The sequence below is a fragment of the Marinibacterium profundimaris genome, assembly GCF_002210095.1.
GTDB classification, from domain to species: Bacteria; Pseudomonadota; Alphaproteobacteria; order Rhodobacterales; family Rhodobacteraceae; genus Marinibacterium; species Marinibacterium profundimaris.
Map to the genome: position 1 here is coordinate 56,296 of NZ_AQQR01000010.1, position 57,671 is coordinate 113,966.

A 57,671-nucleotide genomic window follows, 5' to 3' on the forward strand; every position below is an offset into this window, starting at 1 on the left:
TTGATCAAAATCCTGATTTCTTCTGCCGAAGCCGGGCCCGCGACAAGCATGGCGCTTGCGACGCTGCCGAGCAGGAATGTCTTGGTCTGTTTCATGGTTTCCTCCCTTGGATGAATTTAGCCCATGTCAGGCTGGCTGGCGGGTCAGGTCGAACCGCTCAAAAAGCTCGGACGGCGCGTCATGCGCCTCCAGGGACTTTACGATGCCCTCGATCAGCCTGGCGCGCGCCGTGCTGTCGTGGATCGGGTGCATTTGCTCCGGATCGGTTTTCAGGTCGAACAGCGCGGTATCAAAGGCCGACATCTGGTCCCGCGCGTTCCCGGGCGGACGCTTGAACTGCCCCATTTCCGCGGGCACCCGCAAGAGCGGCACCGATTTGGTGAAATCGAACGCTTCGGCCAGGGTCGCCCTGCCGAGCTCATCAGTACCGAACGGCTGTTTCAGATGCGACGGCATCAGCGTGTATTCGAAAAGCCCCTCTTCCTCCAGACTTGCCGGATAGAGGTACAGAGCATGGTTCCCGTCGCTGGCGCCAATTGGCCCTCCGAACTGGCCGAATACGGCCACCCTGTCCGGTTGCGCGTCACCCTCACGCAGGAGAGATCGGCCGCGCACTTCCCCGGGCACGGCAACCCCGTGCAGGTCAAGGATCGTCGGCATCAGGTCATGCGTCTGCGTGATGTCCCGGCAGCGCTGCCCGGCAAGATCGGTGCGGCCCGGCACATGCATCATCAGCGGAATGTGCGAGATCTCTTCGAAGTAGGGCGGCGTGTTCTTGCCCCACCATTCGTGCTCTCCCAACAGGAAGCCGTGATCCGTGGTCACGATCACCGCCGTGTCGTCCCACATGTCATGCGCGTCCAGGTAGTCCATCAAGCGCCCGAAATGTGCATCGCACATTGCGACCAGGGCATGATAGTTACGGCGGATTTCGGAGATTTCCTCTTTCGAGTATTCCGCCGGTCCATAGCGGGGCCAGTCGAGAACGGGGCCTTCGTAACCGGTGGCTTCCAGCGCGGCCTTGTAGTGTTCCGGCACGAAGAAGGGTTCGTGCGGGTCGAAACATTCGAGCTGCAGAAACCAGTCGTCCGCCGTCCGGTTCTCGTCGAGAAACTCCAGCGCGCCGCTGACACAGCGGGGGCCCGGATGGTCAGCTTCTTCGCGGATGTGGTCACGGTTGATCTGGTGCTGCAGGCGATTGCGTTCGCCCGCGCGGTTGTAGTTCTTGTCGGAATAGGATTGCTGATACCGCTCGAGGTCCGGATCGACCTTGGCTTTCCAGGTGTCGTATTCCTGGCCGCGAACAAGGTCCCAGGTCGTGTATCTGGTATGGTAATTCGCCCCGCCGTCCTCGAAGTAGTGGAAGTGATCGGTGACAAGGTGCGAATAGACGCCGGCGGACCCCAGCAGGGCGGGCAACGAATTGTCGAAGGGTTCCAGCGGCCCCCACGAGCGATGCATGAAATTCATGCGCCCGGTGTGCAGATCCCGGCGGGCAGGCATGCAGGGCAGCGATCCGGCATGATGGTTGTCGAAGCTCAGGGCCCGTTCGGCAAATCGGTCAAAGTTGGGAGTCGCCACCGCCTTGCCGCCATACGACCCGAGCGCCGAGCGGTTCAGTGTATCCCAAAAGACCAGTATCGTACGCAAAACCGTCCTCCCGCAGCCTGTAACTCGGGAGACACTATGCGACGCACCTGCCGGTGAATAATCGCAATACGGATCGTACCGATAACTCTTGTCTATCGAGTTCGGCGCGGCACGCTGATATCACGAGGTGAATCCCTCATGCGATTTGTGCAACATAGCGTTGCAGCGGAATGAATTATCCTTGGCCCCGCAAAGCCGCTATCCTCGCCGAGCGCGCCGTTTCCTCCCGGCCGCGCGACACCAGCCACCACCGGACGATCACGGAGAGCATCATGCCCGATACCAGCCAATCCACCTTCTGGAGCGATGTTTCCGACCACGTGATGCGCTACGGCCCGGTGTTCGAACGCCGGCTCATCGACCGCGCCGAGGGCAGCTTTGTCTATGACAGCGACGGCGCGGCGATCCTGGATTTCACCTCGGGCCAGATGAGCGCCCTGCTGGGCCATTCGCACCCGGACGTGGTGCGCGTGGTGCGCGACCAGGTCGGGCGGCTGGATCACCTGTTCAGCGGGATGCTGTCGCAGCCGGTGGTCGATCTTTGCGCGCGGCTGGGCCGGATGGTGCCGGGGCTTGAGAAGGCAATGCTGGTCTCCACCGGGGGAGAGGCCAACGAGGCCGCGATCCGGCTGGCGAAATGCGTCACCGGCAAGCACGAGATCGTCGCCTTCACCCGCAGCTGGCACGGCATGACCGGCGCCGCCGCCTCGGCCACCTACAGTGCGGCGCGCAAGGGCTATGGGCCGGCGGGCGTGGGCTCTTACGCGATCCCGGCACCGCACAGCTACCGCCCGCGCTTTACCCATGCCGACGGCAGCCTCGACTGGCAGACCGAGCTGGACGATGCCTTTGCCCTGATCGACGCGCAGTCGACCGGCAGCCTCGCCGCCTTCATCGCCGAGCCGATCCTGTCCTCGGGCGGGATCATCGAACTGCCCGAAGGCTACCTGGCCGCGCTGAAGCGCAAGTGCGAGGAGCGCGACATGCTGCTGATCCTGGACGAGGCCCAGACGGGCATCGGGCGCACCGGGACGATGTTCGCCTTCGAGCGGGACGGCGTGACGCCGGATATCCTGACCCTGTCCAAGACCCTGGGCGCCGGCCTGCCGCTGGCCGCGGTCCTGACCAGCCGCGAGATCGAGGAGGCCGCCTTCGAGCGCGGTTACATCTTCCTGACCACCCATGTTTCGGACCCGCTGCCGGCGGCGGTGGGCCTGGCCGTTCTGGACGTGGTGGCCCGCGACGGCCTGATCGCGCGCGCCACGCAGGCCGGCGCGCGCCTGCGCGAGGGGCTTCTTGCGCTGCAGCAACGGCATGGCTGCATCGGCGACGTCCGCGGCCGGGGATTGCTGCTGGGACTGGAAATCGTGACGGACCGCGAAAGCAGGGCGCCGGATCTTGATATGGGCGACCGGATCGCCGCAGCCGCGATGGAGCGCGGGCTGAGCATGAACATCGTGAAGGTGCCGGCCATGGGCTCGGTCTTCCGCATCGCACCGCCGCTGACGGCCACCGATGACGAGATCGACCTCGGACTGGAGATCATGGGCGCGGCGATCGAAGCCGCCTCGGTGTAGGAGCAGGCCGCCCGGCCCCGCACGTACGGGCCGCGTCCTTGGGCAGCGCTGGCGCAGGACATGGTCCAGGCCGCATTGCGCAGGCTCTTTAAGCTGCAAAGGTTTCAGCAGCCGAGCGGGAGCGCCCGGTGGCCCGCCACCAAGCTTGCCAACCTCTGTCCGGGTGCATTAGATCAACCAGGGCGGGTGTTGACGGAGGCGGGACGTGACTCCAACCAACAGGCAGGCACATCGGTCTTCCGGATCACGGCTGGCGGGGCGCGTCGCGCTGAACCCCCGGAAAGGGGCGCGCGGATCCGGATGAACGGCATGCTGGACCTCAGGACGATCTTCGCGCTTGGCGTGACCACGGCGGCTCTAGAAGGCGTGACATGGCTGCTGTTCTGGATCGCCTGGCGCCGTCTGGACGCGCTGAAATACTTTGCCGCCGGCTTTAGCACCATGTCCATCGCCCTGGTCCTGATGACCCTGCGGGGCTCAGAGGTCCCAGCGTGGTGGATCGTGATCGACAACCTGCTGATCAAGCTGGGCCTGGTGCTGATCGCGATTGGCCTGTCGCGGTTCCTGGAACAGCCGCCGCGCACGAAACTGATGTTCGGCATGGTGGCGGCGCTGCTGCTGGCCTGGATCGCCTCGGTTCAGCTGGCGCCCTCGAACGTCTCGGTCCGGTTCCTGCTCTCGGCGATGTTCACGCTGGGGATGATGTCGCTGATGAGCCTGTCGCTCGCCCGCGACCGGAGCATGCCGCGCATGCTGCGCTGGGTGATGATCGCGGTGCTGGTCTATTACATGGTGATCAGCGTCGTCGCGACGATCCTCGAATTCCGCGCCCCGCCCGACCCCGGGGGGCTGGCGCTGCTGGGCGATCGCCATGCCTGGTACCTGCTGCAGGGCAACATCGTCCTGACCGGCATGTTCGCCAGCCTGATCCTGATGGTCAGCTGGCGGCTCTCGGCCGATCTGCGCGCCAACAACGCCGCCCTGCTGGACGAGATCGAACAGCGGCGGCGGCTGGAACGCGAACTGAGCGCCAGCCTCGACACCGAACGTCAGCTGCGCGAGGAACAGGCGGATTTCACCCGCCTCGTCAGCCACGAATTCCGCACACCGCTGGCCACGATCCGCAACGCGACCGAGATGATCGGGCTGGCCGGGCGCGGCATCGATCCCGACGCCCGCGACAGGCTGACAGGCATCAGCCAGTCGCTCGACCGTCTGTCGGCGCTGATCGACCGGTTCCTGTCCGGCAGCGACGAGGGCGGCTTTCATCCCGAGCCGTTGCCGCCCGACGATCTGCTGGCCGACGTGATGCTGCATTTCGACATGGTCGGCGGCGGAGATCGCCTGCGCGTCTGCCCCGCCGAAGTCGGGACCGAGCTGCGCGCGGATGCCGACATGCTTCTGACCGCGATCATCAACCTGATCGACAATGCCCTGAAATACGCGCCCCCCGACAGTCCGGTCGAGCTGGCCATCCTGGCCGACCGCGACACCGCGATCATCCGCGTGTCGGACCGGGGCATCGGCATTCCCGACGCGGATCGCACGCGGATCGGCCGGCGCTTCGTGCGGGCCTCGAACACCACACCGGGCACCGGAACCGGCATGGGGCTTTACGCGGCCCGGCGGCTGGTGTCCTATCACGGCGGCGAGGTCGTGCTGGCGCCCAGGCCCGGCGGCGGCACCATCGCCGAAATCCGTCTGCCCTCAACCAATGCCAGCCCGGAACCGCGGGAACAGAAGGAACCGGAATGGCACTGAACCGTGTCCTTGTCGTCGAGGACGAAGATCGCCTGCGCATGGATATCGTCGACTACCTGCGACTGGCCGGCCTGACTGCCGACGGCGTCGGCACCGCCGCCGCCCTGCGCGCCGAGATGGAGGGCGACACACCGCCCCGCGCCATCGTGCTGGATGTGGGCCTGCCCGACGGCAGCGGCTTTGATCTTGCCACCGAAATCCGCGCCCGCCATTCCTGCGGCATCGTCATGCTCACCGGGCTGGTGGAAAGCGAGCACCGGATCCGTGGCTTTGACAGCGGCGCGGATGTCTACCTGGTCAAGGACACCCCGCTGCGCGAAATCGAGGCCTGTGTCCGCGCCTTGCTGCGTCGCACCGGCGACACCGCAACCACGGCCGCGCCGGAGAACGGACAGGGCTGGATCCTGGACAGCCAGGAATGGGTGCTCTTTGATCCGGACCGCAACGCGCTGCGGCTGACGGCCACGGAATTCAGCTTTCTCAACGCGCTCTGCGGCTCGACCGAACCGGTTGCCCGGCGCGAGGATCTGGTGGTGCGGTTGGCCCGGCCCCGGGTCCAGTTCGACAATCGCCATCTGGACGCCGTGGTCAGCCGGTTGCGCCGCAAGATCGGCGGCGGCACCGGGCGAGAGGCGCCGATCCGCTCGGTCTACGGCGTCGGCTACACCTTTACCGAACCGGTCCGTATCCGCTGACCCCCGGCCCGGTCGGCCCGCGTCGCCGCCTCAGAAGCGCATCGTCAGGTTCAGGCTGCCGGCATGGCTGTCGAAACCGCTGCCAAAGGCCCCGTCGTAGCGCAGATCGAGGGCCAGATTGCCCTGCCCGCCGATCCGCATGCCGGCCGAGATCCTGCCCACCGTCTCAGGCACGGCCACCCCGCCCAGGAAGGGATCCGCCCCGGATCCGGCCCCGACGAACGCCGCGCTGGCCTGGAACGTGTCCACCGTCGACAGGCTCACGCCCGCCCGGCCATAGACCCGCAGCTGCCGGCCCCCGGACAGGGCAAAGCTCTGCCCCGCCTCGATTGCGGGTGTGACCACCAGGGCGGTCTCGTCGGCATCCGACACCTGAAGCGACAGCGCCCCGGCGCCCGTCTCGGTCCAGCCGTCCGACTGCACGTGGATCACGTCCAGCGCCAGCGACGGCGTCACCCAGGCCGCGCCGAAATCGCGCCGATAGCTGGCCTGCAGCCGCCCGGCGATGCTGTTGACGTCATGGCTGGCCTCGGCCCGGTCCGCGCCCGCGGTCAGCCCCGGCATGCGGGTGGTGTCATAGCTGCCATGGCCATAGACCGCCGCCGCCGAGAAGGTCATCGCGCCCAGGCTGCCGCTGGCCGACAGGCCCGCGAAGACCGTGCTGCCATCGCTGCTGTTGCCCGGGGTCTCGCCGTCATAGCTGCTGGTTTCATACCCGGCCATCGCGCCGAAGCGCCAGCCGTTGTCTGCGACGAAATCCCCGGCCAGCCCAAAGGTATAGGCCTGCCCGTCGTATCCCGCCCCGTCCGAGCCGCCGGTCTGGTCGATCCAGCGCCCCGCGCCGATCAGCTGCAGGCAACGGTCGCCTCCGGTCCAGGCGCCGGCCGCATCGGCACAGCCCAGCAGCGTCGTCAGCCGGTCCTGCGCCAGCTGAAAGCTGGCTGCCTCGCCCGCCAGCGCCGCTCCGGGCGACAGCCCATCCAGCGCCGCGCCATAGCTGCCTCCGGCGGCCGCGCTGTCCAGCGCGCCCATTGCCGCCGCCAGCCCGGTATCACCCTGTTCGAACAGGGTGCCCATGTAGGTCGCCACGTTCAGCTGCTGCGCATCCAGCCCGTGCGACGGATCGGCAAAGGTCTGGCCCGTCAGGGTCAGGCTGTAGCCGTCCGCCGTCGGAGCGTGATCATAGGTGAAGAGCTGCGACGACACGCTGTCGAACCGACCCGTCACGCCGCTGCCCGCCGTCAGGAACGACAGGCTGCGCCCGTTCACCGCCGCCAGCGGCTGAACGGTGAGCTGCCCGGCCAGATCCGCTTTGCCGTCGATCTCCAGCACATCCGATTGCCCCAGCTCGAAATCCGCGGCCAGCACGGTTTCGCCCGATGCGCCTTGGGTGAAATCGCCTGTCACCTTCAGCCGGTCCATCCCGCTGCCCTGCCCCACGATCATGCGGCCGTTGTTGGTCACATGCGCGTCGTAGATCTTCGCCCCGTCCAGCACGCCGCCTTTCATGTTGCCCAGCCGGATGATCGGTGCCGCCGCAACGCGGTCTCCGGTGATCTCGTCCTGCCGCAGGATGTCGCCGGAGATCCGGCCGGCATTCGTCACCCGCATCCCGGCCGTTCCGCGATAGGCCACCGCCGGGCCGGGCGCGACAGGCGCCGCGGCAGCCGCGGCCGCGGCCGATCCGCTCGGCGCAATGCCCGAGGTGCCACCGGTGATGCTGCCGCTCGAATTCACGTTCAGCACGTTGTTCCCGTTGCCCTGCGCCACCATCACGCCGGTCGCCCCGGACACCACTCCGTTGATCTCGATGTCGATCTTGCCCTTGGTGCCGGGGGCGTCGCTCTGGGCGAAGATGCCAACCGAATCCGACCCGTAGGCGCGGAGACCTCCGCCCTGGATCACCGTCACATCGGCCGATGCGGCCGAGCCGTATCTGTTCGAGCCCATGACAACGCCCTCGGCATCGCCCGCAATCCCGCCACCGCCGGCGATGGATTGCGCGATGACGCCAAAGGCGAAAACGCCCTGCGTGGTGATCGTGGTCTCGTCTCCCATCTCGATCCGCACGTCGCCGCCGCTGCCGTCGGACCCGTCCGAGGCCTGGTCGAAGGACACGCCAAGGTTCCCGGTCGACACGTCGCCCGCGATACCGCCCCCGCCGCCGATGGACTGCGCGACAATGGCATGGGCCCCGTTGCCCCCGGTGCCGACACTGATCTCGTCGCCCAGGTCCAGCGTGACGGCCCCGCCGTTGCCGGCCCCGCCGCCCTGGCCGCCGAATGTAAGGGTATGGATGTTGCCCGCACTTGTGGCGCCGCCCACGCCGCCACCGCCGCCGATGGATTGCGCCAGCAATCCGATGGCCCGGTGACCGTGGGTGAAGTATTCGCCGCCGGTGCTCAGATTGACGGTCCCCCCGTTGCCCGCCGCGCCGCCGGATCCGCCGACCACGATATCGAGCTCAAGATCGCCGTCGTCGCTTTCGGCCGTGCCGGCGGATCCGATACCGCCGCCGCCACCGATCGACTGGGCCATGAGCGCATAGGCGTCGTCGCCGTAGGTCACGAAGTCCGGCGTTGCAAAGCCGCCGTCGGACGACGCAGAGACAGTGATCGTGCCGCCGTTGCCGCCCTGGCCACCGGCGCCGCCCACGGCCGCCCCAACCGACAGATCGCCCGAGGACTGCTCGGATCCGTCGCCGCCCTGGCCACCCCCGCCGCCGATGGATTGCAGCACCGCGCCATGCGCAGCGTAGCCGGTCGTTTCGACCAACTTGTCGTAATTGTCGTAGGAGAAATAGGCATTCACCGCGCCGCCGTTGCCGCCATTGCCGCCCTGGCCGCCGACCCCCACGATGATCGAGGCTGTCGCCTCGCTGCCATCCGCCGTCGACGTGCCGCCACCGCCGCCGCCACCGCCGATGGATTGCGCGACGATGCCGTCGGCGTAGTCGCCCGAGGTCTGGATCACGGCGTCCGACAACGTGACCGTGGTCGTCTTGCCGTCACTGCCCTGGCCACCGCCACCGCCCACGATCGCGGACAGCTTGTAGGACGTGTCCTCGTCATCGCCGCCGAAGCTGTCGTCGTGATCGCCCGCGTCATTGCCGACCGATCCGGCCAGCCCGCCCGAGCCGCCGATCGACTGCGCAAGGATCCCGTCGGAATCGTCGCCCGTGGTGGTGATGGTTCCCGCAAGCGAAACCGCGACATTGCCGCCGACCGACCCGGTGCCGGGCGACCGGCCGACAGTGACCGTGGCACCGGCCGAGAGATCGGACTCGTCGTCGCCATCGCCGCCATCGTCCTCGGCCTCCTCCTCCCCGCCGTCGCCGCCGACCGAAGCGCTGCCGGTCAGACCGACCGTGCCGCCCTGCCCGGTGCCGCCGCCGCCGCCGATGGCCTGCGCAACGATGCCGCGCGCGCCCGACCCGCTGGTGCTCAGCACCGTGCCCGCGTCGAGCGTGACCGTCGCCGCACCTGTGGTGCCGCCGTTTCCGCCGGTGCCGCCCAGCCCGATGCCCGCGGTCAGGTTGAACCCGCCGCCGATCTGGTTGTGCGTCGTGCTGCCCATGCCGCCATCGCCGCCGCCGCCGGAAATCGATTGCGCCACGATGGCATTGGCGTGATCGCCATGGGTGGTGATGGCCGATGTATCCTGCAGGTGCACCGTCACGTCACGCGATGTGCCTCCGGCCCCGCCGCTGTTGCCGATGGCGGTGTTCACGGTGGCCGAGATCGTGTCGGCGTCGCCGATTGTCCCGCCCATGGCCGAGGCATCGCCGCCCGCGCCGCCGCCATGGGCGATGGATTGCGCCACCAACCCGTGCGAGCCATCACCGCCGGTGACAATCCCCGACCCGTCCGACAGGGTCGCCATGACATCCCATCCCGAACCGCCCACGCCGCCCGCTCCGCCGACCGACGCGGTGGCGGTAAAGGCAAAGGATTCACCCTCGAAATCCGGCAGTGCCACGGCCATCGCCCGCGCGGACGAGGATCCGCCCTTGCCGCCGCCGCCGCCCACCGACTGGACCAGCACGCCAAAGGCGCTGACATCGTCGTAATCCGGCGTGTTGTCCGGGTTCATGCCGGTGCTGACCATGGTGCCGCCCGACAGCGTCACGCTGGTGGACGAGTCATTGCCGTTGCTGTCCTGAAATCCACCATTGCCGCCCGGCCCGCCACTGGCGCCCACGGCCGCGTCCGAGGCAAAACCGGCGCTGGCATCCACGCCCGAGGCCGATCCCCCGGTGCCACCGCCACCGCCGATGGATTGCGCGATGATGCCCACGGCATGGGCGCCCGAGGTGGCCACGCTGCTGCCGTTCAGCGCCACATCGACGCCCTTGGCATCGCCACCTGCACTGGAATTTCCGCCGACCTGAACTGGCACGATATCCAGCACGCCGACCGATTGCGCATCGCCGCCATGGCCACCGCCGCCGCCGACGGATTGCGCGACGATGCCATGGGCATTCTCGCCGGCCGTGGTCAGGCTCAGCGACTGGTAACTGACGGTCACGTTGCCGCCATTCCCACCGCCCGAGGCGCTGCCTCCGATCTGCATGTCGATGACGTCGCCCACGCTGGCGCCTGTCGCACTCCCGCCCGAGCCGCCGCCGCCGCCGATGGTCTGCGCCAGCACGCCCACCGCGTGATCGCCGCCCGTGCTGATCGCCGGCGCGCCCCCGGCGGCCGGCGCATTGTCGGGGTCGGTCGCGCCCGGCCCGCAGAGCGCATAGGAGCTGGCCACGCAGACCGTGTTGCCATTGCCCCCCACCGAGCTTGCCCCGCCGATGCCGACACCCAGCCCCACCGAGGCATCCAGCACGTCGCCGCCCGATCCGCCGCCACCGCCGATCGACTGGGCCGAGATCCCGTGCGCATGGCTGCCGCTGGTCGATGCGGTGCCGTCCAGGTCATAGATCGCCACCACCCCCGCATTGCCGCCCGCGGCCCCGCTGCCGCCCACCGCGATGACGCCGGCCGATCCCGCGGCCGAGCCGCCGCCGCCGCCGATGGATTGCGCCAGCACGCCGGTCGCCGCATCGTTGGTGGTGGTGATGTCGCCGCTCAGGTTCACGTTCGCGGTGCCGGAATTGTTGCTGGCGCTGCCCGCGTCGCCGCCCACGGTCACGATGCCGCCCGACGCGCCCGCCGCTCCGCCGCCGCCCGACAGGGTTTGCGCCACGACGCCCATCGCACCATAGCCCCCCGTGGTCACGGTGCCGGTGTGGTTGACGATCACGTCGCCGCCAGCCCCGCCATCGCCGCCGTCTCCACCCAGCGACACGGTGAGCGAGGTGCCGATCCCCCCGGCCCCGCCCGCGCCCCCGACCGATTGCGCCAGCAGCCCGCTCGCATGGTCCCCGGTGGTGGTCACGTCGGCGCCCGAGGTGATCTCGGCCCGCCCGGCATTGCCGCCGTTGCCGCCATCGCCGCCATCGGCCCCGGCCAGCACGCGGGTGAAATCGGCACCGACACCGCCGCCGCCGCCCACCGAATGGAAGGTCACGCCGCCGGCGAAATCGCCGGCCGTGGTGATCGAGCTGCCCGCATCCGCCATCAGCGTCACGTTGCCGCCGGTGCCGCCCGCGCCGGCCTCCTCCGCATTGCCGCCGCCGATGCCGCCGATGGTCTGGCCGACGATGCCATAGGCTGCGTAGCCGTTGGTGCTGACCGAGGCCGCGCCCAGCAGATCGATGTTGATATTGCCGCCTGTCCCGCCGGCGCCGCCATCGACATTCTCCGAATTCGTGCCTTGCCCGTCACCGCCATTGCCGCCGAGGTTGCGCGCCAGCAGACCTATGACCGTGTCCCCCGACACATTGACGGCCGAGGTCCCCGCGCTGCCATCCAGCGTGATCGTCGTCGCCACGTTGCTGGCCGCGTTTCCGCCCCGGCCGCCGTTGTTGTTCTTGCCCGGCGCCTGGCCCCCGTCGCCGCCCTGCGCCAGAGCATAGATCCCGGCCGAGTAATCCCCGGCGCCCTGCATGGTGTCACTGGTGATGGTGCCACCCAGGGTAATGGTGCCCGAATGGGTGATCTGGACACCCTGCGCGTCGGCGCCAGCCCCGCCGGGGTCGCTGTTGTCCGATGACGGCAGGCCGGTGCCTCCGACACTGCGTCCGTCGAGCCCGGCCAGGTGCCCGTTCATGCCCGTCTGCACATCGAAGTAAAGCGTGATGTCCGCCGTATTGCCGAGCGTGACCTGCCCGCCGCGCCCGCCGGGGCCGTTCCTCTGGCCGCCCTGCGCACCATAGCTCTGCGCCGTCAGGCCGATGCCATTGCGCGCGATCGAATAGAACCCGTCGCTCGAGCCGATGGAGACGGATCCGGAATTGACAAGCTGGACATCGCCGCCCGATCCGCCTGCGCCACCGACCTGATCGCCCAGTTCGGCGCCGCCCTGGGCGCCACCGCCACCGCCAAGACTGCGGGCGCGAATGCCGAAGACGGGTTCGGTGGGAAAGCTGGCATCGACACCGGGTTCGATCGTGATGGCCGCCGAATTGGTGACATCGACGATACCGCCATCGCCGCCCGGGCCGCCATCGTCGTAATAGCCACCGTCGGCGCCGGTAAAGCCCAGCGACTTTACGTCCAGGCCCACGACATTTCCGCTGTCCGAGATGTTGTCATTGTTCGACGACAGGGTCAGCGCAGCCGTGTTCGTGACTTTGAAATTCGGGCCTGGCCCCTCAAGATCGAGGTTGATGACATAACGCTGACCCGGTGCGAAACCGGTCAGCGCCAGGTTGTTGGTCACCTCGTAGAAGGTCTCGAAAGGCACATCGGCGGACAGGTTGATCCCGGTCGCGGTCCCGCTGTCCAGGGTACAGGAGCCCTCGTAGATGCCGGGAGGCCCGCTGGGAACCGGGCACTGGTAAATGGATTGCGCGCGCGCGGGCCCCAGGCCCAGAAGTGCGGGCGCCGCCAGCGCGATTGCGACGGCCGATGTCGATCCGCGCAACGCCGGGAACGCACGCACAGGGGCCACTCCTGTCTCCCGGCGAGGCCGGTTGGTCCGGGATCGGGATGTCATGGGTCGGTCCTCCGTTCGGTGAGCATCGGACGCCAAGCGCTGCCCGCACGTCCTGCCCGCCTGCAAAATCCCCTCGGCGCGCCGCACTCACCGCAGCGCGCCGGCCCTGCGGGCCCTAACGAAGTGTTAGAAACAAGCGGCGGATCCGGTCCACAGATCAATTCAGACCAATTCTGATGAAATCTTGCAACGCGCAGGTGGTCGCCCCGGTTGGCAACGCCGCCAGGGAAGACGATGGCAAGCCTGTCACCAAGGTCACCAGGGCGGGCTGTGCGGGGTGCTTGTCGGTCAGACGGCGCCCATCAGCAGGTCCGGCAGGAAGGTGACCAGCACCGGGGCGAGGACCAGCAGCAGAAGCACGAGGAAGAGCATCGTGAAGAAGGGCCAGGCCTCGCGCATGTACTCGCCGACGCTGACGCCCAGGATCGAGCACGAGGTGAACATCAGCGTGCCCACCGGCGGGGTGATGCCGCCCACGGTCAGGTTGACCACCATCACGATGCCGAAATGCAGCGGGTCGATCCCGACCTGCGTGATCGCCGGCACCAGGATCGGCGTCAGCAGGATCAGCGCGGCCGTGCCCTCGATCAGCATGCCGATGGCCAGCAGCAGCACGTTGATCAGCAACAGCAGCGCCAGCGGGTTCTGGGTGACCCCCAGCAACAGGTCCGCCCCGCGCGACGGGATCTGTTCCCATGTCATGTAGAAGCCGAAGGCCCCGGCCGCGCAGATGATCAGCATCACCACCGCCGTTGCCAGGACGGTCTCGCGGATGATCTGCGGGAAGGCGGACAGCTTCAGCTCGCGGTGCCAGAAGAAGCCGATCAGCGTGGCATAGACCACGGTCATCGCCCCGGCCTCGGTCGGGGTGAAGATGCCCTGGCGGATGCCGATCAGGATGAAGGCGATGATCGACAGCGCCCCAAGCGCCTCGACAAAGGCCTCGCCCAGTTCGCGCGGGGTCGCGGCACGCTCGCGGGTGGGCTTGTAGTCGCGGCTGCGCGCCCGCAGCCGGACGACAACCATCAGCGACAGAGTGATCAGCATCCCCGGAACAATGCCTGCGATGAACAGCCGGCCCACCGAAACGTCGCTGAGAAAGCCGTAGAGGATCAGGCCGATACCCGGCGGAATGATCGGCGTGATCACGGACGAACAGGTGCAGACCGCCGCGGTGAAGCCGGAGGAATAGCCCCGGCGCACCATCTCGGATCCCAGCATCTTGGCCTGCATGGCCGCGTCGGCATTGGCCGAGGCCGAAAGCCCCCCCATCAGCGCCGACAGCACGACATTGGCCTGTGCCAGCCCGCCCACCGTGTGACCGACCAGGGCATCGGCAAAGCCCAGCAGGCGCCGCGTGATGCCCGCATGGTTCATGATCGTGCCGGCAAAGATGAAGAACGGCACCGCCAGAAGCGGGAAGGATTCGGTCGAGGCGGCCATCTTCTGGACGAAGCTGCTGATCGGCAGGCCGCCGGCGGTCAGGAAGAAACTCAGCGCCGCCATGGCAATGGCCAGCGCGATGGGCACGTTCAGGGCAAAGAGCCCGAGCATCACGAGGATCGGCATCAATTCCATTGGGGATCTTTCTCGGCAGTCTCGGGCAGCCGGCCGGTCGGGGCCACATCGCCCCGCACCCGTCGCCAGGCCAGCCCCGCATAGCGCAGGCCCATGCAGGCAAATCCCACCATCACCGCCGCGTAGAGGATCGCGCGCGGCCAGCGCAGGATCGGAAGCGGGTCATCCATCGACGACAGGCAGAACTGGACACCAAGCCAGGTCGCATAGGCCAGGAACGCCAGCACCACCAGGTCGACAACCGCCCCCAGCACACGCTGCCCCGCAGCCGGCAGACGTGTCCAGAGCAGGTCGATGCTCATGTGCATGCCGTATTTGAAGGCCGCAGCGCTGCCCATGAAGATCAGCCAGGCAAAGGCCACCGAGGAGATGTCGCCGGTCCAGGCCGCCGGTGTCGCCGTCACGTAGCGGGTGACGACGCCCCAGCAGACCGTGCCCACCAGGACCACCAGCGCCGCGCCGGCCACCGTTTCCTCGAAATACCCGAACGCGGATCGCCCGCTTCCGGCTGCCCGTTGCTCTGCCATGGTCCCCTCGCCTGCCACGTCCTGCCGTCACGAAAAGGCGCGACGGCTGACTGCCATCGCGCCCTCTGCGTTCACTCCGCGTCGAGAATGCCGCGGATGGTGGTGTAAAGACCCGGGGTCCAGTCCGGGAAGGCATCGTAGACGCCTGCCGTCTGCTCGCGGAATGCCGCGATGTCGACATCCTCGACGATGGTGATGCCCGCGTCACGGAACTGCGCCTTGTACGCCTCGTCCCGCTCCAGCGTCAGCTCGGTGCAAAGCGCGCCGGCCTCGGCGCCGACTTCCAGCATCACCTCCTGGATGTCCTCGGGCAGGCTGGCGAAGTAATCGGCGTTGATCACCCAGAAGGTGAAGGCGGTGAAGTGGTTGGTCATCGAGATCGTGTCGCGCGTCTCGTACAGCTTCGAGCCCCAGAGCGAGCCCAGCGGCGCCTCGGCGGCCTCGACCACGTTCTGTTGCAGGGCGCTGTAGACCTCTGCCCATTCGACGGTGGTCGGACGTGCGCCCATCGCCTCGAAGGTTTCGATGAAGACGGTGTTGGGGGGCACGCGGACGGTCATGCCCTCGATGTCGGCGGGGCTGCGCACCGGCTCGTTGGCCAGGATGTTGCGGCCGCCGAACAGGGCGTTGTCGACCAGGAAGGTGATGCCGACCTCGTCGAAGGCCGACTGGATGCCACCGAACCACTCGGACTCGACCAGCTTGTTGAACTGTTCCGGCTCGTCCAGCAGGTAGGGCCCTTCGAGAACCCCGATGTCGGGCACGAAATCGGACAGGTAGCCGGACGAGGTGACCGAGATCATCGGCGCACCCTGGCGCATCATCTGGTTCACGTCCTTCTCGCTGCCCAGCTGCTGCGCCGGGAAGACCTGGATCTCGACGCGGCCATCGGTGCGCTTGGCCACCTCCTCGGCGAAGAAGGCCGCGGCCTCGTTTGTCGGCTCGCCCGGCGACAGCGAGTTCGCAAGCCGGATCGTGTAGTCAGCGGCCATGAGCGGCGCAGCGGAAAGCAACCCGGCTGTCACCAGCCCGGCAAATCTGAATATCGACATGAAGTCCTCCCAAGCCCGGCTCGCGGGCGCTCCATCGCCCTCGAGCCAATTCTTATATGAATACATCATTCACATACAGGGTGACGCTCTGTCAATACCGTCGCCATCCAAAGATCCGACACCGGGGCCGCGGGCATCTCAATAGGCCGCACGAAATGCGCCGGACCACGCTCAGTCCGCTGAAAGAAAGAGATATTTTTGGAGATCAGCGCGCCAATGGTGATGCGCTGCAATGGCTCTGAAGGGGAAGGCGACCGAACCACAGGGTGCACGGTCCCAAAGAGTCGTCGCGCTGCCCGAAGGAGGGATGACTGTCCTTCGGGCAGCGGGATCAGGAGGCGACCGGGTGGGCCGGCCGCCTCCGGGTGAAGCCCGAGGGCTTCACTGTTCAGGCAACGTCGGACGTCAGCTGATCGTTGAAGGGGAACAGCGCCGGGGTGCCGCCGCAGTGGACGAACAGAACGTCCGATCCCTTTTCGAACTTGCCGGTCTCGGCAAGGCCCAGGATGCCTGCCATCGCCTTGCCGGTGTAGACCGGATCCAGCAGCACGCCTTCCGACCGGCCAACGCGCAGGATCGCCGCGTTGCCCAGCTCGGAGGGGATGGAATAGCCGGGGCCGATGTAATCGTTCTCGATCCGGATATCCTCGGCGGTGAAGCGCTGGTCAAGGCCCAGCAGCTCGGCGGCATCGTTCGCCATGACCGAAATCCGCTCTTCGAAGGGCACCGCGCTGCCCGTCACGGCAATGCCGACGACCTTGGTTTCGGGCCACCACATCGAGCAGCCGACGACCATTCCGGCAAGGGTGCCGCCCGACCCGACCGGTGCGCAGATGTAATCCGGTGCCTTTCGGCCCATCTCGGAATACTGCTGCGACAGCTCGCGGATCGCGTTGACATAGCCCATCGCACCCAGTGCACTCGCCCCGCCCAGCGGGATGATATAGGCCTTCTCGCCGCGCGCCTCTGCCGCGTCGGCGTGGTGCTGCATGCGCGGGTTGATCTCTTCGAAGTAGGCATCCGGGTCGAGGAAATCGACTTCGGCGCCCAGGATGTGGTCAAGCAGCAGGTTGCCCTGCCAGCTGGCCGGCTTGTTGCCGCGCAGGACCAGGATCGGCTTCATGCCGAATTTGCGGGCGGCCGCGGCGGTCATCCGCGCGTGGTTCGACTGATGCCCGCCGGTGGTGATCACCACCTTGACGCCCCGTGCCACGGCATCAGCCATCAGGTATTCAAGCTTGCGGACCTTGTTGCCGCCGCCGCCGAAGCCTGTGAAATCATCCCGTTTCACCGACAGCGAGATCCCAATTTCCGCGCCGAGCGTGGGCAGATCTTCGACCGGTGTCGGCAGGAAGCCCAGCGAGAGGCGCGGCAGTTCGTCGAGTTTCATACTCGGTCCTTTCCCAGTGATACGGCCCGGGGAATGGATTTCCCTTGCAAACGCGAGCCTTCACCGTCAGGATATATGATATATCTTTAACGGCAACCCTGTATCGCCGAACAAGGAGCTTCCGGCCCGGCAGGGCAGCCATTACGCTCGAACGAACCAACGGAACCGCATCATGAGCCAGCCAGTTTTCTCCGTCTCCGACCTGGAGGTCGCCTTTCGCGGCCGCGACGGCTGGTCTGCGGTGGTGCACGACGTCTCGTTCCAGATCGCGCGCGGCGAGACACTCGCGCTGGTGGGCGAGAGCGGATCCGGCAAGAGCGTGACCTCGCTGGCCTCCATGCGGCTTCTGGAACCCGAAAGCAGCCGGATCCGGGGCAAGGTGATGCTGGAAGGGCGCGACCTGCTGGCGCTGACCGAGGCCGAGATGCGCGGCGTGCGCGGCAACGACATGGCGATGATCTTCCAGGAGCCGATGACCTCTCTGAACCCGTCGATGAAGATCGGCGAACAGATCGCCGAGGTGCTCGTCGCGCACCAGGACATGGGCCAGGCCGACGCGATGGCCGAGACACAGCGCCTTCTGGAACGGGTGCGCATCCCCGCCGCGCGGCAGCGGATGGGCGAATACCCGCACCAGTCGTCGGGCGGAATGCGGCAGCGGTTCATGATCGCGATGGCGCTTGCCTGCCGGCCCCGCCTGCTGATCGCGGATGAGCCCACGACGGCGCTGGACGTCACGATCCAGGCGCAGATCCTGGAACTGATCAAGGTGCTGCAGGAAGAAGAGGACATGGCCGTTCTCTTCATCACCCACGACATGGGCGTGGTGGCCGAGGTCGCGGATCGCACCATCGTCATGTACAAGGGCAACGCGGTCGAACAGGGTCCGACCGAGGCGCTGTTCGCGGCGCCGCAACAGGCCTATACCCGGGCGCTGCTGTCGGCCGTGCCGCGGCTGGGGTCCATGCGCGGCGATACCCGGCCCGCGCGTTTCCCGCTGATCGCCGCCGACACCGGCAGGCCGGTGCCCGCCCGCCCGGTGACCAGGCACGTCGATCCGGCCGCCTCCCCCGTCCTGTCGGTGCGTGGCCTGACCACGCGCTACGCGGTGGCGGGCAGCCTGATGGGCCGCGGCGCCGGACGGGTTCACGCGGTGGAGGGCATCGACTTTGACATCCGCCCCGGCGAGACCCTGTCGCTGGTTGGCGAATCCGGCTGCGGCAAGTCCTCGGCCGGGCGGTCGATCCTTGGCCTGACACCGGCACAGGGCGGGTCGGTCAAACTGGACGGGACCGAGCTTCTGGGCCTGTCGCGCCGCGCCATCCGGCCGCATCGCCGCAAGATGCAGATGATCTTCCAGGACCCGTTCGCCAGCCTCGATCCCCGGGCCCGCATTGGCGACGCCATCGCGGAACCGATGCTGACCCATGGCCTGGTCTCGCGAGCGGAGGCGCCGGACCGTGTGGCGGATCTGCTGGAAAAAGTCGGCCTGAAGGCCGACATGGCCAAACGCTTTCCCAACGAATTCTCAGGCGGCCAGCGCCAGCGTCTGTGCATCGCGCGCGCGCTGGGAATGACGCCCAGCCTGATCGTCGCCGACGAGGCCGTGTCGGCGCTGGACGTGTCGATCAAGGCGCAGGTCATCAACCTGATGCTCGACCTCCAGGAAGACATGGGCCTGTCCTACCTCTTCATCAGCCACGACATGGCCGTGGTCGAACGGATGAGCCACCGCGTCGCCGTGATGTACCTTGGCGAGATCGTCGAGATCGGGCCCCGCGCCGCGATCTTCGAGAACCCGCAGCACCCTTATACCCGGCGGCTGCTTTCGGCGGTTCCGGTGCCCGATCCCGCCCGCAGGGGGGCGCGCCGTGGCCTTGACGTGCGCGACCTGAAAAGCCCGGTCCGGCCGCTGGATTTCCAGCCGCCCGAACGGCAATGGCGCGAGGTTTCGGCCGGGCACCGCGTGCAGGTTCCCGGCCCCGAATGGGCCGAGGAAATCGCCCAGCAGGCCGCAGGCGTTCCGGCATGAGCCGCCCCGTCGTGATGATTTCGGGCGCGAGCCGCGGGATCGGTGCCGCCATCGCCACCCGGATGCAGGACGCCGGCTGGTCGCTCAGCCTCGGGCTGCGCGACCCCTCGGCCAGCCCCCTGCCCGCCGCGGACAACGTGATCACCTGCCGGTTCGACGCCAACGATCCCGACAGCGAAACCGCCTGGGTCGCCGAAACCGGGGCCCGCTTCGGACGGCTCGATGGGTTGGTGCTGAACGCGGGCATTCACAGCCATTCCTCGGTGCTCGATGCAACGGGCGACGAGTTCGACCAGCTTTTCGAGATCAACGTGAAATCGCCCATGCGCCTGGCCCAGGCGGCCTGGCCGCTGCTGGAAAAGGGGCCGGGGCGCATCGTCACCATCGCCTCGCTTTCGGGCAAGCGGATCAAGTCGCCGGGATCGGGCCTGTACGGCATGTCGAAATTCGCCGTCGTCGGCCTGACCCACGCGCTGCGCCAGGCCGGCCGCGAAAGCGGCGTGCGCGCGACGGCGATCTGCCCCAGCTTCGTGTCGACCGACATGGGCCGCGCGGCGTCCGGCACGGACGGCAGCGGCAAGACCACCCCCGACGAAATCGCCCGGATCACCTGCATGGTGCTCGAACTTGGCCCCACCGCCAGCCTTGCCGAGATCCCGGTGCATTACGACGTAGAGGATTGCTTCTGAGATGATCCCGAACCGTGGGCCGGCCGTCCTGGAGGTGTCGGGCGCAAATGACCTGCCCGCCTCGGCAGAGGTGGTCGTCATAGGGGGCGGTGTGATCGGCGTGACCACCGCGCTGGAACTGGCACGCGCGGGCCACGACGTCTGCCTTCTGGAAAAGGGCATCATCGCGGGCGAGCAGTCCAGCCGCAACTGGGGCTGGGTCCGGCAGGCCGGGCGTGACCTGCGCGAACTGCCCCTGTCGTCGCTGGCCCGGCGGCGCTGGCAGGCATTGGCCGCCGAGATCGGGCCCGGGCTGGGCTATGTCGAATGCGGCATCGCTTATGTCTCGCGCAGCCCGGAACAAGCCGATCGCCACCGTCGCTGGGTGGCCGAGGCGACCCGGCTGGGTATCGAGGCCGAGATCGCGGACATAAGGTCCCTGGCCCCGGGGCTGACCACCGACCACGCCAAAGCGCTCTACCTGCCCGGCGACGGGCGGGCCGAGCCGCAGGCCGCCGTGCCGCTTTTTGCGCGTCTGGCGATCGCGGCCGGCGCGACATTGGTGCAGGGATGCGCCGCCTTCGACATCGAGCGGGACGCGCGGGGGGTCACCGGCATCCGCACGGAACGCGGCACCGTCTCCACCCGGCGCGTGGTGCTTGCCGGCGGGGCCTGGTCCGCGCCGCTGTTGCGCCGGTCGGGGATCACGTTGCCGCAGCTGAAGGTGCTGTCCTCGGTCTGCCGCACGGAACCGCTGACGGAAGAGCAGGCGCAGGCCTTCACGCCCTGCCTGTCACTGGGCGACCTTGCGCTCCGCCACCGGGTCGACCATGGGCTGACGGCGGCCAATTCGGGCACCGTTGTGGCCGAGATCGTCCCCGACAGCCTGCGCCACATGTTCGCCTTCCTGCCGGGACTGCGCAGCATGATCCCGGGCCTGAAGCTGCGTCTCGGCCGCGGCACGGTCGAGGAACTCGGCTGGCTGTTCGGCGGGGCCGCGCTGGAGCGCAGCCTGACACGGCATCGCATCCTTGACCCGACCCCGGATGCCCGCGCCCTGTCGCGCGTCCTCGACCGCCTGGCGGAGCGGTTCCCGGCACTGGCCGGGCTTGACCAGGCACAGGCCTGGGGCGGGATGATCGACGTGACGCCCGACGTGATCCCCGTGATCTCGGAGGCGTCGACCCTGCCGGGCCTGGTCATCGGCACCGGCTTTTCCGGCCACGGCTTCGGCATCGGCCCCGGCGCCGGTGCTGTGCTGGCCTCTCTTGCCACGGGCGCGGAACCGGACGTCGATCTTGCCGACTTCCGGCTTGCGCGCTTCCGCGAAGAACGCCCGCAGATGCAATCCTGGCTTTAGGCGCTCAGGCCGCGGCGCCGATTTCCATCGGCAGGGACGGGTCCGCCGCCCATTCGTGCCAGGAGCCGACGAAGATCCCCACGTCGCGGAACCCGGCCAGCCGCAGGCCGTAAAGCGCCGTCGCCGCCCGCGCACCCCGGTGGCAATAGGTGACAACCGGCTTCTCGGGGTCCAGGCCGGCGGCGATCGCGATGGCGCGGATCTCGTCCGCCGGGCGGTATCTGCCGTCGCGCAACATGTCCTCGTAGAACGCGAACAGCGCGCCCGGGATACGCCCGCCGCGGGCACAGCAGTCATGGGCAAAGCTGCCGTCGAATTCCGCCGGGCGGCGCACGTCGAAGATCTGCAGATCCGCGGACGGGTGCAGCACCGCCTCGCGGGTCAGCGCCAGCTCGGGGTGCCAGCCGTCCGGCGCGGCGTCGTCGACATGGGTGATCGCGGTCGCGGTGCCCTCGCCCGGTTCCAGCACGCAATGGGCGTTCACCCAGGCCTGCACCCCACCGTCAAGGATCACGCCGCCCTCAAGCCCCAGCAGCTCCTGGAACCACAGGCCGCGGGGCGACCGCATGCCGGTCTCTTCCTCGAACCACACCACGGTCTTCGCCTTGTCCAGGCCCGCCTCGCGGAAGGCGCGCATCGCTCCGGCGGCCATGCCTTCATAGCCGGCCTCGGTGCTTTCGGGGACGAAGTAGTCGTAGACATTGAGGAAAATCGCGCCCGGCAGGGTGCCGGCTTCCCAGTCCTCGCGGGTCCGGGTGTCGACGAGAACGAGGCCCGGCTCGTTCTGGCGCGCGATGAGATCGGTGGCAGAGATGGTCACGGTCATTAGGTCTGTCCTTTCGGAACGTCAGGGAACGAGCGTCACTCCAAGGCCGAGATCGCCGGCCCGCCGCATCAGCCGCGCGGCAAAGGCGATGTCGAAGATGTTCAGCCCGAAGCTCGAGAAATAGGTGCAGGCCCCCGGTGCGGGCCGCCAACCGTCCAGCAGGATCGCGGCCGCATCGGCAGCGACGCGGCGCTCGGGAAACCGCCCGGCGCGGTGCATCTGGAACAGGCTCTTGGCGCTGGTGCGGGCAAAATCGCCCCACAGGTCGCAGGTTACCGCATCCGCGGCGTCGATCGCGTCGAAGCTGACTTCGTGATAGCCGACCTGAAGGATCAGCGTGCCGGAGCGCATGACCTCGGGCCCGAGAAGCGGCTCGGGAGACGAGGTGCAGGTCAGCGAGACCTCGGCTGCCAGGCAAGCGGCCATGGGTGTTTCATGGGCCACGAGCGCGATGCCGTCGGGCAGTGCCTCGACCAAGGGACGGCCCGAGCGGGTCCAGTGATGCACCTCGCGCAGCGCGGGAAATAGGGCCAGCGCCATGTCCAGATGCATGCGCGCCTGCGGCCCTGCTCCAAGGATGGCCAGTCGGGTCACACCTGGGTGCAGCGCCCGCATAACCGCACCGGACAGCGCCGCCGTCCGCACACGCGTCAGCATCGCGCTGTCCAGCATCCCCATTGCCCGCCCGGTCCCCAGGTCATCCAGCACGGTGCGCGAGGTGATCGCCTCGCCGCCCGCCGGTGCCTCGGCCCGGTGCAGGGTCCATTTCAGACCGGCGGCATTGAACCGCCCGCCAACGCGCGCCGGCAGGCCATAGCCCTTGTCGCGCGGATCAGGTCCCAGCGGCAGCACGTTCTCTGCCGCCATCTCGGCCTCGCCGCGTTTCAGCAGGGTCAACGCTTCGTGGATGTCATCCAGTGCGGCGTCCCAGTCCAGCGCGCCGGCTGCGATCAGGTCGGCCCTTGTCAGGAACAGTTCACTCATGCGCGCCCATCCCGGTCAGCCATGTCTGGACAGAGGCAATGAAGCGGTCGAAGCCTTCCACCACCAGGAATTCGTCGATGCCATGGGCGTTGCCGCCCCGCCCGGCCCCGCCGATCAGGAAACTGTCGGCATGGCGGGCAAAGGCATGTCCGGGGGCCGATCCGATGGCCCAGGGCCAGACCTGCGGCGGCGTCGAGCTGGCCGCATAGGCCGCCTGCAATGCCGTCGCGCCGGGGCTGTCCGCGCGGAACCGCACGCCGGGCGCGATCTCTTCGACCTCCAGCCGGACCGGCGAGCCGTCAAGCCGGGCGCGCTGATCGTCGAGCAAGGTCCCGGCCTCCAGCCCCGGGGGCGTGCGCAGGTCAAACAGCGCCTCGGCCCTCGGCGGAATGATCGCCGTGTCCCCGGCCGGCGAGGTCGTCAGCGACGAGATGTTCAGCGACGCGGTGCGCAGGACATGGCGCAGCAGGTCGCGCGCATCGCCGTCACGGGCATAGCGCGCCGCCGTGCGGAAGGTCAGCTCGGCCTGCGGATCGAAGGTCTGCGCCAGCGCGTCGATCAGCGCCTCGGCCTCTTGGTCCAGCTCGATCTGCGCCAGTTCGCCGGTCACCGGACCACCGAACGCCGCCAGCGCATCGACAAGCTGGCGTGCTGGGTTGGCGATCCAGGGGGCGTTGCTGGAATGGATGGCGCTGCGCGGGCCGCCGGCCTCGCCCCCCTCGGCGATCAGACGCCCCTTGGCGATGCCGGAAAAGCCCAGGTAGATCCGGGGCGCGCCGCCACCGTATTCGCAGAAGCTGGGAAACAGCCCGCCGGCACAATGCGGCAGCGGGCATTGCGGATCGGCCAGGTAGCGGCGCATCGAGGGCGAGCCATGCTCTTCCTCTCCGTCCAGCAGGATCTCGACATTCACGGCAAGGCGGCCGCTGTGGTGCAAGTCCCGCAGGGCCACCAGCATCCCGGCAAGCGGGCCCTTGTTGTTCTCGGCCCCGCGCCCGACCCAGACCTTGCCGATCCCGTCCATTTCGGACAGGCCGCCGGTCCAGGGATCCGCGCGCCAGCCCTCGGGCGTGGCCGGCATGACGTCGTACATGTTGTAGAGGATCACGGTTCGCGCCGCGCCGATGTCCAGGCGCGCGTGGATCACCGGGGCCCCTGCCCCGGCGTCCGCCGGCGCAAGGATCCGCGCCCCCAGTTCGGCGCTCAGCCAATCCAGCAGGTCGGCGGCCATCCGCCCCTGGGCGGGCCGGTCGCCCGCGTGCGAGGGGATGGCGCACCAGCGGGCCGTCAGCGCCAGCGCTTCGGGCAGCAGATCGCTCACAGCCGGATCCGCGGGTTCAGCCAGGTGTAGGCCACGTCGACAAGAAAATTCGCCACCACGAAGACCAGAGCCGCGAACAGCACCACGGCCTGAACGACGGGGAAGTCACGGTTCTGGATCGCCTCGACCGCCAGCCGGCCGATACCGGGCCATGCAAAGATGATCTCTGTCACCAGCGCGCCCCCCATGAGCGAGGCCAGGTACATGCCCTGAAGGGTCACCACCGGGATCATCGCGTTGCGCAGCGCGTGACGGACGACGATGCGCCATTCCGTCAGGCCCTTGGCGCGGGCGGTGCGGATGTAGTTCTCGCCCAGCGTCTCGATCAGGCTCGACCGGACAAGGCGCGTGATCGCCGACAGATAATAGGCGCCCAGGGCCAGCGACGGCATGATCAGGTGCTCGAAGCTGCCGTATCCGCTGGACGGCAGCCAGCGCAGGTTCAGCGAGAACAGGATGATCAGCATCAGCGCCAGCCAGAACACCGGAACCGCCTGGCCCAGCAGCGAAATCACCCGGATCGCGAAGTCGATCGGGCTGTTGCGGCGCACGGCGGCAATCGCGCCCAGCAGGAAGCCGAGAAGCGAGGACCACAGAAGCGCCGACAGCGCCAGAAGTGCGGTCGCGCCCAGGCGTTCGGTCAGCAGGTCCATCGCGGGACGGCTGTAGCGCAGCGAATTGCCCAGGTCACCGTGCAGCGCCCCGGCCAGGAACCGGCCGTATTGCACGATGATCGGATCGTTGAAGCCCATCGCCTCGCGAAACTCGGCGATCTCCTGGGCGGTGGAATCCGGCGCCATCATCAGCACGGCCGGATCGCCGGTCAGGAACAGCGCGAAGAACACCAGAAGCGACACGCCGAACATGACGATCAGCCCCTGGATGGCACGGGAGAGCAGGAAGCGCAGGCCTTTCATCAGGACACCTTGCTTTCGGCCCGGCGGACCAGCCAGTCGCCGAGGAGGTTGCAGCCGATGACCAGCGCGCCGATCATCAGGCCCGGGTAAAGGACCAGCCAGTTCGCGATCAGGATGACCGACCGGCCCTCGCCGATCAGGTTGCCCAACGTCGGCATCGGCGGCTGGACCCCAAGGCCCAGGAAACCGACGGACGCCTCGAGGATGATCAGGCGCGGCAGGTCCAGCGTCAGCAGCACGGTCTGCGGCCCGATGATGTTGGGCAGCACGTGACGGAAGATGATCGCCATGTCCGACAGGCCCATCGCCCGCGAGGCATCGATGTATTCAAGCTCCCGCACTTCCAGCGTGCGGCCCCGGGCGACCCGGGCGAAGATCGCCCAGCCGGTCAGGCCCAGCACGATCACCAGGTTGGTCATCGAGGGACCAAGCACCGAAACCAGCAGCAGGATCAGCAGGATGAAGGGCACGGCCAGCTGTATGTCGACGAGGCGCATGATCAGCGCGTCGACCCAGCCGCCGTAATAGCCCGCGATCATGCCAAGCGCGGTGCCCAGCACGACCGAGATCAGCGCGGCCACCAGGACGATCCCGAAGGAGACCAGCGTGCCAAGCCCCAGTCGGGCGAGAAGATCCCGCCCGAGCTGGTCTGTTCCGAGAGGGTGCAACGTGTCACCCACCACGGTCATCGGAGGTTTGAACGTCGCGGAGATGTCGCCGCGCAGCGGATCCAGCGGCCAGAGCAGCGGGACAAGCACGCAAAACAGGACGGCGGCGACGAGAAGGACGATCGCCAGGGCGGCGTCCGAGTTACCCTTGAGCTTCAAACTTCCGATCACCTGGTCAGTCCATCTCGATGTCGAAGACGGGGATCCGTGCGTCTGCCCGGCCTTCGAAGTCCACGTTGGGTGCTTTGCCCATCAGCTTGTCTTCCTGGTACAGCGTGATCAGCGGGACCTGTTCCGACGCCAGCGTCTGGATATCGAACAGGATCTGCTCGCGGGCCTCGGGATCGACGGTCGAGCGGCTCTTGTCCAGCAGCGCGTCCAGCTCGGGGATCCGGGCGCCGGAATAGGGCTCGCCGGACTTCATGATCGCGTAGACCGCCGCATCGGTGTCCAGCGTCTGGGTCGAACCCCAGCCCAGCATGTAGATCGGACCTTCGAAGGGCACGGTCTGGGTGTAGACCGACCATTCCATGGTCTGCTGGTTCACGGTCAGGCCGATGTCCTCGAACTGCTGCGCGATGGTCTGCGCGACCTCGGCGTTCTTCATGTAGCGGAACGACGACTGCATGGTGATCTCGAACCCGTCCTCGAACCCGGCTTCGGCAAGCAGCTGCCTGGACAGTTCGGGATCGTAGGCCTGCACCTCGACGTCGAGATAGCCGAAATCGGCCGCGCCGACCTGGGTGCCCTTCGGCGTGGCAAGCCCGCCCAGCAGGTTGGTGGTGATCGATTCACGGTCGATCGCGTGATTGAGCGCCTGGCGCACCTTCACGTTGTCCAGCGGCGCCTTGTCCATGCGCAGGCCCAGGTAGATCGTCAGCCCCCCGTTCTTGACCTGCACAAGGTCGGCGTCGGGCGTCTGCTGCAACAACGGCACCAGGTCGACCGGCACATCCTCGATCAGGCCGACCTCGCCGGTGATCAGCGACGTGATCCGCGCGGTGGCATCGGGGATCGGGCGCCAGACCACCGTCTTGATGTCGGGGGTGCCGCGCCAGTAGTCTGGGTTGGCTTCCAGCGTCACCCGTTCGTCCGGGACGAAGTCGACGAAGGTGTAGGCGCCGGTTCCGACGGGGTTATTGGCGAAATGGTCGCGCCCGTGTTCCTCGATGTATTTCGGGGGCACGATATAGGCGGGATAGCGGCTCATCCGGGTCGGCAGCAGAGGGTCCGCCGCCGTGGTCTTGATGCGCACGGTCATCGGATCCACCACCTCGACCGACTCGATGGTGCGGATGTAGGAGATCGTCGGCGCCTTGTTCTCGGGATCCAGAACGCGGTCCAGGCTGAACTTCACGGCTTCGGCGTCAAAGGGTTCGCCGTTGTGGAACACGACGCCTTCGCGCAGCTTGAATTCCCAGGTGGTGTCATCGACCGCCGTCCACTCGGTGGCAAGACCGGGGACAAGGTTCATGTCCTCGTCGCGCATCACCATCGTGTCGAAGATGTTGTCGACGATTGTTGCGGCTTCCCGAAGAAAACCGGGGTCCAGCGCGTTGGTCGAGGCGGAACGCCCGATGACGAGGGTATCGTCCTGTGCGAAGGTCACCGTCGCTGGAAGCGCCAGTGCCAAACCAAGGGCAAATGCCGGTAGATGTTTCATGTTTGGGTTACTCCTGTTGGATCGGGGGCTGGCCGCTCGGGGCGGCCGTTATGGGGCATCTTCGGTCTGGATCGCTTACAGAATATATCATATATCCTCGCGCAACAAGGTTTCGCCGCCTTTCCCCGCATGGATGCTTTCGCAGGAGACACTTTTTGAAGCAGACCGGTTTCAGCGCCCCGCCCCGCAAGAGTCTGACCGACCACGTCGAAAGCCAGTTGCGCGACGCCCTGATCGAAGGCCGGCTTGAGCCGGGCACGCGACTTGTCACGAAGGAGCTGGCGCAATCCCTGGGGATGAGCATCACCCCCGTGCGCGAGGCGCTGGTGCGGTTCGCGGCCTCCGGAATCCTTGCGGCGGAACCCGCCAGTTGCTTCCGCGTGCCGGTGCTGACGACGGCAAGCTACGCCGAGCTGGGCGCGATCCGCAAACGCGTGGAATCGCTGGCCGCGGAGACCGCCGCGCTGAAGATTTCCCCGCAGGAGATCGACGCGCTGGAAACCCGCGTGCAGGCCTACATCGCGGCCAAGCACACGTCCGATCCGCACGAGGCCCTGAAGGAGAACAAGGCGCTGCGGTTCTCGCTCTACGCGGCGGCGGAGATGCCGATCCTGCTGCAGACGATCGAGACGCTGTGGCTTCGGGCCGGACCCGGTTTCAATTACCTGTTCCCCGACCCGGGGGCGAGCCGCACCGAACATGCCAATTACGGTGCGCTGATCGCCGCGCTGCGCGCCCGCGATCCCGCCGCCGCTGGCGAGGCGATCTGCCATGCCATAGACGACGGGTCGGAAAGGGTCATGCAGGCGCTGGCCGCGCGCGAGGCAGAGGCGGGCTGACCGCATGGTCACAGCTCCCGCCGCGACAGGTGGCGGGACAGGCTGTCGATGACACTCGCCTTCAGGTCCGGCTCCATGTCGCGGCCGGGCGCAAGGACCGAAACGGCCAGTTCCACGCCGTGACCGCCGCGCACCGGCATCGCCAGGCTGCAGACATCCACGGCACCCGAGCGCCGCGAGACAAGCAGCCAGCCCTGCGCGGCATAGGTCGCCAGTTCGGCCCGGATGGCTGCTTCCTCCAGGTCCCATTCGGCAAAGCGCGGCGCGTTCAGACGGATCACCTGTTCGCGTCCTTCCGCGTCCATCTCGCCCAGAACCACCAGCCCGCCGACGCCGACACCCAGGGGCAGCCGTCCGCCGATGCCGTCGAACATCGCCGGCACGGTGCTGAACCCGCTCTGCCAGTCCAGGCAGACGGAATCGAACCCGGCCCGCGCCATCAGGAAGGTCGGAAGACCGGTCTCGGCGGAGATGTCGATCAGTAGCGGACGCAGGGCACGGGTGTATTCGTTCACCGACGCGGATTTCATGGCGATGGCATGAACCGCCGGGCCGACGTGGTAATTGCCGCGCCGCCCGGTCTGCATGACAAAGCCGTGTTCGGACAGCGCAACCAGCGCCCGGTGCACCGGCGTACGACTGTCGCCAAGCGCCTCGGCCAGGGCGGTCAGCGACAGCCCCTCGGCCCCCGCCTCGCCCAGCGTCGCCAGGATCCGCGCGGCGCGGGCCGCGTTCGTGGATGTCCGCGAGGGCGTCATGCCGGGGCCGCGCTGCGACCCGCACGGCTGTCCGCCGCGCGCAGTTCCGCGCTGCGCCCGGAGGGCGCGCCATGACCGCCGCCGCCCGGGGTGATGACCTCGAACAGGTCGCCGGCACGCAGGTCCGCGCTGCCGGAGAGGTCGATGGCGTTCGGGTCGCCGTTGATACGGAACGCCCCGCTGGCCCCCGGCCCGCCGCCGTCCAGCCCCCAGGCCCGCGAGGTCAGCCGCGCGCCCATGATCTGCACCCGGCAATCGGCCTCGACCCGGTAGGACCGGCGCACGCCCATCCCGCCCAGCCATGTGCCGTCGCCGCCGCTGTCTTCGGCGAATTCATATTCGACCAGCGTGATCGGGTATTCCCCTTCAAGCGCCTCGAGCGGCAGGTTCGACGTGTTCGTCATGTGGACCTGCACCGCATCCAGCCCGTCCTTGTCCGGCCGCGCGCCGGATCCGCCCGCGATGGTTTCCAGGTAGACCCACAGGCTGCCATCGGGCCGCGTGCCGCTGAAGCTGGCCACGTGGACCGACCCGCAGGCCGCCGCGTTCACCCGGTCGGGCACCGCCTGTGCCAGCGCGCCGTGGATCAGGTCCACCACCCGCTGACAGGCCGAGATCCGTCCGTCCACCGCCGCCGGATGCACGCAGTTGAGCAAAGTGCCCGGCTGCGCCTCGATCGTCAGGGGCCGGGCAAGGCCGGCATTGGGCAGGATCGTCGGGTCGACCACCGATTTCACCGCGTAATAGACAGTTGCCTGCAGCGCGGTGAAGATAACGTTAAGACCGGCCCGGACCTGGGGCGGGCTGTCGAAGACCAGCCGCATCTCGTCGCCCTCGACGGTCAGGACGACGGACAAGGTCATGTGCTCTGCCTGGCTTTCGGTTTCGAAGATGTCGGAAAACGTCCAGGTGCCGTCGGGCAGCGCGGCGATGCCCGCGCGCATCTTGCGTTCGGCATAGGCCATCAGCTCGGCCCCGGCGGCCCGGACCGTGTCGAGCCCGAAGCGCGCGCACAGCTCCTGGATCCGCAGGACGCCCAGCCGGTTCGCCGCCATCTGGGCCCGCAGGTCCGACTGCCGCTCGGCCGGGACCTGGCAGTTCAGCAGGAACATCCGCATCACTTCCGGCTGGCCGACACCGTCGCGTTGCAGGCGGATCGGCGGAATACGCAGCCCCTCCTGGTAGACATGCGCATGGCCGCGATCGGCGAAATCCGAATGGTGCGCGGTGTTGATCGCCCAGCCGAACAGCGTGCCGTCGACGAAGATCGGTTCCGCCATGACGATGTCCGGCAGGTGGGTGCCTCCGCCCGCGTAGGGGTCGTTGCCGATAAAGACGTCGCCGGGGCGAAGGTCTTCGACCGGATAATTGGCCAGCAGGCACGGCACGAATTGCAGGAAACTGCCCAGGTGCATCGGGATGTGCTCGGCCTGGCACAGAATCTCGCCCCCGGCCGTGCAGAGCGCGGTCGAACAATCGCGCCGTTCCTTGATGTTGGTCGAATGGCTGGCACGCACCAGCGCCTCGCCCATTTCATCCACGGCCGAGGAAAACGCGCTGCCGATGACCTCGACAGTGACGGGATTCAGGCTCTCACTCATGCGTCGCGCTCCAGGATCAGGGTCAGGTAAGTGTCGACACGGGCGGTCATGCCCGGCGGCACCACGGTGGTCGTGTCGAGCTGGTCGATGATCGCGGGGCCCGCGATCTCGTTGCCCGGGCGCAGGGCGGCGCGGTCGTAGATCGGCGTGTCCGTGAACCCGCCGGCCTCGCGCATCCAGACCGGACGGGCGCCGGTCTTCGCGGCCGAGGCATCGGGCCCGGCATCGGGAAATGCCGGCATCTCGGCCTTGGGCACGGCGCCGGTCGCCGTCAGACGCCAGGTGACCATCTGGATCGCATCGCCCTCGGCGACGAAGCCGTACAACTGCCGGTGCCGCGCCTGGAAACCCTCGCGCAGAGCCTCAAGGCTGTGGGAGCCGAACGGTCCCACGGGCAGGTCGACCGCGATCTCGTAGTTCTGACCGGCATAGCGCATGTCGACGCGCAGGGCGGTGTCCCGGGCTTCGGGCGCGATGCCCTCGTGGTCGAACCATGTCCCGGCCTGGGCGGTCAGCCCGTCGAAGATCCCGGTCAGTTCGTCCAACGTGACCTCGTCGAGCAGGCGGATGCGGGTGGTGGCATAGTCGGTTCGCAGGTCGGTCATCAGCAGGCCAAGCGCACAGAGCACTCCGGGTGTACGGGGAATGACGATGCGATCCATGTTCAGCTCGGCCGCCAGCCGGGCGGCGTGGACGGGCCCCGCGCCGCCGAAGGCCACCAGCGCATAGCCGCGCGGATCATGACCACGCTGGACCGAGATCAGACGGATGGCCTTGGCCGTGTTCGCCGTCACGATGTCCAGGATGCCGTCTGCCGTTTCCATCACGCCCAGCCCAAGCTGTTCGGCCAGCCGCCCGACAGCGGCCAGCGACAGCTCGCGGTCGATCGGCATCTGTCCGTTCAGCAGCGCATCGGGGTTCTGGGTCTGCAAAACGACATTGGCGTCGGTGACGGTCGGCTCATCCGTGCCCTGCCCGTAGCAAGCCGGCCCCGGGTGGGCGCCCGCACTGCGCGGCCCGACCTTCAGCAACCCGCCATTGTCCACATGCGCGATCGAGCCGCCGCCGGCCCCCACGGTATGAATGTCCAGCATCGGGGTCTTGAGCGGGTAGCCATGCACCTCGGCCTCGGCCACCAGGCGGCAGGTGCCGTCCGCCAGCAGCGCGACATCCGAACTGGTGCCGCCCATGTCGAAGGTGATCAGGTTGGGAATGCCGATCAGCTGCCCCAGCGCCTGCGCCGCGACCACCCCCGTCGACGGTCCCGACAGCACGGTGCGCACCGACATCGCCGCGGCCTGGTCAAAGCCCGTCACGCCGCCGTTCGACTGGGTCAGATGGGGCGCCACCCGCAGCCCCGCGTCGGCCAGCCGCGTCTTCAGCGCGGTGACATAGCCATGCATCACCGGGCCCAGGTAGGCGTTGACCGTAGTGGTCGACAGGCGCTCGTATTCCCGGAACTCGGGCGCGATCTCGTGCGAGAGCGACAGGAAGACGCCGGGCGCCTCCTCGGCCACGATCTGCGCGGCGCGGCGTTCGTGCGCGTCGGACAGGAAAGAATAGAGGAAGCTGATCGCGATCGCCTCGACCCCCTGCCCCACCAAGTGCCGCACGGCCTCGCGCAGCGCGTCCTCGTCCAGCGCAACCTCGACCGAGCCGTCACGCCGCAGCCGTTCCGGCACGCCGATGCGCAGGTTCCGCGCTACCAGCTCCTCGGGCTTGTCGGCGGACATGTCGTAAAGATGCGGGCGCTTTTGGCGGGCGATCGCGATCAGGTCGCGGAAGCCGGCGGTCGTGATGATTCCGGTCTTCACGCCGCGGTGCTGGATCAGCGCGTTGGTGGCGACCGTGGTGCCGTGACCGAAGAAGGCCACCTCGGCGGCCTGCGCTCCGGTTCGTTCCAGCCCTTCGGTGAACGAGCGGGCAATGCCGCGGGAGGGATCGTCGGGGGTCGAGCTGACCTTCCAGATGTGCACGTCACCGCCGTTCTCGTTGATCAGGCAGACATCCGTGAAGGTGCCCCCCGAGTCGATACCGATCCGCCACATCGCTTGTCACCCTTGTGCTGTTTCTTCGGTCGACCGATGAGGGCGTCCAGGCGCACACGCAATCCTAACACGACTATCGAAACAGGTACGGTGTCATGTTCTCATTATAGGATCTGAGGTGCCCAAATTCAGATCCTCCCTTCTCTCTGGCGGGTATGGCGGAACCGGGCGCCATCCATGTGGCTTTCGTTAAGGACGCCTGCGCGGGCAGGATCGTCGGTCGGCATGCCGGCCCGTAAGGGCAGACCGGGGTCGTTCCGGATCCCGTGACGCAGGCTGTCCATGACCGGGGGCCGCCGAAGACTGTGGATTGGCCCATAGCAAGATCGCGCCGTTCGCGTCTTGTGGCCGGACCGCGCCCAATGCGACATTCCCCGCGGCGGCCAGTGCCTGTAGGAGTGGCCAGGATAGAAACTGCGGGAAGACACGACATGTCCATTCGGATGACCGATACCTTCATCAAGCCGATGCATCCGGAGGGGATCCGGTTCGTCGCCATTTTCGCGGCGATCACGGTCGGCCTGTGGCTGGTGTCGGATTTCCTCGGGCTGGTCGGGCTGGGCCTGACCATCTGGTGCTACTACTTCTTCCGCGATCCCGAACGCGTCCCGCCCGCGCGCGAGGGTGTGATCGTCAGCCCGGCGGACGGCATCGTGTCGATCATCGAGCCCGCCGTCCCACCCGCCGAACTGGGCATGCCCGACACGCCGCTGACCCGGGTCAGTGTCTTCATGAGCGTCTTCAACTGCCACGTGAACCGCCTGCCCATCGCCGGAGAGGTCACCGGGATCGCCTATCACCCAGGCAAGTTCTTCAACGCCTCGCTCGACAAGGCAAGCGCCGAGAACGAGCGCAACAGCCTGCGGCTGCGCCTCGACGACGGGCAAGAGCTGGCGGTCGTGCAGATCGCCGGGCTGGTCGCGCGGCGCATCGTCTGCTTCATCGAACCGGGCGCGCGCCTGGGCACCGGCGAGCGTTTCGGCCTGATCCGCTTCGGCTCGCGGCTGGATGTCTACCTGCCGGCGGGGACGGAACCGCTGGTCAGCATCGGGCAGACCATGGTCGCCGGCGAAACCGTGCTTGCCGATCTTACACCTTCCCCCAACAAACAGGCTGATTCCTGATGTCCGGACCTTCTGGTTCTTCCTCGCCGTCGGAACTTTCGATCAACCAGCTGTTGCCCAACATGCTGACCATCACGGCGGTCTGTGCCGGGGTCTCGGCGATCCGCTTCGGGGTCGACGGAAACTACGTTCTGGCGGTGCAGCTGATCCTCGCGGCGGCGGTGCTTGACGGGCTCGACGGGCGGCTGGCGCGCGCGCTGGACAGCCAGAGCGTCGTGGGCGCCGAGCTTGATTCGCTTGCCGATTTCGTGAATTTCGGCGTCGCCCCGCCGCTGGTGCTGTATTACTGGGGCCTGCGCGAGATGCCCCATGTCGGCTGGCTGGCGGTGCTGGTCTTTGCGATCTGCTGCCTGGTGCGGCTGGCGCGGTTCAACGTCGCCAACGCATCCGAGACCACGCCCGGCGCCAACCGCTTTTTCACCGGCGTGCCGGCTCCGGCCGGGGCGCTTCTGGTGATGCTGCCGCTCTACGTCTCATTCGCGGTGGCCGAAGAGCCATTCCTGTCGGGCTGGGTCATCTGTGCCCACATGGTCATCGTCGGCGCGCTGATGATCAGCCGGATCCCGACCTGGTCCTTCAAGGCGCAGAAGATCCCGCGCGAACGGGTGCGATATTTCTTCGTCGTCTTTGCCGTACTCGGCGCCGGATTGCTCATTTTCACGTGGGTGTCACTGGCGCTTCTTTGTCTGGCCTATGTTGCCGTGGTTATCATTGCCCTAATTCATGAGAAACGCAGACGGAAAGAGGAGGTCTGAACCCGTGGAAATCCAAGCGGTCGCAAATTCATACGCCCGATGGGCCCCGGTCTATGACCAGACGTTCGGCGCCGTGACACAGAGCGGCCGCCGCGCCGCGGTCGGGCTGATCAACCAGGGCGAGGGCAGCGTGCTCGAGGTCGGGGTCGGCACCGGGCTGGCCCTGGACGGTTACGCGCCGCATCTCGATGTCACGGGCATCGACTTCAGCCAGGACATGCTGGACAAGGCGCAGGAGCGGGTCGAGAAGAAGGACCTGTCCCATGTCTCCGAACTGCGGCAGATGGATGCGCGCAGGCTCGATTTCCCGGACGATCATTTCGACAGTGTGGCAGCGATGCATGTGCTGTCGGTGGTGCCCGAACCGGAACGCGTGATGTCCGAGATCGCGCGGGTCTGCAAGCCGGGGGGCAAGGTGGTGATCACCAATCACTTCCAGCGCGACACCGGTGTGCTGGCGCGGATCGAGCGGATGGCCGCGCCGCTGTCGAACGTGCTGGGCTGGCATTCCGATTTCGAAATGGTCCGCATCCTGCAGGAGCCGCGCCTGTCCGTGACCGAGAAACGCGGTCTGCCGCCGCTTGGCATGATGACGCTGCTGGTGCTCGAAAAGTCCTGACCGGAGCAGTCCGACGGGCCCGGGGCGCGATCTCTCCCGCCTCACCGCCCGTCAGGGTAGCGCGTCCCTCCATCGGCCACGCGACAGGGAACATCATCGGGCTTGACCTACGCCGGGTGCCGGCATCGCAGGCTCCCGGACGTGCGACCTGCGTTCGGCATCAGGTCCGCTCAGGGCGCCCCCTACTCTGCCGCCGTGGCCACCGACCCGGCAGCGCGCGCGATCGCAACGACCTCTTCGGCAGTCTTGAGATCGGCGAAGATGGCGTTCATCGACAGCAGGGTCGCGTTGTGCTCGAGGTCGCTCAGTGTGGCGTTGCCGTCGGTGACGAAGATCACGTTGTAGCCCATCTGCATCGCGTCGCGCGCCGTGCTCTCGCAGCAGCAATTCGTCAGCGTCCCGGTGATGATCATGGTTTCGATCCCGCGCGCCTTCAGCGCCGCATCCATCTCGCAAGTTCCGGGGATCATGCCGGAAAACCGGGTCTTGTCGAAGATCAGGTCCTCTTCGGCCACGTCCAGCTCGGGGTATAGCGCATGCATCTCGGCGCCTCTGGTAAAGGCCGCTTTCTGGTCTTCGAAACGCTCGGGCGAAAGGTAGTTGCGAAAGAACACGTCCCACGACAGCCGCTCTTCGGGGTCATGGGTGTAGCGCAGGAAGGCGTTGATCCCGCCGGCCTCCCGCACGGCGGCCGATATGGCGTTGACGTTCGGGATGATCTCGCGCGCGACGGGCACCTCGATCGGCGCGCCCTCGGCAACGAAGCCGTTCTGTAGGTCGACGATGACATGGGCGGTCTTGCTCATGTCCAGTGTCTCGAACAGGGTCTCGCGGCCATGGGACAGCAGGGCGCGGTCGCGGATGAACTGGGGAATCTCGACTTTGTGCATGGGTTTCTCCTTCGGCAGGCCGCGGTCGGGCGGTTGCGGGTCAGGCGGGCAGTCCATGTAATTTGAAACAGATATATTATCGGTTTCAAGCAAAATCGGGGAAGCGCGCCCCCTCCCCGCCACACTCCGCCGGTGTTGCCCGCCGTGCAAGCGGCACCTCCGCCCGGCATGCGCCCGAGCCTGCAGATTGCCCACCATCCCACCTTAGCCCCTGCCCCGCCGCGGGCTCCAAGGCTCAGCGGCGACTGACAGCCACGCGCGGGCGGGGGCTGGACAGGCGGGCATATCCTGCCTATATATCCCATATCGAAAAAGGATATCTCGCCATGCCGCTTTATGTGAAAGACCCGGCCGTGTCCGATCTGGCCCAGCGACTGGCCCGCCTGCGCGGGTTGTCCAAGACCGAGGCCGTGCGCCTTGCCCTGGAACACGAGCTTGAACGGGCCGAGGCGGCGCCGGACCTCGTGGACCGCGGCACCGCCTTCGTGCGCGCGCTTCATGCGCGGACCGACCGGGCCAAAGGGCAACCGGTGGACAAGGCCTTCATCGATTCCCTTTACGAGACCGAGTGATGTTCCTCGACGCCTCGGCCCTGACCGCGATGCTTGGCGATGAAGAGGACGCGCGTGTCCTGCTGACCCGGATGCAGGCTCATGCCGAACGCCGCACCTCGCCCCTGGCCGTCTGGGAAGCCTCGGTCGCGCTGGCCCGGATCCTCGCGATCCCGCCGGCAGAGGCCCTGGGCGTGGTGGAGGAGTTCCTGTCGCTGACCGGGGTGAGCATCGACCCGGTCCCGGCCGAGGCGCATCGCCTGGCGCTGCAGGCTTGGGCGACCTACGGCAAGGGCCGTCATCCGGCGGCGCTGAACTTCGGCGATTGCTTCGCCTATGCCTGCGCCCGCCTCGCCGGAGAGCCGCTGCTTTACAAGGGCGACGATTTTCCCCGGACCGATATCGCGCCGGCCTGATCCGCCCGTCCCGGCCGGCGCGCCCTTCACCGCACCGGCGGTGGGTGGTCTTGCGAACAGGCTTCGGGTGCACGCGCATCGACTTACAATCGCCAGGGGTGTATCCCCGCCCCGAATGTCCTGCCCACGAGGAGAGACCCTTGGCTGAGACCTATTCCACCTATGGCCGCATCGACGGACCCATCGTCATCATCGGCTTCGGCTCGATCGGCAAGGGCACCCTGCCCCTGATCGAACGGCATTTCGACTACGACGCCTCGAAGCTCACGGTGATCGAACCCGATCCCGCTCAGGCGACCTTCCTGCGCCAGCACCAGGTCCGCCACCTGGCCGAACGGCTCACGCCCGAGAATTACCGAGAGGTGCTGGGCGGGCTGTTTTCCGAGGGCAAGGGCTTCTGCGTGAACCTGTCGGTCGACACCTCGTCGCTGGATATCATGCGGTTCATGCGCGAGCTGGGGGTGTTGTATATCGACACGGTGGTCGAACCCTGGGCCGGCTATTACTTCGGCACGTCCGACAATGCCGACCGCACGAACTATGCGCTGCGCCAGAAGGTGCGCGACGAGAAGGCGGCGCATCCGGGTGGCACCACGGCGGTCAGCTGCTGCGGCGCCAACCCCGGCATGGTCAGCTGGTTCGTGAAAGAGGCGCTGCTGACACTGGCGAAGGACCTGGGCAACCCGGTCGAGGCGCCGCAGGATCGCGAAGGCTGGGCAAAGCTGATGCAGTCGCTGGGCGTGAAAGGCGTGCATATCGCCGAGCGCGACACCCAGGCGCGGCGTGTTCCGCGGCCCCGGAACGTGTTCGTCAACACCTGGTCGGTCGAGGGGTTCATCGCCGAGGGGTTCCAGCCGGCCGAACTTGGCTGGGGCACGCACGAGACATGGTTCCCCGAGAACGGGTACCGGCACGAGACGGGGTGCATGGCCGGGATCTGGATGGACCGGCCGGGCGCGATCACACGCGTGCACACCTGGTGCCCGACGCCGGGGCCGCAGTTCGGCTTCATCGTGACCCACAACGAGGCGATCTCGATCTCGGATTATTACACCGTGGGACCGGCGGCAGAGCCCGACTTTCGCCCGACCTGCCATTATGCCTATCACCCCTGTGACGACGCGATCCTGAGCCTGCACGAGATGTTCGGATCGGGCCGGCAGCAGACAAAGCACCACATCCTCACCGAAGACGAGATCGTCGAAGGCATCGACGAGTTGGGCGTGCTGCTTTACGGGCACGACAAGAACGCGCTGTGGTACGGCTCTCGGCTGTCCAACGACGAAGCGCGCGACCTTGCGCCGTTCCAGAACGCCACGGGGCTGCAGGTGACGTCCGCCGTGCTGGCCGGAATGGTCTGGGCGCTGGAGAACCCGCAGGCGGGGATCGTCGAGACGGACGAGATGGACCACGCCCGGTGCCTCGAGGTGCAGCGCCCCTATCTTGGCCCGGTGGAGGCGCATTACACCGACTGGACGCCGTTGCAGGATCGTTGGGATCAGTTCCCGGAGGATATCGACGAAAGCGATCCCTGGCAGTTCCGGAACGTTCTGGCAAGCTAGGGGGCCAGGCCGTCCGGCCCGGCCATTCACGCAACATCTTGCGGATTGAGACACGCCGTTCCCGGGACATCGGGGGCGGCGTTTTTGTTTGTTTGGGGGACCGCCGGTGCCCTGTTCTGGCCAACCGTTGCCGCGGCGCGTTTCCTTTAAAAACCCGGGTTGAACCACCGCAATTCAACCCGTTTGTTACGTCCGATAACGCATTTCTAGACGCAATTGTTGCCCTCCACCAAAGCCCACACCCGGTCGCGTCGCGGGCCCCTACCCTATTCAGGCGATGCGGATCCGTTACCCCCTTGGCGTTCGATACAGCCGGGCTGACCGCAGGTGGCGGGTTCCTTCCTGTCGAAGACGCGTCACCGCGACAGGAGCCACCTGCCCCGGGTGCTGAATGACACGGGCCAGTACATCCCGCAGGTCATAAGGCCACTGCGAAGCGCTCCGAGGTGTCGGTCTATGCCCAGCCAGACGGCACGAAAAAGGCCTGCTCCATTGAGCAGGCCTTGTCACTTTCAGGTACCGTAACCCGTGGGTTACCCCAGTGAAGCTCCCGGCGACTCGGACGCCGTAACCCGTGGGTTACTCCTGGGACAAAACGGCGTCGAAGGCTTCGATCGCGCGTTGCAACCGCTTGCGGTCAATCGAGGAGAAGTCGGTCTCGGACAGGATGCGGCACTCTCCCTTGCGGGCGGTGACCTTGGTGCGGCCGACGTGAAACTCGTACTTCTCGCTCTTCTCGCGGGGGGCCGGCTTGGCCTCTGGACCGGCCTTGGGCGTGGCCTCGAGGAACCGGGACAGCACCGCCGCCTGATCCTCTGCCGAGGTCACCGACGCCAGAAGACCGCGCAGCTCTGCCCCCTGCCCCGGCGCCGATTGCAGACGGCGCGCGACGTCGACACCAAGGTTGCGCGACAACGCTTTCGGGAACGGCAGCCCATCGTCGAGCTCCTGCAGCAGGAAGACGAAGCTGCGGATATAGCTGCGCTTCATCTTGTGGAGAGAGGCGTAGATCCGGTTGACCAGCTCGGCCGCGTCCTGCCCCTCTTCCTGCGCGGCGGTGATGGCGACCTGGGCCATCTCGGCAAAGGACAGATCCTCGCGGATCACGTTTTCCTCGACCATGTCGATGTAAAGATCGATCCGGCTGGCGCCATCATCGGCGACGCGCGCGACCACCTCGGAGAACCGCTCGCCCCCGGTTTCGGCCTGCAGCTGCCGCAACGCCGTAAGACGCCGCCAGCCCTTCTTGAGCTGATAGGCACCGTCGACCGGGAAGACCTCGATCGGTTCTTTCTGGCCGCGCTCGCGGATCGAGGTCTTGAGCTCCTCCATCTCGTCCGAGGTCGCCACCGCGTCGAGGTCGAGACGGTCGCGCGGCAGCGCGTCAGTACGCACCGAGTCCAGCGGGATGGTGATCAGCACCCGGCCCGCGTCCTGCGCATTGCGCCAGGCCTTGGCGTCCGCGGCGTTCTGGCGGCGCTGCTCGACCAGGCTTTCGGTGCTTTCGCTGAGACTGCCGGCCGCCTCGCGCACGGCGGCGCCCATCGGGCCGACCTCGCGGCGGCGCGACTTGGGGGAGGGCGGTTCCTCGATCGGGCCGAAGCCGAACTTGTTCCGGCTCATGCCTCAACCTCCTCTTTCTGATCGCGCCGCGCCCAGGCGCCAAGGACGACCTCGCGAAACTCGACATAGGCGGCGTCGAAACTTTGCCGCGCGCGCTTCCAGGTTTCGCGCGTCATCTGGCGGTAGTCCTGTTCGTAGACCGACATCTGGAACCGGCCCGATTGTTCGACCGCGCGCGTCATCTCGATCGCATTGCGGCAGACATCGGCGCCGAAGACATTGCGGAAAGCTTCCATCATCGCGACATGCAGGGGGTTCGACGCCTCGAACCGGGTCATCAGCAGGCGCACGTCGTCAAAGCGCTTGGGCAAGGTGATGCCGGCGTCCTGGGCGATCTTTTCGTAGCCGATCGAGATATCCTCGAGCGCATCGCCAAGCTGGCCCAGGAAGGACGTGGTGCTGTCATATTCCCAATAGCCGGGGCCCGACGGGATATAGAGGATGTCGGCCGCGAAAGCCGCGTTCAGCGACTGGTAGCCGATGGCCGGGGGGCAGTCGAAAAGGATGAGATCGTATTGATCGTCGGGAAGCTCATCGAGGTAACGCGCGACGCAGCCGAAGAAGGACCAGGCCTTGTGCATGGCGCGGTACTGGGCCGAGGCGAATTCGACGAAGGCGGCGTTGGCGCAAGAGGGGATGATGTCGATCGTGGGCCAGGCGGTCTTCTGGATGAAATCCTGCACCCGCTGGGCGCCGATGGATTGCACGTCCTCGGGCAGCTCGTCCGCGGTGGGGTAGGGGCAGTCGGCCGGGTCGTCATAGGCGGCGGCGATGCGGTCGGCCTCGCGGCAGAGATCGCGGCACATGATGCCCCAGACGGTATTCCACTCCTTGACCTCCACCAGTCCCATGGAATGGGTCATGGTGGCCTGCGGGTCGAAGTCGATGACCAGCACCCGGTAGCCGTCAAGTGCTGCGGCATTGGCCAGGTGCTGCGCCACGACCGTCTTGCCGACGCCGCCCTTGAAGTTCGACACCGCCACCCGCATCGCGCGCCCTGCGGGGCGCTTGGGCAGCAGCGTCCGACCCCGGAACCGCACCCGGCGGCGCAGCTCGTTAATCTCGGACAGCGAGAACCAGCGCTGGCGGCCGTCCTCTTCGGTGGCGCCCTGGGGCAGCGAGGGATCGTCGGCCAGCTTCTTGCGCAACGTGTCCGCGGGCACGTCGAACATGAACTGGCTGATTTCCCAGATCGAGAAGGGACGGAGGATCTTTTCCTCCGCCGGTGAGAATGTCGCCTTCCGAACCGCCGCCTGCTGGGCGAGGCTGCGGTCGTTCATGGCTTGCAAATCGGAATGATCGCGCATGACCCTGCTCTTGTTATATGCTACTGTTTCGTCATTAACGCGATTTGCCAAAAGCACCAAACAGGAAAACCGGAATATCCCGAATTTCCCTTCCACCGTGGGAAATACGGGACGCCCTGGCCACAGATGAGAATTTCCGGCCGGTTTGGGTGACACTTTGGAACGATATGGCGAGAATAGGGTGACAGACCTGCCCACATAGGGTGACACCAAGCTGTCCCCCTATACCATTAAACCAATTATTCCTCTTATTCAGAGGATTTGGCGCCTGATCCCGTCTTTAGCTATCTGTTGACAAACTACGGGATTACTGGACAGTTAGGGACAGGTTGGGAATCGGACGAAAGATCCGGGCCCGAGGCAACGAGCGACACAGATGAAATCCACCCGTTTCACCGGCCCAAGTGCCGGATCCCACAAGTATGACCTGCTCACCGCGCTGGCCGTCGCGGGGCTGAGCGGGACACCGGGGTTCCAGACCTCGATGCTGCGGCTCGTGGCACTGGTGACGGCGCGCTACAACTGGGCGCGGGACGAACTGACCGTGGGCCAGCGCGAGATGGCGCGATTGTGGTCGGTCGACGAGCGCACCGTCAAGCGCGAGATCAAGCGGCTGACCTCGGCCGAAATCCTTTTGCAGCTGCGGCCCGGGGTGCGGGGCCGCGTGGCGGCCTACCGGCTGAACCTGCCCGAGATCCATCGCCTGAGCGCCCCGGTCTGGGACAGGGTCGGGCCGGATTACTCCGAGCGCATGACCCGGCAGCAACCGGCGTCCGAGCCTCCGAAAGTCGTGCACGTGGCCTTTGGCCAGGCGACGGCGGAAGCGGGGCAGGGGGGCCAGCCTGCCGCACAGATCCCGCCGGGACAGGCAACCTCGTGGGACAGGATGATGGCGCGGCTCACGAAGCTGGAGCCGAACCTGCACCGCAACTGGTTCGCCGCGCTCACCTGCTCAGGCTGCGAGGGCGGGGTTCTGCGGGTGAAAGCGCCTTCGGCCTTCGTGGCGCAATACATCCAGACGCACCATCTGCGCGTACTCATGGGCGCGGCGGAGCTGGAATTTCCAGGCCTGCGGCGGATCGAGTTCGAGAGCTGACCGACAGGCCGCCGGGCTCAGCCGGTGCGGGTGCAGGAGGAATTGACCTCGGCGCCACTTTCGATGTTCAGCGAGGAATACGAGATCTCTCCCGAAACCTTCGCGCCTGACAGCAGCTTGACCGCGCCACCGTTGATCCGGCCTTCGAAGCGGCCCTTGATGGTGATGCTGTCGGCTTTCAGATCCCCGGTGACGGTGCCGGCGGCCTCGATCACGATCGCATCGGCCTGCACGGTGCCGTCCAGCTCGCCCAGCAGCTCGATGAGACCGGGCACGGTCAGGTCGCCCTTGATCTTTGCCCCGGCGGCAAAATGCGAGCGGCCGCCACCGGCGGCGGGGCGGTCCTGCTGAGAGGGCTGGGCGGAAGATGTCTGCATGGTCAGGGTTCCATTCGGTTCGGGGTCGTGATGTCGGTGGGCACGGGCAGCGCGTGCCGCGCAGACCCTAGGCGGGTTTGACGGGGAAACCCCAGCGAAAATCGGATGATCGGCAAGAAAGCGATGCGCAAGCGTGGGATTTTGGGTCCGCCCGCCCCCGTCGCGGGCGGCAGCGGGGCAGGGGAGGGGCTCAGGCGGGCGGGGCGACCCAGTAGGCGGACAGGTAGCATTCCGCGCGGGTAAGCTTCTCGGTGCCGCGGATGCGGCTCTTGGCGCGGCGTATGACCGACCGTTCGGCGGCAACCCAGACAAAGCGGCTGCCCGGCGCCGGCATCTCGATCTGTTCGAGGTGCCGGGCAAGGCTGTCGCCCGTGCTGCGGTCGATCCAGATGAGGCGAATGCCCTCCGGGCAGGCGATCGGGCACTGGTCCGTGGCATCGGTGACCTCGATCAGCGCGGTGCCGCGCCGGTCGGGGGCCGAGGTTTCGAGGATGCGGCGGATGGCAGGCAGGGCGGTCTCATCCCCGGCGATCAGCAGGTCGCGGCCTTGAGGGAAATCGCCGCCGCCGGGGCCCATGACGCCAATCCGCGTGCCCGGTGTGACCGTGCGCGCCCATTCGGTCGTCCGTCCGCCGTCATGTTCGAAGACATCGAAAGAAAACCGCTCGGCCTCGGGGTCGAGCGTGACGAAGGTATAGGCCGCCAGGTGCAGTGCGCGGTCGCCCTCGGGCCAGATCGTGCGGCCGCGATCGTCGATCCGGGGCCATTCGGGCGCGCCGTCCCCGGGGGGCAGCAGCAGAGAGAAATGCATCCCCCCGCCCGTCGCCAGCGCGGCGGTTCCGGCGCAGTCAAGCTCCACCCGCAGGAAGCGGGGCCCGACCCGCCGGACCGAGCGCACGGAGGCGTGGTGAAAGCTGGGCGGCGTCGTGTTGCGCGCCACGCGGCCCGTCCAGGCCAGCGCCGCGGCAGCCTCGGGGCAGACATGGTCCAGCAGAAACTGGGCGTTCTCGCGCGCCTGGTGCAGGCGCAGCTCGGTCTCGGCCTCGATGTGCAGCGTGAAGCCCTCCGCGTCGCGGGTCAGCTTCAGACTTGCCTCGGGCAGGGTGAGCTGCAAGCGATTGGCCGAGGCGGTGAAATCGACATCGTAGGCGCCGACGTGTTCGGCGCAATGGGCGATCAGATCGGCGGGCAGCTGCCCGTCATACCGGGCCTCCGAGGTAAGACGCTGGGCCAGGGGAACCTCCGTAACCATTTGAATCCGAACGCGCATCTGTCCACGCGCGCGCCGTCCTGCCTGGACGGACCGGGCCGGAGAGGACCCCCGGAATATGCGGATGATGACGGGTGGCTCGGTCGCTCGACGAGGGAGACGGACGGACCGCGGCTGCCTACCGGGCGGTCAGATACAGAAGATGCAGGCGGGCAACAAGCCGTCTTGGCGCCCTTGACGCCCCGGGGAGAACATGGAAAGCCGACGCAAATGCTCAGGATTGGTGTCGCAATGGTCCACAGATCTTTTTCCCGGTTTCTGCTTGTCGTCCCGCTTGTGCTGGTCGCGCTTGTCGCCGTGGCATGCCTGGTGCCGGGACAGGCGAAGGCACAGGAAGAGGGGACATTCCCGATCACCATAGACCATGCCTTCGGAACGACGACCATCCCCGAACAGCCCGAACGCGTGGCGACGGTGGCCTGGGCCAACCACGAGGTGCCGCTGGCGCTTGGCGTGGTGCCGGTGGGCTTTGCCGCGGCCGGGTTCGGAGACGATGACGGCGACGGGGTCCTCCCGTGGGTCAGCGCGCGGCTCGATGAACTGGGCGCCGGGGTGCCGGCGCTGTTCGACGAAGGCGACGGGATCGATTTCGAAGCTGTCGCCGCCACCGCGCCGGACGTGATCCTTGCGGCCTATTCCGGCCTCAGCCAGGCCGATTACGACACGCTCAGCCTGATCGCCCCGGTCGTCGCCTACCCCGAGGCGCCGTGGTCCACCGACTGGCGCGAGATGATCCGGCTGAACAGTGCCGGCATGGGCATGGTGGCCGAGGGCGAGGCGCTGATCGACGAGATCGAGGCGCAGATCGCCATGCGGGTCGCGGACTATCCCGAACTCGACGGCAAGACGGCGATGTTCATCACCCATCTCGATCCGACGGACCTGAGCCTGGTGCGGTTCTACACGGGCAATGACACGCGGGTGAAATTCTTCGACGACCTTGGCCTGCGCACGCCCGAAAGCGTGGAACAGGTCACGCGCGAGGGGCAATTCTCGGGCGAGGTGAGCGCGGAACAGATCGATATCTTCAACGACGTGGACATCTTCGTCTCCTACGGGGGCGCGGCGCTGCTGGAGCCGCTGACGACCAACCCGCTGGCCTCGCGGATGCGGGCGGTGGCGAACGGCTCGGTGGTGATGCTGGGCAACAGCCCCGTGGCGACGGCCGCCAACCCGACGCCGCTGTCGATCACCTGGGTTCTGGACGACTACCTTGAGATGCTGGCCGAGGCAGCGCGGAAGGCGGAATGACTGGCAGCGCGGGGCTTTCCGACGCGATCGCGGTCGGGCGGCGGCGGGACAGCCTGTCGCGTCTGCTGCGGCTGGGTCTGCTGATCGCGGCGGTGGCGGGGCTGTGTGTGCTGTCGGTGGCCGTGGGCACGCGGCCCGTGGGCTGGGCCGAGATCCTGTCGGGCGTGCAGGGCCATGTCGAGACCATCGGCGAGGCGGCGGTGGCCCTGCGGGTGCCGCGCACGCTGCTGGCTTTGCTGGCCGGGGCGGCTCTGGGGCTGTCGGGGGCGATCATGCAGGGCGTCACGCGCAATCCGCTGGCCGATCCGGGGATCCTGGGCGTCAATTCCGGCGCGGCGCTGGCGGTAGTGATCGGGATGGCCTGGTTCGGGATGGACTCAGCCGCGATCTATGTCTGGGTGGCGATCCTTGGGGCCGCAGTGACGGCGGTCTTCGTCTATGCCATCGGCTCGCTGGGCCGCGGCGGGGCGACGCCGCTGAAACTGGCGCTGGCTGGGGCGGCAACCTCGATTGCGCTGTCGTGTTTCACCATAGCCGTGGTGCTGCCGCGCAACGACATCGCCGGGGGCGTGCGGGCCTGGCAGATCGGCGGCGTCGGGGGCGCGACCTACGGGTCGATCTGGCTGGTAATGCCCTTCCTTGTCGTGGGCTTCGCGATCAGCCTGCTGTCGGCGCGGCGGCTGAACTCGCTGGCCCTGGGCGACGAACTGGCCGCCGGGCTGGGCGAGAACGTGGCCGTGGCGCGCGGCATGGCGGCGCTTGGCGCGATCCTTCTGTGCGGAGCGACGACGGCGGCCTGCGGGCCGATCGGCTTCGTCGGGCTGGTAGTGCCGCATCTGTGCCGCCTGCTGGTAGGCGTCGACCACCGCTGGCTGCTGCCGGTCTCGGCGCTTGGCGGCGCCGGGCTGCTGCTGCTGGCCGACGTGGCCGGGCGGATCGTCGCGCGGCCGAGCGAGTTGGCCGTGGGCGTCGTCACCGCTTTCATCGGGGCGCCGTTCTTCATCTGGATCGTCCGCCGGCAGAAGGTGTGGGAGCTGTGAGCGCCGGGGAACCCGCGCTTTCCGCCGCCGTCGCGGCCGGCCGCCGCCGTCGCGCGGGGGCATGGCGCAGGGTGGTGGCGGGGCTGGTGCTGATCGTTCTGGCGGGGGTGGCACTTACGCTGATGCTGGGCCAGTCCTTCACCCCTCCGGGCGACGTGCTGCGGGTGCTGACGGGGCAGGAGGTGCCGGGCGCAAGCTTCACCGTCGGCCACCTGCGCCTGCCGCGCGCGGTGCTGTCGGTTCTGGTGGGGATGAGTTTCGGCCTGGGCGGCGTGGCCTTCCAGATCATGCTGCGCAACCCTTTGGCCAGCCCCGACATCATCGGTGTCAGCTCGGGCGCCAGCGCGGCGGCCGTCTTCGCCATCGTGGTCCTGCAGATGGACGGGCCCATGGTGCCGGCGGTCTCGGTGGCCGCCGGGCTGGGCGTCGCGCTGCTGATCTACGCGCTGGCCTGGAAGGACGGGGTGACCGGCGCGCGGCTGATCCTGATCGGCATCGGCATGGCCGCGATGATCGACAGCTTCATCGCCTATGTCCTGTCGCGCGCGCCCTCGTGGGATCTGCAGGAGGCGATGCGCTGGCTGACGGGCAGCGTCAACGGCGCGCGGATGGAGCAGGCGCTGCCCGTGCTGGTCTCGCTGCTGGTCTTCGGCGGTCTGTTGCTGAGCCGGGCGCGCGATCTCGAGGCGCTGCGCATGGGCGAGGAGGCCGCCGCCGCCCTTGGGGTGAAGGTGGGGCTGACGCGGGTGACGGTGATCGTCGCTGCGGTCTGCATGATCGCGGTGGCCACGGCATCTGTCGGGCCGATCGCCTTCTTGGCGTTCCTGTCGGGGCCGATCGCGTCGCGGATCGTCGGGCCGAACGGGTCGATCCTGATCCCGGCGGCGCTGACCGGTGCCTGCCTTGTCCTGGTGGGGGACTACATCGGCCAGTTCCTGCTGCCCGGCCGTTACCCGGTGGGCGTCGTGACCGGGGCGCTCGGCGCGCCCTACCTGATTTACCTGATCATCCGCGTAAACCGCGGGGGAGGGGCCCTATGACCGTTTCGCACGAGCTTGCCATCGAGGCGCTGGCCGCAGGCTATGGCGACCGCCCGATCCTGCAGGGGCTGGACCTGACGATCGCGCCGGGGCGGATCACCTCGATCGTCGGCGCCAACGCCTGCGGTAAGTCCACCCTGCTGCGCACGATCTCGCGGCTGCTGTCGCCAAGCGCGGGGCAGGTGCTGCTGGACGGCCGCTCGGTGCATCGCAGCCCCACGCGAGAGCTAGCGCGCACGCTGGGCCTGTTGCCGCAGACGCCGGTCGCGCCCGAGGGGATCACGGTGGCCGACCTGGTCAGCCGGGGGCGGCATCCGCATCACGGGATCCTGTCGCGCTGGACGTCGGCCGACGATGCCGCCGTGGCGACCGCGCTTGAGGTCACGCGCACCGCCAACCTGGCCGACCGCGCAGTCGATGAGCTTTCGGGCGGGCAGCGGCAACGCGCCTGGATCGCCATGGCGCTGGCGCAGGAGACGGATGTGCTGCTGCTGGACGAGCCCACGACCTACCTTGATGTCAGTCACCAGGTCGAGGTTCTGGACCTGCTGACCGACCTGAACCAGGCACGCGGCATAACCATCGTGATGGTGCTGCACGATCTGAACATGGCCGCGCGCTATTCCGACCGCCTGGTGGCGATGGCGCAGGGCCGGGTGCATGCCCATGGCACGCCCGAGGATGTGCTGAGCGAGGCGACCATCCGGCAGGTCTTTGGCCTGCGCTGCCGGGTCATCCCCGATCCGGTCTCGGGCAAGCCGATGATGCTGCCCATCGGGCGGCACCGGCTGGCGGATCCGGATGCGGAAAGCGCCGCCTGACGCGGGCCCAACTGTGCCAGGTGTGATTGGAAGGCAACGGCATTGGCCTTGCCAGGCAATTAGTTGACAAATTTACTTTGGATTAATTGCCTTCCGCATGTAACCCCCTTATCCCCTCCTGCGGGAACACTACAAGTTTACTCAGGTAAGGAATTCACGGATGGGGGATATCCACCACTCCCGGCGCGCGCGCGGGCGTCGGACGGCAGCGCTGCTGTGCTGCTCGGCCCTGGTCGCCGTTCCGGCCGTCGCGCAGGCGCAGGACATGGAAGACACGTTCGAGGACTCGGGCCAGCACCTTGGCACGATCTTCATCGACACGCAGGAAAACAGCGATGACGACGCCAATTCGGTCGTCGCGCAGGAACTTTGGGTCGGCGGCAAGGTCGCGACCAGCATCCTGGACACCCCGGCGTCGGTTTCGGTCATCACCTCGAAGGAGATCGAGGAGCGCGACGCGGACACCACCGAGAAGGTGCTGGAATACACCGCCGGCGTGCACACCGATTTCTACGGCACAGACGACCGCAACGATTACTTCACCATCCGCGGCTTCCAGGCGACGACCTACCGCGATGGCCTGACGCTGGGCTCCATGCGCGGCGTGCGCGAAGAGCCCTTTGCCTACGAGCGGGTCGAGGTGCTGCGCGGCGCGAATTCCACCCTCTTTGGCGTCGCCGATCCCGGCGGTTCGGTGAACTTCGTCACCAAGACTCCCCGGTTCCAGCAGTTCGGCCAGGCCTATGCGACCTACGGGTCCTGGGATCACGCCGAGGTCGGTTTCGATTTCGGCGACACGGTGAACGAGGAGGGCACGCTGGCCTACCGTTTCACCGGCAAGGTCAAGAGCAGCGACCTGGAATACGACTATTCCCGGGATGACGAGACCTTCTTCATGGGCGGCCTGACCTGGCAGCCGACGGCCTATACCACGATCTCTGTCGTGGCGGATTACCTCAACCGCGACGGCACGCCCAACAGCGGCGGCTATCCGCTGGATCGCGAATACGACCGCAGCGACTTCTTCGGCGAGCCCGATTTCAACTACCATGATGTCGAGCGGACCACCGTCACCGCGATGCTGAACCACGATTTCGGCTATGGCCTGACGCTGCAGGCGAATCTGCGCTACAGCGATCTGACGGACGATTTCGGCTATGTGTATCTCTATGACTATGCCGGGCGCACCGGCGACATGGTCGACCGCTACTACTTCGGCACGGACAACACCGCCGAGGAGCTGATCGGCAACGCGATCCTGCAGTACGATGCCAATTTCGGCCGCTTCGACAGCCGCACGCTGGCGGGGGTCGAGTTCCGCGACGCGACGACGACGAATGCGAACATCTACGGCACCGCCGCGCCGATCAACGTGACCGATCCGGTCTACACCGGCGCGCCGGCGGACCCCTATGTCTATGGCGAGGATCACAACGAATACTCCACGCAATCGGTCTTCGTGCAGCAGAACATGTCGCTGGACGACCGGTTCATCGCCACCGTCGGCCTGCGCCAGGACTGGCTGGACCTGTCGAGCCGCGGAACGAGCTATGGCGTGGCCTTCGACGACAGCGACGATTTCTCCGAAAGCTCGGTCCGGGGTGCTTTGACCTACAAGGTCACCGAAGAGATCTCGACCTATTTATCCTACGTGGAATCGGTGGCGCCGCCGTCGATCGGCGTCACGCCCGAGCGCGGGGAGCAATACGAGGTCGGCGTGAAATACGCGCCCATGGGGATGAACGCGCTGTTCTCGGCCTCGGTCTACGACCTGACGCGGAAGGACCTGACCATCGCCGTTGTCCAGCCCAGCGGCGTGATCGAGCGCGAGGTCGTGGGGGAATCGCGGGTTCGGGGTATCGACCTGGAGGCCAAGGCCGAGGTCATGGAGAACCTCAGCGTCATCGGCGCCTTCTCCTACATGAAATCGGACGTGGTCGAGGGCACGCTGCGCGACGGCACATCGATTTCGGGCAATGAGTTCGCGCAGGTGCCGAACCAGCTGGCCTCGCTCTGGGCGAATTACACATTGCCGGGCACCGGCACGCGTGGCGACATGAGCTTCGGGCTCGGCGCGCGGTTCACCGGGTCGTATTTCTTCGACGCGGCGAACACGGCCAAGAGCGAGTCGGCGGTGATCTTCGACGCCGCTTTCGGCTACGAGGTGCTGGAGAACCTGGACCTTGCGGTGAACGTGTCGAACCTGCTGAACGAACAGCACGTGGTGGGGTCGGGCACGGCCGATTACTACAACCCGGGGCGCGAGATCACGGTGACCCTGCGCCATACCTGGTAAGACCGTCACGAGAGACGAGAAACGAGAGGCGGGAGCGGCGCGGCTGCTCCTGTCTGCACCGTCGGCGGGGCAGGTTGCCGGAAGACACCACCGACCAACCCGCGCCCGGGTTGCAAATCCGGCCCCGCCGGTTAGACTGGGGCGCCATGCGGACACTCGACAACATCCTTTCCGACCGTGGATCGAAATACGCGGTCACCGGCGGGCCCTGCACCTCGGAGGAGGAGGCGAAGGCCATGGTGGCCGAGCTGAAGCGCAGGAAGAAGTTCGCCAAGGCCACGCATCACAGCTGGGGCCTGCTGACAGCAATGGGGCCGATCAAGAACGACGACGGCGAAAGCGGTGCGGGCAATGTCATCCTGCGCATGCTCGAGCGGGAAGAGCTGCGCGACCACGTGGTGATCGTGACCCGCTGGTACGGGGGCAAGCACCTGGGCGGCGACCGGTTCCGCCACGTGCAGACCGCGACGCGCGCCTACCTGGAGACGCTGGAAGGTTAGCGCGGCCCGTTCGGACGGCTGAGCACGTAGGCGGCCGCGTCCGAGAGGCAGAGAGCCTGGATGATCAGCACCTTGCCCGAGACGCCGAGGACGAGCGACAGCAGAAAGGCCGCCGCCATCATCCCCACCGCCAGCCGTTTGTAGCGCGGCGCGATGGCGCCGTGGGCGCGCCAGTCGGCGATCATCGGGCCGAAGGTGGGGCTGTCCTTCAGCCATTGTTCCAGCCGGGGGGAGCTTTTGCCATAGGCGAAGGCCGAGAGGATCACGAAGGGCGTTGTTGGCAGGATCGGCAGCACGGCGCCAATCGCCCCAAGCGCGAGGCTGATGCTGCCCAGGCAGAACCAGAGGATCCGTGCCGGGCCATATCCGTTCTCCGGCAGGGCCATCGCATGGCACATAGCACGGGCAGGCCCCGGGTCACCATCGGGCCCGACGTCGCGGGATCAGCGGATCACCAGCACCGACTGGTTGGCGTGGCGGACCACCCGGGCTGCGTTGGGGCCGACAAGGTAATCCTTGAACTCGGGCCGGTGGGCGCCGACGACGATCGTGTCGGCCTCGATCTCGTCCGCGGTGCGGATGATCCGGTCATAGATCGTGCCCTGCACCACGTGCATCCGCTCGGCCGGCAGGTCGGGCAGCTGGTCATTCGCGAAGTCCAGCAGCGCGGCCTTGGCCTCGGTCAGGATCCGGTCCTCCAGCGACTGGCCGATGGAGGCGCCGACGATGGCCATGCCGCTGTCCGGGATCACGTTGACCACGTGCAGCTCTCCGCCCGATTGCGCGATGAGACTGAGCGCCGCCTTCGCCGCCCGCCGGGCGCCTTCGGTTTCGTTCAGATCGATCGCAAGTAGCACCCTGGAAAACATCGCGCTTCCTCCTCAGAACGCGGGCTGCGTGGCGCGGGGCCGCTGGATCATCACCACGCCGGCCAAGAGCAGCAGCGCGGGGATGAAGAATATCTCCTTCGGCATCCTGTCGTTCTCGACCTCGACGCCGGTCACGATCACCGGCAGGTCGGCGTAGTAATCGTAATCGGTGCCCAGCGTCTCGAAATGCGGCGTGCCGGGGAAGGGTTCCTCCAGCAGCAGCTGGCCTTCGTCCTCCATCACCGTCAGGCCCTGATCGCTCAGCGCGGTTTCGGCGTCACCCGACAGCGCCGGCACGACGATGGTGATCGGCCGCAGCTCTCCGGTGTCGAAATCGGGGCCGGTGATGGTCACGCGGATCGGCTCGCCGTCTTCGGCCTGCGACATCAGCTCCAGCGCGGCGGGGCCCTGGGCGACGGTGTACCTGTCGCTGATCTGGTCCAGCATCAGCCCCGGGCGGAACAGCATCAGCGCGATGAGCAGCAGCGCGGCGGTTTCCCAGGGTTTGGATTTCGCGATGAAATAGCCCTGGGTCGCCGCGGCAAAGAGCAACATGGCGATCAGCGAGATGACGAAGACGAAGACCGCCTTCACCAGTCCGACGTCGATCAGCAGCAGATCGGTGTTGAAGATGAAGAGGAACGGCAGCAGCGCCGTGCGGATGTCATAGGCAAAGCCCTGGATCCCGGTCTTGATCGGATCCCCGCGCGAGATCGCCGCCGCCGCATAGGCGGCAAGGCCCACGGGTGGCGTGTCGTCGGCGAGAATGCCGAAGTAGAAGACGAACATGTGCACCGCGATCAGCGGCACGATCAGCCCGGCCTGCGCGCCCACCGACACGATCACCGGCGCCATCAGCGAGGACACGACGATGTAGTTCGCCGTGGTCGGCAGGCCCATGCCGAGGATCAGCGACAGCACCGCCACCAGGAACAGCAGGATCATCAGGTTCCCGCCCGAGATCACCTCGATCACCTGGCCGATGACCTGGTGCGCGCCCGTCAGGCTGATGGTGCCGACGATGATGCCGGCGGCGCCGGTGGCGACACCGATGCCGATCATGTTGCGCGCGCCCAGGATCAGCCCCTGCACGAAGTCCCGCCAGCCCTGTACCGCCTGGGCCGCGGTGCCCTGGCCGCGGAACAGCGCCTTCAGGGGTCGGTGGGTCACGGCGATGATGATCATGAAGATCGTGGCCCAGAAGGCCGACAGGGCAGGGGACAGCCGTTCCAGGCTTTCGGTGCGCACCATCAGGTTCCAGATCAGGATGAAGATCGGGATCGCGAAATAGGCCCCGCCGATCAGGGTCGGCGTCAGACGCGGCGCCGCCGGCACCGGCGCGTCGGGGTCGTCCATCTCTATGTCCGGGTATCGCGATGCGACCCAGACAAGCAGCACGTACAACACCGCGACAATGGCGACCGAGGCATAGACGCTTTCGGTCATCACCGGGTTCAGCACGGTGCGGATGCCGACCATGATGAAGGTGCAGACGCCCAGGAACAGGAAGCCCGACAGGAACAGGATCAGGATCATCGCGATCCCGATGTGCCGCCCCGGCTTGTCCAGCCCCTTCAGCCCCATCTTCAGGCTTTCCAGGTGCACGATGTAGAGCAGCGCGATGTAGCTGATCACCGCCGGCAGGAAGGCATGCTTGACCACGTCGATGTAGGGAATGTTGACGTATTCCACCATCAGGAAGGCCGCGGCCCCCATGACGGGCGGGGTCAGCTGGCCGTTGGTTGAACTTGCCACCTCGACCGCGCCGGCCTTTTCCGCCGGGAAGCCGATGCGCTTCATCAGCGGGATGGTGAAGGTGCCGGTGGTCACCGTGTTGGCGATGGACGAGCCCGAGATCATGCCGGTCATCATGGACGACAGGACAGAGGCCTTCGCCGGCCCGCCCCGCAGGGCGCCCAGCAGCGCGATCGCGACCTTGATGAACCAGTTGCCGCCGCCCGCGCGGTCGAGGATCGCGCCGAACAGGACGAAGAGGAAGATCATCGTCGTCGACACGCCAAGCGCCACGCCAAAGACGCCCTCGGTCTGCATCCAGTAATGGCCCAGGGCCTTGGACAGCGACGAGCCGCCGTAATTGGTGATGTTGCGCGCCCATTCGGAATAGCCGCCGAAGAAGGCGAAGGCGATGAAGCAGGACGCGATGATCACCAGCGGCAGGCCGAGCGAGCGGTAGACGGCGATCAGCAGGGTGATCATGCCGATCGAGGACATGACGATGTCCGAAGGGCTCCAGAGACCGGGGCGGTCGGCGATCTGGAAGCGGAAGACGACAAGGTAGAGACAGGCCGAGACGCCCAGCACCAGCAGCGCCCAGTCATAGGCGGGAATCCGATCGCGCGGGGCGGATTTGGTCAGCGGAAAGGCCAGTGTCGCCAGCATCATGGCGAAGGCCAGGTGCACGTAACGCGCCTGGGCCACGATATTGGCGAAGATCGAGATGCCGGTGGCCTGGGCCACGATCCCCGGCAGCTGCGAGGCGATGTAGAGCTGGAACAGCGACCAAGTGATGCAGGTCCCGATGATGAGCTTGGCCTGCCAGGCGATCGCGGGGCTGCGGGCGCCGGTATCGGCCTCGGCCACCATGTCATCGGCCGACCGGCCGGTGTCGGATGCGCTCATCTTCGGATACTCCCTATCCCACCGAGAGAAAACGCGCCCCCGGGGACCGGGAGCGCGCGCAGAGCAAGGGTCAGTCGATCAGGCCAAGTTCCTTGTAGGCCTTCTCGGCGCCCGGATGCAGCGGCGCGGACAGGCCGTCCTTGACCATTTCCGACGGCTCCAGGTTGGCGAAGGCCGGGTGCAGCTGGCGGAAATCCTCGATGTTCTCCATCACGGCCTTGGACACGATGTAGACGGTTTCCTCCGGCACATCGGCCGAGGTCACGAAGGTCGCGCCGACGCCGAAGGTCTGGGTGTCCCCATCGGTGCCGTCGTACATGCCGCCGGGGATCGTGGCCTTGCGGTAGAACGGGTTCTCGGCGACCAGCGTGTCGATCGGCTCGCCCGCGACATCGATGAGGATGGCGTCACAGGTGGTGGTCGCCTCCTTGATGGCGGCGGCCGGGTGGCCGATGGTGTAGATCATCGCGTCGATGTTGCCATCGCAGAGCTGGGTCGCCATTTCCGAGCCCTTGTACTCGGTCGCCAGGGCGAAATCGCCCATCTCGAGCCCGAAGGCGTCCATCACGACTTCCATCGTGGCGCGCTGGCCCGAACCCGGGTTGCCGACGTTCACGCGCTTGCCCTTGAGATCCTCGAAGCTTTCGATGCCGCTGTCGGCCCGGACCACGAGCGTGAAGGGCTCGGGGTGGACGGACATGACCGCGCGGATCTCGGGGAAGGGGTTGTCGGCGAAGGTCGAGGTGCCGTTGTAGGCATGATACTGCCAGTCGGACTGGGCCACGCCGAATTCCAGCTCGCCTGCCTTGATCGTGTTGATGTTGTAGACCGACCCGCCGGTCGATTCTACCGCACAGCGAATGCCGTGTTCCTTGCGGGACTTGTTGACCAGGCGGCAGATGGCACCCCCGGTGGGATAGTAGACGCCGGTCACGCCGCCGGTCCCGATCGAGATGAATTCCTGCGCCGAGGCCGCTCCGCCAAGGGCCACGCCGGCCGCCGCGATTGCGCTGATGACAAGATGTTTCATGGTTTACTTCTCCCCGAGTGACGGTTTCCTGTGAAGAAACGCTTGTAAACACAGGAGACCAGCAAGTTTACTTTTTGGCAACCCTGCGTAACTGCCTATGTGCCAGAGCTGGAGCAAACCCGATGTCCCATGTCTTTCCGCGTCATTGCCACGCCTCCCTGCCGACCGTGTCGCACGGGGCGGGGGCATATCTCTACGACCAGTCGGGCAAGGCCTATCTCGACGGATCGGGAGGGGCGGCTGTGTCCTGCCTGGGCCACGCAGACCCTGCGGTGACCGGAGCGATCAAGGGCCAGCTGGAAAGCGTGGCCTTCGCGCATACCGGGTTTTTCACGTCGGAACCGGCCGAGGAACTGGCCGACCGGCTGATCGAGCTGGCGCCGCAGGGGCTGAACCGCGTCTACCTGGTCTCGGGCGGGTCCGAGGCGATGGAGGCCGCGCTGAAGCTGGCGCGGCAGTATTTCCTGGAGATCGGCCAGCCCGAGCGCAGCCGCATCATCGCGCGCCGGCAAAGCTATCACGGCAACACGCTGGGTGCGCTGGCCACGGGCGGCAACGCCTGGCGGCGCGCGCCCTTCGCGCCGCTGCTGATGGAGGTGTCCCATGTCTCGGCGGCCTATGCCTATCGCGGGCAGGCCCCGGGCGAGAGCGAGGCGGCCTATTGCGACCGGCTGATCGCCGAGCTCGAGGCCGAGATCGCGCGGCTGGGGCCGGAGAATGTCATGGCCTTCGTGGCCGAACCGGTGGTGGGCGCGACGCTGGGCGCGGTGCCGGCGGTAGAGGGCTATTTCCGGCGCATCCGCGAGATCTGCGACCGGCACGGGATCCTGCTGATCCTCGACGAGGTGATGTGCGGGATGGGGCGGACCGGGACGCTGTTCGCCTGCGAGGCCGAGGGCGTGGCGCCGGATATCTGTGCCGTGGCCAAGGGGCTGGGCGGCGGGTACCAGCCGATCGGGGCGATGCTGTGCGCGGCCCGGATCTACGATGCGATCGCGGCGGGCAGCGGGTTCTTTCAGCACGGGCATACCTACATGGGCCATCCGGTGGCGGCGGCGGCGGGGGTCGCGGTGCTGGACCGGCTGGTGGGCGATGACCTGGTGGGCCGGGTGACGCCGATGGGCGATCTGCTGCGGCAGATGCTGGTCGAGCGTTTCGGGCAGCATCCGCACGTGGGCGACATCCGGGGCCGGGGGCTGTTCCTGGGGCTGGAGCTGGTGGCGGACCGGGAGAGCAAGACGCCGTTCGACCCGGCGCGCAAGGTGAATGCGACGGTGAAAAAGGCGGCGTTCGAGGCGGGACTGATCTGTTACCCGATGGGCGGCTGCGTGGATGGCAAGCTGGGCGATCACGTGCTGCTGGCGCCGCCCTTCATCCTGACCGAGGATCAGGCGGAAGAGCTGGTGGACAAGCTGGAGACCGGGATCGAGGCCGCCCTGGCCTGAGATCGGCGCGCCGTCGCTGCGCTCCGGCAGGCCCGACCACGGCCGGGGGAGGCGCGCCTGCGGCGCGGGGTATCGGTGGCGCCTTCGGCGTGGTGGAGGGGGTGGCCCTTCGGGCCCGGTGGAAAAGGCGGCCCTTCGCGCTGTCAGGCTTCGTCTTCGAAATACTCGCCATGCGTCTCGCGGA

Annotated in this window: 47 protein-coding genes (2 of these 47 only partly in view); 21 read left to right on the forward strand and 26 right to left on the reverse strand. The window is 67.2% G+C overall.

All coding sequences use genetic code 11. The features are described from left to right. Both ATO3_RS19285 and ATO3_RS19290 read right to left on the reverse strand, forming a co-directional pair. Window positions 1-95, reverse strand: the start of a protein-coding gene (locus ATO3_RS19285; protein WP_198963317.1) for an extracellular solute-binding protein. Its footprint begins 1,207 nt before the window's first position; only the first 95 of its 1,302 coding nucleotides appear in the window; the start codon lies at window positions 93-95; the stop codon falls past the left edge of the window. Window positions 96-126: 31 nt separating this feature from the next. Further along, window positions 127-1,650, reverse strand: coding sequence for a sulfatase (locus tag ATO3_RS19290; protein ID WP_088651535.1), 1,524 nt, complete (start codon window positions 1,648-1,650; stop codon window positions 127-129). A gap of 272 nt (window positions 1,651-1,922) precedes the next feature. On the opposite strand from ATO3_RS19290, the gene ATO3_RS19295 reads away from it, so the two are divergent. From ATO3_RS19295 to ATO3_RS19305, 3 genes are all read left to right on the forward strand, one after another. Next, window positions 1,923-3,227 carry an aspartate aminotransferase family protein gene (locus tag ATO3_RS19295; RefSeq protein ID WP_088651612.1) on the forward strand — a complete coding sequence of 435 codons (1,305 nt, stop codon included), beginning with the start codon at window positions 1,923-1,925 and terminating at the stop codon, window positions 3,225-3,227. Window positions 3,228-3,536: 309 nt separating this feature from the next. After that, entirely contained in the window at window positions 3,537-4,988 is a 1,452-nt protein-coding gene (locus ATO3_RS19300) for a sensor histidine kinase (RefSeq protein WP_158218022.1), read from the forward strand. Beyond that, window positions 4,979-5,683 carry a response regulator transcription factor gene (locus ATO3_RS19305; RefSeq protein WP_233152225.1) on the forward strand — a complete coding sequence of 235 codons (705 nt, stop codon included), beginning with the start codon at window positions 4,979-4,981 and terminating at the stop codon, window positions 5,681-5,683. Before ATO3_RS19300 ends, ATO3_RS19305 begins: the two co-directional genes overlap by 10 nt. A 30-nt stretch (window positions 5,684-5,713) precedes the next feature. Here ATO3_RS19305 and ATO3_RS19310 read toward each other — a convergent pair whose 3' ends face one another. From ATO3_RS19310 to ATO3_RS19330, 5 genes are all read right to left on the reverse strand, one after another. Next, window positions 5,714-12,688 (reverse strand): autotransporter outer membrane beta-barrel domain-containing protein, encoded by a 6,975-nt coding sequence (locus tag ATO3_RS19310; RefSeq protein WP_143747308.1) that lies wholly within the window; start codon window positions 12,686-12,688, stop codon window positions 5,714-5,716. Window positions 12,689-13,021: 333 nt separating this feature from the next. Further along, window positions 13,022-14,311 (reverse strand): TRAP transporter large permease, encoded by a 1,290-nt coding sequence (locus ATO3_RS19315; protein WP_088651538.1) that lies wholly within the window; start codon window positions 14,309-14,311, stop codon window positions 13,022-13,024. Beyond that, window positions 14,302-14,838 (reverse strand): TRAP transporter small permease, encoded by a 537-nt coding sequence (locus ATO3_RS19320; protein ID WP_088651539.1) that lies wholly within the window; start codon window positions 14,836-14,838, stop codon window positions 14,302-14,304. The genes ATO3_RS19315 and ATO3_RS19320 overlap by 10 nt, the downstream gene beginning before the upstream one ends. A gap of 71 nt (window positions 14,839-14,909) precedes the next feature. Beyond that, entirely contained in the window at window positions 14,910-15,890 is a 981-nt protein-coding gene (locus ATO3_RS19325; protein WP_088651540.1) for a C4-dicarboxylate TRAP transporter substrate-binding protein, read from the reverse strand. A 388-nt stretch (window positions 15,891-16,278) separates the two neighbouring features. Beyond that, window positions 16,279-17,280: a 1-aminocyclopropane-1-carboxylate deaminase/D-cysteine desulfhydrase gene (locus tag ATO3_RS19330; protein WP_088651541.1), complete on the reverse strand. Its 1,002-nt coding sequence runs from the start codon at window positions 17,278-17,280 to the stop codon at window positions 16,279-16,281. A 172-nt stretch (window positions 17,281-17,452) separates the two neighbouring features. Between ATO3_RS19330 and ATO3_RS19335 the strand changes: the two genes are divergently transcribed. Genes ATO3_RS19335 through ATO3_RS19345 form a run of 3 tightly spaced genes read left to right on the forward strand, consistent with a single transcriptional unit; the run spans window position 17,453 to window position 21,340 of the window. Next, window positions 17,453-19,312: an ABC transporter ATP-binding protein gene (locus ATO3_RS19335; protein WP_088651542.1), complete on the forward strand. Its 1,860-nt coding sequence runs from the start codon at window positions 17,453-17,455 to the stop codon at window positions 19,310-19,312. After that, a complete protein-coding gene (locus ATO3_RS19340; protein ID WP_198963318.1) occupies window positions 19,309-20,001 on the forward strand; it encodes an SDR family NAD(P)-dependent oxidoreductase in 693 nt (230 codons plus the stop codon). Before ATO3_RS19335 ends, ATO3_RS19340 begins: the two co-directional genes overlap by 4 nt. Window position 20,002: 1 nt before the next feature. Next, window positions 20,003-21,340, forward strand: coding sequence for an NAD(P)/FAD-dependent oxidoreductase (locus ATO3_RS19345; RefSeq protein ID WP_088651543.1), 1,338 nt, complete (start codon window positions 20,003-20,005; stop codon window positions 21,338-21,340). A 4-nt stretch (window positions 21,341-21,344) separates the two neighbouring features. On the opposite strand, the gene ATO3_RS19350 is transcribed toward ATO3_RS19345, so the two are convergent. Genes ATO3_RS19350 through ATO3_RS19375 form a run of 6 tightly spaced genes read right to left on the reverse strand, consistent with a single transcriptional unit; the run spans window position 21,345 to window position 27,719 of the window. Beyond that, a complete protein-coding gene (locus ATO3_RS19350; RefSeq protein WP_088651544.1) occupies window positions 21,345-22,166 on the reverse strand; it encodes a sulfurtransferase in 822 nt (273 codons plus the stop codon). A gap of 21 nt (window positions 22,167-22,187) precedes the next feature. Next, a complete protein-coding gene (locus tag ATO3_RS19355; protein ID WP_088651545.1) occupies window positions 22,188-23,150 on the reverse strand; it encodes an ornithine cyclodeaminase in 963 nt (320 codons plus the stop codon). After that, window positions 23,143-24,471 carry a M20 family metallopeptidase gene (locus tag ATO3_RS19360; RefSeq protein ID WP_143747309.1) on the reverse strand — a complete coding sequence of 443 codons (1,329 nt, stop codon included), beginning with the start codon at window positions 24,469-24,471 and terminating at the stop codon, window positions 23,143-23,145. Before ATO3_RS19360 ends, ATO3_RS19355 begins: the two co-directional genes overlap by 8 nt. Continuing rightward, entirely contained in the window at window positions 24,468-25,388 is a 921-nt protein-coding gene (locus ATO3_RS19365; protein ID WP_088651546.1) for an ABC transporter permease, read from the reverse strand. The genes ATO3_RS19360 and ATO3_RS19365 overlap by 4 nt, the downstream gene beginning before the upstream one ends. Further along, window positions 25,388-26,227 (reverse strand): ABC transporter permease, encoded by an 840-nt coding sequence (locus ATO3_RS19370; RefSeq protein WP_198963319.1) that lies wholly within the window; start codon window positions 26,225-26,227, stop codon window positions 25,388-25,390. The genes ATO3_RS19365 and ATO3_RS19370 overlap by 1 nt, the downstream gene beginning before the upstream one ends. Window positions 26,228-26,231: 4 nt before the next feature. Next, window positions 26,232-27,719: an ABC transporter substrate-binding protein gene (locus ATO3_RS19375; protein WP_088651547.1), complete on the reverse strand. Its 1,488-nt coding sequence runs from the start codon at window positions 27,717-27,719 to the stop codon at window positions 26,232-26,234. Window positions 27,720-27,874: 155 nt separating this feature from the next. Here ATO3_RS19375 and ATO3_RS19380 point away from each other — a divergent pair, with 155 nt between their 5' ends. Continuing rightward, entirely contained in the window at window positions 27,875-28,558 is a 684-nt protein-coding gene (locus ATO3_RS19380; RefSeq protein WP_198963320.1) for a GntR family transcriptional regulator, read from the forward strand. Window positions 28,559-28,566: 8 nt separating this feature from the next. Here the strand turns inward: ATO3_RS19380 and ATO3_RS19385 are convergent, their stop codons facing one another. The 3 genes from ATO3_RS19385 to ATO3_RS19395 are packed head-to-tail and all read right to left on the reverse strand — an operon-like array spanning window position 28,567 to window position 32,965. Next, entirely contained in the window at window positions 28,567-29,316 is a 750-nt protein-coding gene (locus ATO3_RS19385; protein ID WP_088651549.1) for an IclR family transcriptional regulator, read from the reverse strand. Then, on the reverse strand, window positions 29,313-30,917 hold the full coding sequence (locus tag ATO3_RS19390) for a hydantoinase B/oxoprolinase family protein (protein ID WP_088651550.1): 1,605 nt from the start codon (window positions 30,915-30,917) through the stop codon (window positions 29,313-29,315). The genes ATO3_RS19385 and ATO3_RS19390 overlap by 4 nt, the downstream gene beginning before the upstream one ends. Continuing rightward, complete coding sequence (locus ATO3_RS19395) at window positions 30,914-32,965, reverse strand: hydantoinase/oxoprolinase family protein (RefSeq protein WP_088651551.1); 2,052 nt, start codon at window positions 32,963-32,965, stop codon at window positions 30,914-30,916. The genes ATO3_RS19390 and ATO3_RS19395 overlap by 4 nt, the downstream gene beginning before the upstream one ends. A gap of 437 nt (window positions 32,966-33,402) precedes the next feature. Here ATO3_RS19395 and ATO3_RS19400 point away from each other — a divergent pair, with 437 nt between their 5' ends. Genes ATO3_RS19400 through ATO3_RS19410 form a run of 3 tightly spaced genes read left to right on the forward strand, consistent with a single transcriptional unit; the run spans window position 33,403 to window position 35,463 of the window. Further along, window positions 33,403-34,089 (forward strand): phosphatidylserine decarboxylase, encoded by a 687-nt coding sequence (locus ATO3_RS19400; protein WP_198963326.1) that lies wholly within the window; start codon window positions 33,403-33,405, stop codon window positions 34,087-34,089. Continuing rightward, on the forward strand, window positions 34,089-34,844 hold the full coding sequence (gene pssA, locus ATO3_RS19405) for a CDP-diacylglycerol--serine O-phosphatidyltransferase (protein ID WP_088651553.1): 756 nt from the start codon (window positions 34,089-34,091) through the stop codon (window positions 34,842-34,844). The genes ATO3_RS19400 and pssA overlap by 1 nt, the downstream gene beginning before the upstream one ends. Before the next feature lie 4 nt (window positions 34,845-34,848). Continuing rightward, window positions 34,849-35,463: a class I SAM-dependent methyltransferase gene (locus ATO3_RS19410; protein WP_088651554.1), complete on the forward strand. Its 615-nt coding sequence runs from the start codon at window positions 34,849-34,851 to the stop codon at window positions 35,461-35,463. 182 nt (window positions 35,464-35,645) lie between these two features. Here ATO3_RS19410 and ATO3_RS19415 read toward each other — a convergent pair whose 3' ends face one another. Then, window positions 35,646-36,353, reverse strand: coding sequence for a cysteine hydrolase family protein (locus tag ATO3_RS19415; RefSeq protein WP_088651555.1), 708 nt, complete (start codon window positions 36,351-36,353; stop codon window positions 35,646-35,648). Window positions 36,354-36,679: 326 nt separating this feature from the next. On the opposite strand from ATO3_RS19415, the gene ATO3_RS19420 reads away from it, so the two are divergent. The 3 genes from ATO3_RS19420 (at window position 36,680) to ATO3_RS19430 (ending at window position 38,882) form a co-directional block, all read left to right on the forward strand. Continuing rightward, window positions 36,680-36,925 carry a type II toxin-antitoxin system VapB family antitoxin gene (locus ATO3_RS19420; RefSeq protein ID WP_088651556.1) on the forward strand — a complete coding sequence of 82 codons (246 nt, stop codon included), beginning with the start codon at window positions 36,680-36,682 and terminating at the stop codon, window positions 36,923-36,925. After that, window positions 36,925-37,320: a type II toxin-antitoxin system VapC family toxin gene (locus ATO3_RS19425; RefSeq protein ID WP_088651557.1), complete on the forward strand. Its 396-nt coding sequence runs from the start codon at window positions 36,925-36,927 to the stop codon at window positions 37,318-37,320. Before ATO3_RS19420 ends, ATO3_RS19425 begins: the two co-directional genes overlap by 1 nt. A gap of 140 nt (window positions 37,321-37,460) precedes the next feature. Then, on the forward strand, window positions 37,461-38,882 hold the full coding sequence (locus ATO3_RS19430) for a homospermidine synthase (protein WP_088651558.1): 1,422 nt from the start codon (window positions 37,461-37,463) through the stop codon (window positions 38,880-38,882). 579 nt (window positions 38,883-39,461) lie between these two features. Here the strand turns inward: ATO3_RS19430 and ATO3_RS19435 are convergent. Next, entirely contained in the window at window positions 39,462-40,505 is a 1,044-nt protein-coding gene (locus tag ATO3_RS19435; protein WP_088651559.1) for a ParB/RepB/Spo0J family partition protein, read from the reverse strand. Then, window positions 40,502-41,812: an AAA family ATPase gene (locus ATO3_RS19440; RefSeq protein ID WP_088651560.1), complete on the reverse strand. Its 1,311-nt coding sequence runs from the start codon at window positions 41,810-41,812 to the stop codon at window positions 40,502-40,504. The genes ATO3_RS19435 and ATO3_RS19440 overlap by 4 nt, the downstream gene beginning before the upstream one ends. Before the next feature lie 376 nt (window positions 41,813-42,188). Between ATO3_RS19440 and ATO3_RS19445 the strand changes: the two genes are divergently transcribed. Then, on the forward strand, window positions 42,189-42,908 hold the full coding sequence (locus ATO3_RS19445; RefSeq protein WP_088651561.1) for a DnaA N-terminal domain-containing protein: 720 nt from the start codon (window positions 42,189-42,191) through the stop codon (window positions 42,906-42,908). Between the two features lie 17 nt (window positions 42,909-42,925). Here the strand turns inward: ATO3_RS19445 and ATO3_RS19450 are convergent, their stop codons facing one another. Together ATO3_RS19450 and ATO3_RS19455 are read right to left on the reverse strand one after the other, a co-directional pair. After that, window positions 42,926-43,285, reverse strand: a complete 360-nt coding sequence (locus ATO3_RS19450; protein WP_088651562.1) for a bactofilin family protein — start codon at window positions 43,283-43,285, stop codon at window positions 42,926-42,928. A gap of 190 nt (window positions 43,286-43,475) precedes the next feature. Then, entirely contained in the window at window positions 43,476-44,537 is a 1,062-nt protein-coding gene (locus ATO3_RS19455; protein ID WP_158218023.1) for a siderophore-interacting protein, read from the reverse strand. 249 nt (window positions 44,538-44,786) lie between these two features. Here ATO3_RS19455 and ATO3_RS19460 point away from each other — a divergent pair, with 249 nt between their 5' ends. From ATO3_RS19460 to ATO3_RS19485, 6 genes are all read left to right on the forward strand, one after another. After that, a complete protein-coding gene (locus ATO3_RS19460; RefSeq protein ID WP_088651564.1) occupies window positions 44,787-45,806 on the forward strand; it encodes an ABC transporter substrate-binding protein in 1,020 nt (339 codons plus the stop codon). Continuing rightward, the gene (locus ATO3_RS19465; protein ID WP_088651565.1) at window positions 45,803-46,846 is read left to right on the forward strand and encodes a FecCD family ABC transporter permease; all 1,044 of its coding nucleotides are present in this window, start codon (window positions 45,803-45,805) and stop codon (window positions 46,844-46,846) included. Before ATO3_RS19460 ends, ATO3_RS19465 begins: the two co-directional genes overlap by 4 nt. After that, on the forward strand, window positions 46,843-47,886 hold the full coding sequence (locus tag ATO3_RS19470) for a FecCD family ABC transporter permease (RefSeq protein ID WP_088651566.1): 1,044 nt from the start codon (window positions 46,843-46,845) through the stop codon (window positions 47,884-47,886). The genes ATO3_RS19465 and ATO3_RS19470 overlap by 4 nt, the downstream gene beginning before the upstream one ends. After that, on the forward strand, window positions 47,883-48,707 hold the full coding sequence (locus tag ATO3_RS19475; RefSeq protein ID WP_088651567.1) for an ABC transporter ATP-binding protein: 825 nt from the start codon (window positions 47,883-47,885) through the stop codon (window positions 48,705-48,707). The genes ATO3_RS19470 and ATO3_RS19475 overlap by 4 nt, the downstream gene beginning before the upstream one ends. Window positions 48,708-48,867: 160 nt before the next feature. Beyond that, window positions 48,868-51,003: a TonB-dependent siderophore receptor gene (locus ATO3_RS19480; protein WP_088651568.1), complete on the forward strand. Its 2,136-nt coding sequence runs from the start codon at window positions 48,868-48,870 to the stop codon at window positions 51,001-51,003. Between the two features lie 146 nt (window positions 51,004-51,149). Next, window positions 51,150-51,503, forward strand: a complete 354-nt coding sequence (locus ATO3_RS19485; RefSeq protein ID WP_088651569.1) for a YigZ family protein — start codon at window positions 51,150-51,152, stop codon at window positions 51,501-51,503. On the opposite strand, the gene ATO3_RS19490 is transcribed toward ATO3_RS19485, so the two are convergent. The 4 genes from ATO3_RS19490 to ATO3_RS19505 form a co-directional block, all read right to left on the reverse strand. Next, window positions 51,500-51,889, reverse strand: a complete 390-nt coding sequence (locus ATO3_RS19490; protein ID WP_088651617.1) for a YbaN family protein — start codon at window positions 51,887-51,889, stop codon at window positions 51,500-51,502. The genes ATO3_RS19485 and ATO3_RS19490 overlap by 4 nt on opposite strands. A gap of 57 nt (window positions 51,890-51,946) precedes the next feature. Further along, window positions 51,947-52,372, reverse strand: a complete 426-nt coding sequence (locus tag ATO3_RS19495; protein ID WP_088651570.1) for a universal stress protein — start codon at window positions 52,370-52,372, stop codon at window positions 51,947-51,949. A gap of 12 nt (window positions 52,373-52,384) precedes the next feature. Then, entirely contained in the window at window positions 52,385-55,012 is a 2,628-nt protein-coding gene (locus ATO3_RS19500) for a TRAP transporter permease (protein ID WP_088651571.1), read from the reverse strand. Window positions 55,013-55,082: 70 nt separating this feature from the next. After that, the gene (locus ATO3_RS19505) at window positions 55,083-56,042 is read right to left on the reverse strand and encodes a TAXI family TRAP transporter solute-binding subunit (RefSeq protein ID WP_088651572.1); all 960 of its coding nucleotides are present in this window, start codon (window positions 56,040-56,042) and stop codon (window positions 55,083-55,085) included. 122 nt (window positions 56,043-56,164) lie between these two features. Between ATO3_RS19505 and ATO3_RS19510 the strand changes: the two genes are divergently transcribed. Beyond that, a complete protein-coding gene (locus tag ATO3_RS19510) occupies window positions 56,165-57,487 on the forward strand; it encodes an aspartate aminotransferase family protein (RefSeq protein WP_088651573.1) in 1,323 nt (440 codons plus the stop codon). Between the two features lie 143 nt (window positions 57,488-57,630). On the opposite strand, the gene ATO3_RS19515 is transcribed toward ATO3_RS19510, so the two are convergent. Next, window positions 57,631-57,671: the 3' portion of a GntR family transcriptional regulator gene (locus ATO3_RS19515; RefSeq protein ID WP_088651574.1), read on the reverse strand. It continues 649 nt past the right edge of the window; the window shows 41 of its 690 coding nt (coding positions 650-690); the start codon falls outside the window, past its right edge; the stop codon is at window positions 57,631-57,633.

Bases quoted from the DNA above. Each gene is read 5' to 3' on its own strand.
- ATO3_RS19440 (WP_088651560.1), bottom strand. From the start codon at position 41,812: ATGCGCGATCATTCCGATTTGCAAGCCATGAACGACCGCAGCCTCGCC.
- ATO3_RS19390 (WP_088651550.1), bottom strand. From the start codon at position 30,917: ATGAGTGAGAGCCTGAATCCCGTCACTGTCGAGGTCATCGGCAGCGCG.
- ATO3_RS19335 (WP_088651542.1), top strand. From the start codon at position 17,453: ATGAGCCAGCCAGTTTTCTCCGTCTCCGACCTGGAGGTCGCCTTTCGC.
- ATO3_RS19495 (WP_088651570.1), bottom strand. From the start codon at position 52,372: ATGTTTTCCAGGGTGCTACTTGCGATCGATCTGAACGAAACCGAAGGC.
- ATO3_RS19500 (WP_088651571.1), bottom strand. From the start codon at position 55,012: ATGAGCGCATCCGACACCGGCCGGTCGGCCGATGACATGGTGGCCGAG.
- pssA (WP_088651553.1), top strand. From the start codon at position 34,089: ATGTCCGGACCTTCTGGTTCTTCCTCGCCGTCGGAACTTTCGATCAAC.
- ATO3_RS19395 (WP_088651551.1), bottom strand. From the start codon at position 32,965: ATGTGGCGGATCGGTATCGACTCGGGGGGCACCTTCACGGATGTCTGC.
- ATO3_RS19415 (WP_088651555.1), bottom strand. From the start codon at position 36,353: ATGCACAAAGTCGAGATTCCCCAGTTCATCCGCGACCGCGCCCTGCTG.
- ATO3_RS19330 (WP_088651541.1), bottom strand. From the start codon at position 17,280: ATGAAACTCGACGAACTGCCGCGCCTCTCGCTGGGCTTCCTGCCGACA.
- ATO3_RS19425 (WP_088651557.1), top strand. From the start codon at position 36,925: ATGTTCCTCGACGCCTCGGCCCTGACCGCGATGCTTGGCGATGAAGAG.
- ATO3_RS19385 (WP_088651549.1), bottom strand. From the start codon at position 29,316: ATGACGCCCTCGCGGACATCCACGAACGCGGCCCGCGCCGCGCGGATC.
- ATO3_RS19305 (WP_233152225.1), top strand. From the start codon at position 4,979: ATGGCACTGAACCGTGTCCTTGTCGTCGAGGACGAAGATCGCCTGCGC.
- ATO3_RS19455 (WP_158218023.1), bottom strand. From the start codon at position 44,537: ATGGTTACGGAGGTTCCCCTGGCCCAGCGTCTTACCTCGGAGGCCCGG.
- ATO3_RS19295 (WP_088651612.1), top strand. From the start codon at position 1,923: ATGCCCGATACCAGCCAATCCACCTTCTGGAGCGATGTTTCCGACCAC.
- ATO3_RS19340 (WP_198963318.1), top strand. From the start codon at position 19,309: ATGAGCCGCCCCGTCGTGATGATTTCGGGCGCGAGCCGCGGGATCGGT.
- ATO3_RS19365 (WP_088651546.1), bottom strand. From the start codon at position 25,388: ATGAAAGGCCTGCGCTTCCTGCTCTCCCGTGCCATCCAGGGGCTGATC.
- ATO3_RS19450 (WP_088651562.1), bottom strand. From the start codon at position 43,285: ATGCAGACATCTTCCGCCCAGCCCTCTCAGCAGGACCGCCCCGCCGCC.
- ATO3_RS19435 (WP_088651559.1), bottom strand. From the start codon at position 40,505: ATGAGCCGGAACAAGTTCGGCTTCGGCCCGATCGAGGAACCGCCCTCC.
- ATO3_RS19475 (WP_088651567.1), top strand. From the start codon at position 47,883: ATGACCGTTTCGCACGAGCTTGCCATCGAGGCGCTGGCCGCAGGCTAT.
- ATO3_RS19375 (WP_088651547.1), bottom strand. From the start codon at position 27,719: ATGAAACATCTACCGGCATTTGCCCTTGGTTTGGCACTGGCGCTTCCA.
- ATO3_RS19465 (WP_088651565.1), top strand. From the start codon at position 45,803: ATGACTGGCAGCGCGGGGCTTTCCGACGCGATCGCGGTCGGGCGGCGG.
- ATO3_RS19355 (WP_088651545.1), bottom strand. From the start codon at position 23,150: ATGAGTGAACTGTTCCTGACAAGGGCCGACCTGATCGCAGCCGGCGCG.
- ATO3_RS19485 (WP_088651569.1), top strand. From the start codon at position 51,150: ATGCGGACACTCGACAACATCCTTTCCGACCGTGGATCGAAATACGCG.
- ATO3_RS19420 (WP_088651556.1), top strand. From the start codon at position 36,680: ATGCCGCTTTATGTGAAAGACCCGGCCGTGTCCGATCTGGCCCAGCGA.
- ATO3_RS19300 (WP_158218022.1), top strand. From the start codon at position 3,537: ATGCTGGACCTCAGGACGATCTTCGCGCTTGGCGTGACCACGGCGGCT.
- ATO3_RS19320 (WP_088651539.1), bottom strand. From the start codon at position 14,838: ATGGCAGAGCAACGGGCAGCCGGAAGCGGGCGATCCGCGTTCGGGTAT.
- ATO3_RS19460 (WP_088651564.1), top strand. From the start codon at position 44,787: ATGGTCCACAGATCTTTTTCCCGGTTTCTGCTTGTCGTCCCGCTTGTG.
- ATO3_RS19505 (WP_088651572.1), bottom strand. From the start codon at position 56,042: ATGAAACATCTTGTCATCAGCGCAATCGCGGCGGCCGGCGTGGCCCTT.
- ATO3_RS19325 (WP_088651540.1), bottom strand. From the start codon at position 15,890: ATGTCGATATTCAGATTTGCCGGGCTGGTGACAGCCGGGTTGCTTTCC.
- ATO3_RS19510 (WP_088651573.1), top strand. From the start codon at position 56,165: ATGTCCCATGTCTTTCCGCGTCATTGCCACGCCTCCCTGCCGACCGTG.
- ATO3_RS19445 (WP_088651561.1), top strand. From the start codon at position 42,189: ATGAAATCCACCCGTTTCACCGGCCCAAGTGCCGGATCCCACAAGTAT.
- ATO3_RS19350 (WP_088651544.1), bottom strand. From the start codon at position 22,166: ATGACCGTGACCATCTCTGCCACCGATCTCATCGCGCGCCAGAACGAG.
- ATO3_RS19345 (WP_088651543.1), top strand. From the start codon at position 20,003: ATGATCCCGAACCGTGGGCCGGCCGTCCTGGAGGTGTCGGGCGCAAAT.
- ATO3_RS19480 (WP_088651568.1), top strand. From the start codon at position 48,868: ATGGGGGATATCCACCACTCCCGGCGCGCGCGCGGGCGTCGGACGGCA.
- ATO3_RS19315 (WP_088651538.1), bottom strand. From the start codon at position 14,311: ATGGAATTGATGCCGATCCTCGTGATGCTCGGGCTCTTTGCCCTGAAC.
- ATO3_RS19490 (WP_088651617.1), bottom strand. From the start codon at position 51,889: ATGGCCCTGCCGGAGAACGGATATGGCCCGGCACGGATCCTCTGGTTC.